This window comes from Escherichia fergusonii ATCC 35469, assembly GCF_000026225.1.
In the GTDB taxonomy this organism is placed as follows: Bacteria; Pseudomonadota; Gammaproteobacteria; order Enterobacterales; family Enterobacteriaceae; genus Escherichia; species Escherichia fergusonii.
Window position 1 is genome coordinate 460,778 of the sequence record NC_011740.1, and the last position, 57,213, is coordinate 517,990.

Consider the following 57,213-nt stretch of genomic DNA (forward strand, 5'->3'; position numbering starts at 1 on the left):
TAAGGCTGGGATCAGCAAAACGTTTACTACCCGCAACCAGTTGACCAGTAACCAAAGTATTCTTATGAATCTGGTGGATGGGCCGTTCAAGAAGTTGATCGGTGGCTGGAAGTTTACGCCGCTAAGTCAGGAGGCGTGTCGTATCGAGTTTCATCTCGATTTTGAGTTTACCAATAAGTTGATTGAACTCGCCTTTGGCCGCGTGTTTAAAGAGCTGGCGGCTAATATGGTCCAGGCTTTTACGGTTCGTGCGAAAGAGGTTTACAGTGCCAGGTAAAATTGCCGTTGAGGTGGCTTACGCATTACCCGAGAAGCAATACCTGCAACGGGTAAGTTTGCAGGAGGGCGCGACGGTTGAAGAAGCTATTCGCGCCAGTGGCTTGCTGGAATTGCGTACCGATATTGATTTAACTAAAAACAAAGTCGGCATTTACAGTCGTCCAACAAAACTCAGCGATACTGTGCATGATGGCGATCGGGTGGAGATTTATCGCCCTCTCATTGCCGATCCGAAAGAGCTTCGCAGACAACGAGCAGAAAAATCAGCGAATAAATAAACCAGAAAAAAGGTGCTCATTGAGCACCTTTTTTAACGTCTTTGAGAGAAACTTTATTATTAGTTACCACTCAGCGCAGGTTTGTTATCAATGTTGGTCAACACCCCGCTACTGTTAAAGGTCAGCGTAAGCGTTTGCTGCGTTACACCTTCATGACCTGGTTGCTGGCGGAAGACATAGAACCAGGTATTCGTACCAAATGGATCGGACATCAGCGGTGTACCCAATGCGTACGCAACTTGTTGTTGCGTCATGCCAACACGTATTTTGGATACGTCGTTAGCGGTCAGATAGTTCCCCTGGTTGATGTCAGGACGGTAAACCACTCGCTCCAGAGTGGAACAGCCTGCGGTCAACATCAATAGTACTGCTGCTGCAGCAGTCAGCGTTTTACAGCGCATAGTGATTTGATTCCTTTTCGGGCCCGAGCAGTACGTGGCTCATCTGTAATATGCCGATGATAATAGACCTTTCATCACTTTAAAACCTTTTGCTTTCCGGTCTTACGGCGTTTTGCTGTTTACTCTGACCGTGAAGCAGGAAAAAAGTTTACGCCGCAAGCAGTTCTTTCGCATTCGCCAGTGTGTTACGTGTGACTTCACTGCCACCAAGCAGGCGCGCCAGCTCTTGTAACCGCGCTTTTTTGTCCAGCGACTCCATATGCGTTTCTGTCATCGCACCATCGGTTTCTTTGCTGACAAAATAGTGTTGATGACCACATCCCGCGACTTGTGGCAGGTGGGTAACACACATCACCTGAGTTGATTCGCCGAGTTGACGCAGCAGTTTGCCGACAACTGCCGCTGTTGGACCGCTAATCCCTACATCCACTTCATCAAAAATCAGTGCCGGGGTTTCCATTTTACGCGCTGTGATGACCTGAATTGCCAATGCGATGCGGGACAATTCACCACCAGATGCGACTTTGGCAATAGGCTGCATTGGCTGACCTGGGTTGGTGGTTACCCGAAACTCAATACGATCAGCGCCGTCAGCGCCCAGGTGATGCTCGTCAAATTTAACATCAATCGTAAACTGCCCATGCGGCATAGAGAGTGCATGCATACTGTCGGTGATCAGCTGTGCCAACTCATTTGCATAATGCTGGCGTTGCTGGTGTAACGCGCGCGCCGTTTCCAGTGCCTGCTGATGATGTTTCGTTACCGCCAGCGCGAGCGTTTCTTGTGAGTCGGCCTGATCGTCCAGTTGCTGCTGTTCTTCCAGTAGCGACTGGTAATACTGTGGCAATACCTCAGGGCTGACGTGATGTTTACGTGCCAGCGAAATCTGTTTTGAGATGCGCTGTTCAAGTTCAAACAGTCGGTTGGGATCGAGATCCAGACGATCGCAGTAGTGGCGTAGTTCGTCGCTGGCTTCAACAATCTGGATGGTAGCTTCTTCCAGCATATCAAGTACGCCGGACAGTTTGCTGTCCATGCCAATCAATTCGCTCACCAGTTGTTTAGCCGTGTAAAGCTGACTTTGCAGGTTTGCGTCTTCACCGTCGGCCATTAATGCCAATGCATTCTGGCTGGTGGTCAGCAATTGACCGCTGTTCGCCAGACGTTTGTACTCTTCGTCGATTTGCTCAAACTCTCCGGGCTGCGGATTAAATTCGTTAAGTTCTTTTAATTGGTATTGCAGCAGCTCCGCACGAGCGGCGCGTTCCTGACTTAACTGTTGATGATGCGCGAGGTCGCGGCAGCTTTGATGCCACAACTGATAACGTGCGGTCATTTCCTGAAGCAGAGAGGTTTCATTAGCATAGCCATCAAGCAGGAATTTTTGGTGCTCGGGTTTGGTGAGTAATTGATGGGCGTGCTGACCATGGATCTGAATGAGCAACTGGCCCAGTTCGCGCAGTTGTGACAGTGGAACAGCTGTACCGTTGATAAAACCACGAGAGCGACCATCGCTACTGATTACGCGACGAAGCAGGCATTCACGGCCATCTTCCAGTTGGTTTTCTTCCAGCCAGCGCAGTGCTGCGGGTGTATCTTTCAGAGAAAAACGGGCGCACAGATCTGCGCGAGCAGCTCCGGTACGCACCATGTCGGCTTCAGCGCGACCGCCGAGACAAAGGCCCAGGGCATCTATTGCAATAGATTTACCCGCGCCAGTCTCGCCGGTGATTACGGTCATGCCGCTGTGAAAATCAATCTCAAGCTCACGAACGATAGCAAAGTTGCTGATGGTCAGTTGTGCCAACATAGTTGTTTTCCTGTATGAAAAACCATTACTGTTATTGTGTACAGTATAAACTGGTTTTATATACAGTAAAGAGGCTGGCGTAAAATTAGAATAATTTTTTTGACCAGCCGAGCTTGGTGCTTAATGTATTGAAATAGCTGTAATCTTTCGGATGAATCAGATTCAGATGGTAATCACAGCGACGAATCAGGACATCTTCTCCTTCCTGAATCGGCAGTGCTATCTGGCTGTCGCAACTGATTTCCAGGTCGTTACGGCGATGTGAAAAACGCAGACGGATCGTGCTGCTGCTGTTTATGACCAGTGGTCGTGCTGACAACGTATGCGGGAACATGGGCACCAGGGTAATTGCATCCAGAGAAGGCGTCAGGATTGGACCGCCTGCCGAGAGAGAATAGGCAGTAGAGCCTGTAGGTGTCGAAATAATCAGGCCATCGGAACGCTGCGAAAACGCAAATATCTCGTCGATATATACTTCGAATTCAATCATATGCGCCACTTTTCCTGGGTGAAGCACCACTTCATTTATCGCGGTGCTGATGCGCTTTTGGCAATCTTGCTGACAGACTTGCGCTTCCAGCAAAAAACGTTTCTCGCTGATGTAGTGACCTTCCAGCACATCGGCTAATTGTTGCTGAGCGTTATCGGGGTCAAGGTCGGTCAGGAAACCCAGGTTGCCACGGTTGATTCCAATAACTTTAATATCGTAACGGGCGAGTGTGCGCGCCGCGCCCAGCATATTACCGTCGCCACCAACGACTACCGCGAGATCAGCCAGTTGCCCAATCTCCGCGAGCGTGCCAGTTTTCACATTCTTCAGTTGCAGTTCGTGAGCGATTTGTTGCTCAACGATGACCTCGTAACCTTTTGTGCACAGCCAGCGGTAGAGCATTTCATGTGTTGTCAGTGCAGTAGGGTGCCGTGGGTGTCCCACAATGCCAATACACTTGAAATGATTATTCATTTTTCCGAGGTCCTTGTTGCGAAGATTGATGACAATGTGAGTGCTTCCCTTGAAACCCTGAAACTGATCCCCATAATAAGCGAAGTTAGCGAGATGAATGCGAAAAAAAACGCGGAGAAATTCATGAGTAGTAAAGAACAGAAAACGCCTGAGGGGCAAGCCCCGGAAGAAATTATCATGGATCAGCACGAAGAGATTGAGGCAGTTGAGCCAGAAGCTTCTGCTGAGCAGGTGGATCCGCGCGATGAAAAAATTGCGAATCTCGAAGCTCAGCTGGCTGAAGCCCAGATCCGTGAACGTGACGGCATTTTGCGCGTAAAAGCCGAAATGGAAAACCTGCGTCGCCGTACTGAACTGGATATCGAAAAAGCACATAAATTCGCGCTGGAGAAATTCATCAACGAATTGCTGCCGGTGATTGATAGCCTGGATCGTGCGCTGGAAGTGGCTGATAAAGCTAACCCGGATATGTCCGCGATGGTTGAAGGTATTGAGCTGACGCTGAAGTCGATGCTGGATGTTGTGCGTAAGTTTGGCGTTGAAGTGATCGCCGAAACTAACGTGCCGCTGGACCCGAACGTGCATCAGGCCATCGCAATGGTGGAATCTGATGACGTTGCGCCAGGTAACGTACTGGGCATTATGCAGAAGGGTTATACGCTGAACGGTCGTACGATTCGTGCGGCGATGGTTACTGTAGCGAAAGCAAAAGCTTAATTTCTGCTTTCGTAATAAATCACGGCCCAGCATGCGAATGCCGGGCCGTTTTCGTTACTCCGCCACACTCTCACGCAGCGGTTTCACAGGAAAAACTTTTACCTGCTTAATCATATTGTCCTGTACATCGAGAATATCGATATCGTACTCGCCAATACGCACGCGAGTTCCTGCGACAGGAATTTCTTCCAGTACCTCAAGAATGACGCCATTAACCGTGCGGGCATCATCTTCCGGTAGATGCCAGTTAAAGGCTTTGTTGATTTCCCGCACGTTGGCAGTGCCATCGATAATCACCGAACCGTCGTTTTGCGGCGTGACCTCTTCGGCGAGCGTTGGCGACATCGACGTGGTGAAATCACCAACAATCTCTTCGAGAATATCTTCGACCGTCACCAGCCCCTGAATATCTCCATACTCGTTGACGACCAGGCCGACTTTCTTTTTGTTGCGCTGAAACTTCACCAGCTGCGTGCTGAGCGGCGTACCTTCCGGGACAAAATAGATTTCGTCCGCGGCACGTAGCATGGTTTCTTTGGTGAACTCTTTTTTCTCCGACATCAACCGCCAGGCTTCACGCACACGCAGCATACTGATGGCATCGTCCAGCGAGTCACGGTAGAGCACGATGCGTCCGTGAGGTGAGTGGGAGAGTTGGCGGAGAATCGATTTCCAGTCATCGTTGATATCAATACCGATAATTTCACTGCGCGGCACCATGATGTCATCGACAGTCATTTTTTCCAGATCGAGTACCGACAACAGCATATCCTGATTGCGACGGGAAATTTGTGACCGCGATTCGTGCACAATGGTGCGTAATTCTTCTTTGCTTAAAGAGCCACTGACCACGATATCGGTTTTGATGCCCATCATGCGCATTAACATGCGGGTAATAGCGTTCAGCAACCAGACCAGCGGCATCATCAAAATTTGTAGCGGTGCCAGCAGAAAACTACTTGGATAGGCGACTTTTTCCGGGTACAGCGCGGCAATGGTTTTCGGCAATACTTCAGCAAAAACCAGTACGACAAAAGTAAGCACACCAGTCGCAATTGCCACGCCCGCATCCCCGTACAAACGCATCCCCACAATAGTGCCGAGCGCGGAAGCAAGAATATTGACCAGGTTATTGCCGATTAACACCAGGCTTATCAGGCGGTCTGGCTTACGCAGCAATTTTTCGACGCGTTTGGCCGAGCGATTACCCTGTTTCGCCATATGCCGCAGACGATAGCGGTTGAGGGTCATCATTCCGGTTTCGGACCCGGAAAAATAGGCTGAAATGACCACCATGATGATCAGAATAATGATCAACGTAGTAGTAGAAATGTGTTCCAGGGGAAACTCCTTTTCTGGGATTAGCTGATTAACTGCTGGACAATTCGGCTACCGAAGTAGGCCAGTGTCAGAATGACCGCACCCGCAACGTTAAACCAGACGACGCGGCGTCCACGCCATCCTTCATGATAATGTCCCCACAGCAGCACAATATAGACAAACCACGCCACGATAGAGAGCACGGCCTTGTCGATATTTTCCATGCTAAATAAGTTGTGCATGTAGAAGAGACCAGTGCAAAGAGTGAGCGTTAACAGCACCACGCCAATCTGCGTGATGTGGAACATTTTACGCTCGATACTCATCAACGGCGGCATTTCCTGGTTAAACGCCAGCTTCTTGTTCTTCAGTTGGTAATCAATCCACGCCAGTTGTAATGCATACAGAGCGGCGATAATCAGCGTGGCATAGGAAAAGAGCGATAAGCCAATGTGAACCAGCATCCCAGGCGTTGCTTCCAGATGGGTGATGTATTCATTGGGCATAAAGGTGGCCAGCGCCAGGTTGATAAGCGCAAAGGCATAGACAATGGGTAGCAGCAACCAGCCACGATTGCGGGAAGCCACGATGGTCATTACCGTACAGATCATCAAACTGACCAGCGAACCAACGTTCAGCAGGCTGAGGTTTTGTCCGCTATCACCGTCGGGCAAGATACGGGCTTCCAGAGCGATTGCGTGGCAGACCAGCGCGATGACCGCAGAAATAATAGCCATGCGCCGCCAGCCGCCGTTTTTTTGCAGCAGACCGGGAACAATCAGCGCAAGACTGACGGAGTAGGCGACAAGCGCGAGCAGAGCAAAAACGGGCATAGTGATGTCGACAGTTTGAGCAATAAGAAAGAGAAGCAGTATAGCGTCAGGTGAACGCTGCTCCAACCGTTGCATAACAACAAAGACGCCTTCATGTTATACTGCGGCAAAATACTGATGATGTGTCGCGATTGCGGCCAACCGTTTCCACCCCAGGCGAGAGACAATGTTTGATAATTTAACCGATCGTTTGTCGCGCACGCTGCGCAATATCAGTGGCCGTGGACGCCTCACTGAAGACAACGTAAAAGATACGCTGCGCGAAGTGCGCATGGCGCTGCTGGAGGCGGACGTCGCCCTGCCGGTAGTGCGTGAGTTTATCAATCGCGTAAAAGAGAAAGCGGTTGGTCATGAAGTTAATAAGAGCCTGACGCCGGGGCAGGAGTTCGTCAAAATCGTCCGTAACGAACTGGTTGCGGCGATGGGCGAAGAGAACCAGACCCTGAATCTGGCTGCGCAACCGCCAGCGGTGGTACTGATGGCGGGCCTGCAAGGTGCCGGTAAAACAACCAGCGTGGGCAAGCTCGGTAAGTTCCTGCGTGAGAAGCACAAGAAAAAAGTGCTGGTGGTTTCTGCCGACGTTTATCGTCCGGCGGCAATCAAACAGCTGGAGACGCTGGCAGAGCAGGTGGGCGTTGATTTCTTCCCTTCTGATGTTGGTCAGAAGCCGGTAGATATCGTTAACGCGGCGCTGAAAGAAGCCAAACTGAAATTCTACGACGTGCTGCTGGTAGATACCGCCGGTCGTCTGCACGTTGACGAAGCGATGATGGACGAGATCAAACAAGTCCATGCGTCGATTAATCCGGTTGAAACCCTGTTTGTGGTTGATGCCATGACTGGTCAGGATGCGGCCAATACGGCAAAAGCATTCAATGAAGCGTTACCGCTGACCGGTGTGGTACTGACTAAAGTCGACGGCGATGCCCGTGGCGGTGCGGCGCTCTCTATTCGTCACATTACGGGCAAACCGATCAAGTTCCTCGGTGTTGGCGAGAAAACCGAGGCGCTGGAGCCGTTCCATCCGGACCGCATCGCTTCCCGTATTCTCGGCATGGGCGACGTGCTGTCGCTGATCGAAGATATCGAAAGCAAAGTTGACCGCGCGCAGGCAGAGAAATTAGCCAGCAAGCTGAAAAAAGGTGACGGCTTCGATCTCAACGACTTCCTTGAGCAACTGCGCCAGATGAAAAATATGGGCGGCATGGCCAGCCTGATGGGCAAACTGCCGGGCATGGGGCAGATCCCGGATAACGTCAAGTCGCAGATGGACGATAAAGTGCTGGTGCGTATGGAAGCCATCATCAACTCGATGACGATGAAAGAGCGCGCTAAGCCAGAAATCATCAAAGGTTCGCGTAAACGCCGTATCGCTGCCGGTTGCGGTATGCAGGTGCAGGACGTTAACCGTCTTCTGAAACAGTTCGACGACATGCAGCGCATGATGAAGAAAATGAAGAAGGGCGGGATGGCGAAGATGATGAGAAGTATGAAGGGGATGATGCCGCCGGGATTTCCTGGTCGCTAAATGACCTTATGCGACAGAGTTATTAACTGCTGATTGCATTTTCTCCAGAAATCAGTAAAATTTTCGGGCTTTTAATATGACACCGGACTCCGTTCCTCGATGGGGTCCGGTTGTTTTATTCACACAAGAGGATGTTATGGTAACTATTCGTTTAGCACGTCACGGCGCTAAAAAGCGTCCGTTCTACCAGGTTGTTGTCGCTGACAGCCGTAATGCACGCAACGGTCGCTTCATCGAGCGCGTTGGTTTCTTCAACCCAATCGCTAGCGAAAAAGAAGAAGGCACTCGCCTGGATCTGGATCGCATCGCTCACTGGGTTGGCCAGGGCGCAACTATTTCTGATCGCGTTGCTGCGCTGATCAAAGAAGTAAACAAAGCAGCTTAATCTGTCACGGTGGTCATGATGAGCAAACAACTCACCGCGCAAGCACCTGTTGATCCCATCGTTTTGGGAAAAATGGGTTCGTCTTACGGTATTCGTGGGTGGCTCAGAGTGTTTTCTTCCACCGAAGACGCCGAAAGCATTTTTGACTATCAGCCCTGGTTTATCCAGAAGGCGGGTCAGTGGCAGCAAGTCCAGCTGGAAAGCTGGAAGCACCACAATCAGGACATGATCATCAAGCTGAAAGGCGTTGACGATCGTGATGCGGCGAACCTGCTGACGAATTGTGAAATTGTCGTGGATTCATCGCAGCTGCCTCAGCTTGAAGAGGGTGACTACTACTGGAAAGACCTGATGGGCTGCCAGGTAGTAACCACTGAAGGCTACGATCTCGGTAAAGTCATTGACATGATGGAAACCGGATCCAATGACGTTCTCGTCATTAAGGCAAACCTGAAGGATGCGTTTGGTATCAAGGAACGTCTCGTACCGTTCCTCGATGGGCAGGTTATCAAGAAAGTCGATCTCACTACTCGTTCAATCGAAGTAGATTGGGATCCTGGTTTTTAAACCACCGGATAAACGGTAAAAGACGGCGCTATGTGGATTGGCATAATTAGCCTGTTTCCTGAAATGTTCCGCGCAATTACCGATTACGGGGTAACTGGCCGGGCAGTTAAAAATGGCCTGCTGAGCATCCAGAGCTGGAGTCCTCGTGACTTCACGCATGACCGGCACCGTACCGTGGACGATCGTCCTTACGGCGGCGGACCGGGGATGTTAATGATGGTGCAACCTTTACGGGACGCCATTCATGCAGCAAAAGCCGCGGCGGGTGAAGGCGCAAAGGTGATTTATCTGTCACCACAGGGACGCAAGCTTGATCAAGCAGGCGTCAGCGAGCTGGCAACGAATCAAAAATTGATTCTGGTGTGCGGTCGCTACGAAGGTATAGATGAGCGCGTGATCCAAACCGAAATTGACGAAGAATGGTCAATCGGCGATTACGTTCTCAGTGGTGGTGAGTTACCAGCAATGACGCTGATTGACTCCGTTTCCCGGTTTATTCCGGGAGTACTGGGACATGAAGCCTCGGCAACGGAAGATTCCTTTGCTGAAGGATTGCTGGATTGCCCGCACTATACGCGGCCTGAGGTGTTAGAAGGGATGGAAGTTCCGCCAGTGTTACTGTCGGGCAACCATGCCGAGATACGTCGCTGGCGTTTGAAACAGTCGCTGGGCCGTACCTGGCTTAGAAGACCTGAACTTCTGGAAAACCTGGCTCTGACTGAAGAGCAAGCAAGGTTGCTGGCGGAGTTCAAAAAGGAACACGCACAACAGCAACATAAACATGATGGGATGGCGTAAGCCCCCGAGATATCAGTTTACCCAGGATAAGAGATTAAATTATGAGCAACATTATTAAGCAACTTGAACAAGAGCAGATGAAGCAGGACGTACCTTCCTTCCGTCCGGGTGATACCGTGGAAGTGAAAGTATGGGTTGTTGAAGGTTCCAAAAAACGTCTGCAGGCATTCGAGGGCGTGGTTATCGCTATTCGTAACCGCGGTCTGCACTCTGCATTCACTGTTCGTAAAATTTCCAACGGCGAAGGCGTTGAGCGTGTCTTCCAGACTCACTCTCCGGTAGTTGACAGCATTTCTGTCAAACGTCGTGGTGCTGTTCGTAAAGCTAAACTGTACTACCTGCGTGAGCGTACTGGTAAGGCTGCTCGTATCAAAGAGCGTCTTAACTAAGATTTCGCTTAAGCGACATCCTGTTAAGAAGGGCTGGCCAATTGGCTGGCCCTTTTTTTATTAATTAATAATGGTGCTTATATACTCTAAATAATTTGAGTTGCAGGAAGGCGACAAGTGAGTGAATCCCCAGGCGCTTACTAAAGTAGATGTCTGAAGTGAGTGAACGCAGACGCAGCACATGCAACTTGAAGTATTACATTTAATTTAAGCGGGTTGAGGTAGCATTTTCATCAGCTCCAGCTTGCCATTTTTCATGCAGCTCTTTGACGTTTTCAACATTTTCACAACTGGCAGGAAAAGTCTTACCAGAAATCCCCCGGGCGAACATTAATCCAGGCTCACACGTTTTTCGCTGCCCTTCACTGTACCCTCGTAAATAATACGAGCGATTTACAGCCCGATCATTATATGTCTGAGCCAATGTTTCATTGTCTTTGGCAGCAAAACCAGCAAGAGCGTCTTCCATTCCTGCATCGTACCAGTCCGTACCAGTCCAGGTTGGTGAATGGGTATAAGGATCAACCTGGCACCCACAAAGAAAAAGAGAAATAACAAATCCCGCTAGTATTTTCATAAATGCTCTCCGCTTTTACTTAAATCTTAGTGGAGTGCAAAAATAACGATGATGTAAATATTTCGGTACAACGATAAGGGCTGTATATGTGCTAAATGTGCAGGCGTAAAGATATATTTACTAAATATGGATTGAAAACTTTACCTTTTGTGTTATTGTTACTTCATCCTCTTTGAGGAAAACTATCGCAAACGAGCAATAACAGGATCGCCATCATGCAAAAAGACGCGCTGAACAACATTCATATTGTTGACGAACAAGTACTGATTACACCGGAACAACTCAAACAAGAATTTCCTCTGAGCCAGGAACAAGAAAAGCAAATCACCCACTCTCGTCAGACTATTTCTGACATTATTTCCGGGCGTGATCCTCGGTTGTTAGTAGTATGTGGGCCTTGTTCTATACACGATCCTGAAACTGCAATTGAATATGCTCGTCGATTTAAAGTCCTTGCCGCAGAGGTCAGCGATAGCCTCTATCTGGTAATGCGCGTCTATTTTGAAAAACCTCGTACCACCGTTGGCTGGAAAGGGTTGATTAACGATCCACATATGGATGGCTCCTTTGATGTTGAAACAGGATTAAAGATTGCACGTAAGTTGCTTTTGGAACTGGTAGATATGGGATTACCGCTGGCGACGGAAGCGTTAGATCCAAATAGCCCGCAATACCTGGGCGATCTGTTTAGCTGGTCAGCAATTGGTGCTCGTACAACGGAATCGCAAACTCACCGTGAAATGGCCTCCGGGCTTTCCATGCCGGTTGGTTTTAAAAACGGCACCGATGGCAGTCTGGCAACGGCAATTAACGCTATGCGCGCCGCCGCGCAGCCGCACCGTTTTGTTGGCATTAACCAGGCAGGGCAGGTTGCGTTGCTACAAACTCAGGGAAATCCGGACGGGCATGTGATCCTGCGCGGTGGTAAAGCACCGAACTATAGCCCTGCGGATGTTGCGCAATGTGAAAAAGAGATGGAACAGGCGGGACTGCGCCCGTCTCTGATGGTAGATTGCAGCCACGGTAATTCCAATAAAGATTATCGCCGTCAGCCTGCGGTGGCAGAATCCGTGGTTGCTCAAATTAAAGATGGTAATCGCTCAATTATTGGCCTGATGATCGAAAGTAATATCCACGAGGGTAATCAGTCTTCCGAGCAACCGCGCAGTGAAATGAAATACGGTGTATCCGTAACCGATGCCTGCATTAGCTGGGAAATGACCGATGCCTTGCTGCGTGAAATTCATCAGGATCTGAACGGGCAGCTGACGGCTCGCGTGGCTTAAGAGGTTTATTATGGTTGCTGAATTGACCGCATTACGCGATCAAATTGATGAAGTCGATAAAGCGCTGCTGAATTTATTAGCGAAGCGTCTGGAACTGGTTGCTGAAGTGGGCGAGGTGAAAAGCCGCTTTGGACTGCCTATTTATGTTCCGGAGCGCGAGGCATCTATGCTGGCCTCGCGTCGTGCAGAGGCGGAAGCTCTGGGTGTACCGCCAGATCTGATTGAGGATGTTTTGCGTCGGGTGATGCGTGAATCTTACTCCAGTGAAAACGACAAAGGATTTAAAACACTTTGTCCTGCGTTACGCCCGGTAGTTATCGTTGGTGGTGGCGGTCAGATGGGACGCCTGTTCGAGAAGATGCTGACACTCTCGGGTTATCAGGTGCGGATTCTGGAGCAACATGACTGGGATCGAGCGGCTGATATTGTTGCCGATGCCGGAATGGTGATTGTTAGTGTGCCCATCCACGTTACTGAACAAGTTATTGGCAAATTACCGACTTTACCGAAAGATTGTATTCTGGTCGATCTGGCATCAGTGAAAAATGGACCATTACAGGCCATGCTGGCGGCGCATGATGGTCCGGTGCTGGGGCTACACCCGATGTTCGGTCCGGACAGCGGTAGCCTGGCAAAGCAAGTTGTGGTCTGGTGTGATGGACGTAAGCCGGAAGCATACCAATGGTTTCTGGAGCAAATTCAGGTCTGGGGCGCTCGGCTGCATCGTATTAGCGCTGTCGAGCACGATCAGAATATGGCGTTTATTCAGGCTCTGCGCCACTTTGCTACTTTTGCTTATGGGCTGCACCTGGCAGAAGAAAATGTTCAGCTTGAGCAACTTCTGGCGCTTTCTTCGCCGATTTACCGCCTTGAGCTGGCGATGGTTGGGCGACTGTTTGCCCAGGATCCGCAACTGTATGCCGACATTATTATGTCGTCAGAGCGTAATCTGGCGTTAATCAAACGTTACTATAAGCGTTTCGGCGAGGCGATTGAGTTGCTGGAGCAGGGCGATAAGCAGGCGTTTATTGACAGTTTCCGCAAGGTGGAGCACTGGTTCGGCGATTACGCACAGCGTTTTCAGAGTGAAAGCCGCGTGTTATTGCGTCAGGCGAATGACAGTCGCCAGTAATAATCCAGTGCCGGGTGGCGTGTTTCACCCGGCACGATTTCATTATGCCGGATCGACTGGTACCACATTCTCGCTTGGGTAACAGCCCAGGACTTTCATCGAGCGAGTGATTTCACCTAGCTCTTTCAACGCCTGTTGCATTTCCGCTGATTCCAGATTGGCCTGAATATCCAGATAAAACATCTCTTCCCACGGGTTTCCGTGAATCGGGCGTGATTCCAGACGGGTCATAATCAGATTGTGGTTGCGCAGTACCAGCAACGCTTCAACCAGCGCACCAGCTTGTTGTCCGGTCGCCATTAACAACGTCGTTTTCGCCGGAACCTGGTCAGAAACGTTAATGGCTTTACGTGCCAACACCACAAATCGGGTGAAGTTTTGTCGCTGATTCGCTTCAATATGCTCCAGTACCTGCAAACCGTACAAAGTGCCGCCAGCTTCGCTTCCCAACGCAGCAACATGCGGTGATTTTGCCTGTGCAACCTTTTCCATTGCCGCAGACGTACTTTCGGTATATTCAATCTTCCAGTGCGGATAACGATTAAGGAATTTGCTGCATTGCTGGAATGGCTGCGGATGGCTGTAGACCGTATTAATGGTGGATAAATCAGTAGTGCCGGAGACCAACAAACAATGATCGATAGTTAACGTCATCTCGCCAACAATCGACAAACTGGTATGTTGCAGCAGATCGTAAACGTCGTTTATGGCCCCAGAGCTGGTGTTTTCGATCGGTACTACTGCATAGTCGGCCTGGCCGGTTTCCACTTGATTAAAAATATCGGCAAATTTGGCGCAGCCACTTTCAATGAATTGCTCAAAGTGACGGGCAGCGTACTGGCGAGCGGCAAGATGTGAATAGGATCCTTTTGGGCCGAGAAACGCAATGCGTGCTGAGTGCGGATTAATTTTATTGAGATGTTGCTGGAGCAAAGCCTGCTGTGTCAGTACGGAATCTTCAATGATGAGTTGGAACAGGCGAGTAATGTAGTGGGCGTCCAGATGGTACGCTTTACCGAGCGTAATTAATCTTTCCAGTAAATCGCGTTCACGATCAATATCACGTACCGGGCGATGAGAGAGCAGTTTGGCTTTTCCCACCTCGACGGCCAGTTCGCGTCGCTCTGCCAGTAATGCTAATAATTTTTCATCCAGCGCGCTGATTTTCTCACGCAGCGCCAGTAACGGGTTTTCCGATGTCATAGTGTTGCCTTTTTTGTTATCTATAAAAAAGGCCCCCCGATTTGGGAGGCCTTATTGTTCGTCTTCGCATTCTGTTTCACACGACGAAACGCCTCCCGTTCAGGGGAAGGTAAAAAAGAATGCGAAGAGGAACGGTGTTTGTTTCATTCTGATTTCCTTGAGTAATGACAGTACAGTACCTGCACAGTTTTCACCCTGTCAACAAAAAACGCGCCCGAAGGCGCGTTGGCGATACACTCAATATAAAGGACTACTCTTCTTCAACTTCTTCGACGAAGTTGGCGTCTTTCACCGATGTTGCGGCACGACGTGCTTCGCCTTTGTGCTGCAGTTTATTGAGCTGCCGTTCCAGCTTGTTGATCAATTCGTTAATTGCGGTGTACATATCTTCATGCTTACCACTGGCAACCAGAACGCCGTTAGGTGTATTGATAGTGGCGTCAGCAACGAACCCTTGTGGCTCTTTGGACAGAATGATATGTGGATTAATCAGATGAGTTTGCCATTTATCCAGTTTGGCGAGACGGTCTTCGACATGTTGGCGGATTGCCGGAGTAATTTCCATTTGTTTACTGGTAATGTTCACTGTTGTCATAAATTTTACCTCTTGTCTTCCCGTCTTGGTGATTCCAGCATACCTTTCTTAATGTCAAAATGTGTGATTTAAGTCACATTCTTTTGTCACTTTTTGTCAATGAAATCTTTTTGTGAGTCATCGCATTAACAGGTGAAATTTTACTTGAGGAATTACTAAAACCCAGCCATAGTTGATCAGTTACATTGACTCTAAGTTATTTAATTTTCGACTTTTTTGCATAAAAAAAAGGCAGCACATGGCTGCCTGATTGAATAACTGAATAAATCAGGAATTACTACTGTTAGTGGCGATAATCTTCGCTACTTTTTCAGCTTGCGCATTCATCTGCATCTGACGGTATGCATTTTCCATCAGCGGCAGCGCATCACGCGTAGCCTGAGTATCCGGGTAGTCGCGCAGCATGCCTTCTACACGGTTAACAACGGCAACCCATGCACCACGTTCTGTATAGTACTCGGCAACGGAGTATTCATATTTCGCCAGACGATCTTTCAGGAATACCAGACGTTTGGTGGCATCCGTAGTGTACTGGCTGTTCGGATAGCCGCGCACCAGTTTGGAAAAGTCACTAAACGCAGCTCGTGCATGTTGAGGATCGCGATCGCTACGATCAACGCCAAAGAATCCTTGCAGCGCACTGTCATCCAGCGCCATATTGGTCAGGCCACGCATGTACATGACATAATCGATATTCGGATGGGTTGGATTAAGGCGAATAAAACGATCGATGGCAGCCTGTGCTAACGGCAGATCGGCGTTCTTATAGTAAGCGTAGATGAGATCCAACTGCACCTGCTGCGAATACGGACCAAACGGGTAGCGATTATCTAACGCTTCTAATTGCGTTATTGCCTGTTTCCAGTTACCGTCCTGCAACTTTTGCTGAGCGGTCGCGTAAATTTCATTTGGCGGATTATCAGGTACTTCTTCCTTTGACCCCGAGCAACCCGCCAAAAACAGGCTTAGTGTGGCGGCTGCCACCAGATATTTCATGCGCGTCATGACGTTTTGACTTTCCTCAAAATGTAATACGGGAGATTCTCTGTTCCTGCTCCCGGTTAAGACCAGCTACAATAGCACACTATATTAAACGGCAAAGCCGTAAAACCCCAACGATAAACGAAGAAGCAGTATATATGGCACAACGAGTACAGCTCACTGCAATGGTGTCCGAAAACCAACTCGGTCAACGCTTAGATCAGGCTTTGGCTGAAATGTTCCCGGATTATTCACGTTCGCGGATAAAAGAATGGATCCTCGACCAGCGCGTGCTGGTTAACGGCAAAGTTTGTGATAAGCCGAAAGAAAAAGTATTGGGTGGCGAGCAGGTGGCCATCAACGCTGAGATTGAAGAAGAAGCGCGTTTTGAACCGCAGGATATCCCGCTGGATATCGTCTATGAAGATGAAGATATCATCGTCATTAATAAACCGCGCGACCTGGTGGTACATCCTGGCGCGGGTAACCCGGATGGCACGGTACTGAATGCGTTGCTTCATTATTATCCGCCCATTGCCGATGTACCGCGTGCGGGCATTGTCCATCGTCTGGATAAAGACACCACTGGCCTGATGGTTGTGGCAAAAACCGTTCCGGCTCAGACGCGTTTAGTCGAATCTTTGCAAAGGCGTGAAATTACTCGTGAGTATGAAGCGGTGGCAATTGGTCATATGACCGCTGGCGGTACGGTGGATGAGCCAATCAGTCGCCACCCAACCAAACGTACTCACATGGCAGTGCATCCGATGGGTAAACCGGCGGTCACTCACTATCGCATTATGGAACACTTCCGTGTGCACACACGTCTGCGGTTGCGTCTGGAAACTGGACGTACGCACCAGATCCGCGTGCATATGGCCCATATCACTCATCCACTGGTGGGCGATCCGGTTTATGGTGGCCGTCCGCGTCCGCCAAAAGGGGCTTCGGAAGCGTTTATCTCCACGCTGCGTAAGTTTGACCGCCAGGCGCTTCATGCAACCATGTTGCGTCTTTATCACCCAATCTCCGGCATCGAAATGGAATGGCATGCGCCTATTCCACAAGATATGGTGGAGCTGATTGAGGTGATGCGCGCCGATTTCGAAGAGCATAAGGATGAAGTGGACTGGTTATGAGTAAGCTGATTGTCCCGCAGTGGCCGCTGCCAAAAGGTGTTGCGGCCTGTAGCTCTACCCGTATCGGCGGCGTGAGCTTGCCGCCGTATGACTCGCTCAACCTCGGTGCCCATTGTGGCGATAACCCGGATCACGTCGAGGAAAATCGTAAGCGACTTTTTGCTGCGGGCAATTTGCCTTCAAAACCGGTCTGGCTTGAGCAGGTACACGGCAAAGATGTGCTTAAGCTTACTGGCGAACCTTATGCCTCAAAACGAGCAGATGCCTCTTATAGCAACACGCCGGGCACGGTTTGCGCTGTGATGACTGCCGACTGCCTCCCCGTGCTGTTTTGCAATCGAGCGGGAACGGAAGTCGCCGCCGCTCATGCTGGCTGGCGTGGACTGTGCGCAGGCGTGCTGGAAGAGACGGTTTCCTGTTTTGCTGATAATCCCGAAAACATTCTCGCCTGGTTAGGGCCGGCAATTGGTCCACGCGCGTTTGAAGTGGGAGCGGAGGTTCGCGAGGCGTTTATGGCAGTAGACGCTAAAGCGAGTGCAGCTTTCATTCAGCATGGAGATAAATATCTGGCGGATATTTATCAGCTTGCCCGGCAGCGTCTGGCGAACGTTGGTGTTGAGCGAATTTTCGGCGGCGACCGTTGTACATATACGGAAAATGAGACATTCTTCTCTTATCGTCGCGACAAGACCACCGGTCGTATGGCAAGTTTCATTTGGCTGATATAACCTAAAGAATCAAGACGATCCGGTACGCGTGATTTTCTTTTCACATTAATCTGGTCAATAACCTTGAATAATTGAGGGATGACCTCATTTAATCTCCAGTAGCAACTTTGATCCGTTATGGGAGGAGTTATGCGTCTGGATCGTCTTACTAATAAATTCCAGCTTGCTCTTGCCGATGCCCAATCACTTGCACTCGGGCACGACAACCAATTCATCGAACCACTTCATTTAATGAGCGCCCTGCTGAATCAGGAAGGGGGTTCGGTTAGTCCTTTATTAACATCCGCCGGCATCAATGCTGGTCAGTTGCGCACAGATATCAATCAGGCATTAAATCGTTTACCACAGGTTGAAGGTACTGGTGGTGATGTCCAGCCCTCACAGGATCTGGTGCGCGTTCTTAATCTTTGCGACAAGCTGGCGCAAAAACGTGGTGATAATTTTATCTCGTCAGAACTGTTCGTTCTGGCGGCACTTGAGTCTCGCGGCACGCTGGCCGACATCCTGAAAGCAGCAGGGGCGACCACCGCCAACATTACTCAAGCGATTGAACAAATGCGTGGAGGTGAAAGCGTGAACGATCAAGGAGCTGAAGACCAACGTCAGGCTTTGAAAAAATACACCATCGACCTCACCGAACGAGCCGAACAAGGCAAACTCGATCCGGTGATTGGCCGTGATGAAGAAATTCGCCGTACCATTCAGGTACTGCAACGTCGTACTAAAAATAACCCGGTGCTGATTGGTGAACCAGGCGTTGGTAAAACAGCCATCGTTGAAGGTCTGGCTCAGCGTATTATCAATGGCGAAGTACCGGAAGGGCTGAAAGGCCGCCGAGTACTGGCGCTGGATATGGGCGCGCTGGTGGCCGGGGCGAAATATCGCGGTGAGTTTGAAGAACGTTTAAAAGGCGTGCTTAACGATCTCGCCAAACAGGAAGGCAACGTCATCCTGTTTATCGACGAATTACATACCATGGTCGGTGCGGGTAAAGCCGATGGCGCAATGGACGCCGGCAACATGCTGAAACCGGCGCTGGCGCGTGGTGAATTGCACTGCGTAGGTGCCACGACGCTGGACGAATATCGCCAGTACATCGAAAAAGATGCTGCGCTGGAACGTCGCTTCCAGAAAGTGTTTGTTGCCGAGCCAACCGTGGAAGACACCATTGCTATTCTGCGTGGCCTGAAAGAACGTTATGAACTGCACCACCATGTGCAAATTACTGACCCGGCAATTGTTGCAGCGGCGACGTTGTCTCATCGCTACATTGCTGACCGTCAGCTGCCGGATAAAGCCATCGACCTGATCGATGAAGCAGCATCCAGCATTCGTATGCAGATTGACTCAAAACCAGAGGAACTCGACCGACTCGATCGTCGTATCATCCAGCTCAAACTGGAACAACAGGCGCTAATGAAAGAGTCTGATGAAGCCAGTAAAAAACGCCTGGATATGCTCAACGAAGAACTGAGCGACAAAGAACGTCAGTACTCCGAGTTAGAAGAAGAGTGGAAAGCTGAGAAAGCGTCGCTTTCTGGTACGCAGACCATTAAAGCGGAACTGGAACAGGCGAAAATCGCCATTGAACAGGCTCGCCGTGTGGGTGACCTGGCGCGGATGTCTGAACTGCAATACGGCAAAATCCCGGAACTGGAAAAGCAACTGGAAGCCGCAACGCAGCTCGAAGGCAAAACTATGCGTCTGTTGCGTAATAAAGTGACCGATGCCGAAATTGCTGAAGTGTTGGCGCGTTGGACGGGGATTCCGGTTTCTCGCATGATGGAAAGCGAGCGCGAAAAACTGCTGCGTATGGAGCAAGAACTGCACCATCGCGTTATTGGTCAGAACGAAGCGGTTGATGCGGTATCTAACGCTATTCGTCGTAGCCGTGCGGGGCTGGCGGATCCAAATCGCCCGATTGGTTCATTCCTGTTCCTCGGCCCAACGGGTGTGGGGAAAACTGAGCTTTGTAAGGCGCTGGCGAACTTTATGTTTGATAGCGACGAGGCGATGGTCCGTATCGATATGTCCGAGTTTATGGAGAAACACTCGGTGTCTCGTCTGGTTGGTGCGCCTCCGGGATATGTCGGTTATGAAGAAGGTGGCTACCTGACCGAAGCTGTGCGTCGTCGTCCGTATTCCGTCATCCTGCTGGATGAAGTGGAAAAAGCGCATCCGGATGTCTTCAACATTCTGTTGCAGGTACTGGATGATGGGCGTCTGACTGACGGGCAGGGGAGAACGGTCGACTTCCGTAATACGGTTGTCATTATGACCTCTAACCTCGGTTCCGATTTGATTCAGGAACGCTTCGGTGAACTGGATTATGCGCACATGAAAGAGCTGGTGCTCGGTGTGGTAAGCCATAACTTCCGTCCGGAATTCATTAACCGTATCGATGAAGTGGTGGTCTTCCATCCGCTGGGTGAACAGCACATTGCGTCGATTGCGCAGATTCAGTTGAAACGTCTGTACAAACGTCTGGAAGAACGTGGTTATGAAATCCACATTTCTGACGAGGCGCTGAAACTGCTGAGCGAGAACGGTTACGATCCGGTCTATGGTGCACGTCCTCTGAAACGTGCAATTCAGCAGCAGATCGAAAACCCGCTGGCACAGCAAATACTGTCTGGTGAATTGGTTCCGGGTAAAGTTATTCGCCTGGAAGTTAATGAAGACAGGATTGTCGCCGTCCAGTAATGATAAAACGAGCCCTTTGGGGCTCGTTTTTGTCTATAAGTTAGACGGAAAACACCATGTTCAGGATGTTTTGCCTGAAAAATGAGCGAACGATAAAGTTTTTATATTTTTTGCTTGTCAGGCCGGAATAACTCCCTATAATGCGCCACCACTGACACGGAACAACGGCATACACGCCGCCGGGTCAGCGAGGTTCTCCTGAGAATCTCGGCAGAGAAAAGCAAAAAAAATGCTTGACTCTGTAGCGGGAAAGCGTATTATGCACACCCCGCGCTGCTGAGAAAAAGCGAAGCGGCACTGCTCTTTAACAATTTATCAGACAATCTGTGTGGGCGCTCGAAGATACGGATTCTTAACGTCGCAAGACGAAAAATGAATACCAAGTCTCAAGAGTGAACACGTAATTCATTACGAAGTTTAATTCTTTGAGCATCAAACTTTTAAATTGAAGAGTTTGATCATGGCTCAGATTGAACGCTGGCGGCAGGCCTAACACATGCAAGTCGAACGGTAACAGGAAGCAGCTTGCTGCTTTGCTGACGAGTGGCGGACGGGTGAGTAATGTCTGGGAAACTGCCTGATGGAGGGGGATAACTACTGGAAACGGTAGCTAATACCGCATAATGTCGCAAGACCAAAGAGGGGGACCTTCGGGCCTCTTGCCATCGGATGTGCCCAGATGGGATTAGCTAGTAGGTGGGGTAACGGCTCACCTAGGCGACGATCCCTAGCTGGTCTGAGAGGATGACCAGCCACACTGGAACTGAGACACGGTCCAGACTCCTACGGGAGGCAGCAGTGGGGAATATTGCACAATGGGCGCAAGCCTGATGCAGCCATGCCGCGTGTATGAAGAAGGCCTTCGGGTTGTAAAGTACTTTCAGCGGGGAGGAAGGGAGTAAAGTTAATACCTTTGCTCATTGACGTTACCCGCAGAAGAAGCACCGGCTAACTCCGTGCCAGCAGCCGCGGTAATACGGAGGGTGCAAGCGTTAATCGGAATTACTGGGCGTAAAGCGCACGCAGGCGGTTTGTTAAGTCAGATGTGAAATCCCCGGGCTCAACCTGGGAACTGCATCTGATACTGGCAAGCTTGAGTCTCGTAGAGGGGGGTAGAATTCCAGGTGTAGCGGTGAAATGCGTAGAGATCTGGAGGAATACCGGTGGCGAAGGCGGCCCCCTGGACGAAGACTGACGCTCAGGTGCGAAAGCGTGGGGAGCAAACAGGATTAGATACCCTGGTAGTCCACGCCGTAAACGATGTCGACTTGGAGGTTGTGCCCTTGAGGCGTGGCTTCCGGAGCTAACGCGTTAAGTCGACCGCCTGGGGAGTACGGCCGCAAGGTTAAAACTCAAATGAATTGACGGGGGCCCGCACAAGCGGTGGAGCATGTGGTTTAATTCGATGCAACGCGAAGAACCTTACCTGGTCTTGACATCCACGGAAGTTTTCAGAGATGAGAATGTGCCTTCGGGAACCGTGAGACAGGTGCTGCATGGCTGTCGTCAGCTCGTGTTGTGAAATGTTGGGTTAAGTCCCGCAACGAGCGCAACCCTTATCCTTTGTTGCCAGCGGTCCGGCCGGGAACTCAAAGGAGACTGCCAGTGATAAACTGGAGGAAGGTGGGGATGACGTCAAGTCATCATGGCCCTTACGACCAGGGCTACACACGTGCTACAATGGCGCATACAAAGAGAAGCGACCTCGCGAGAGCAAGCGGACCTCATAAAGTGCGTCGTAGTCCGGATTGGAGTCTGCAACTCGACTCCATGAAGTCGGAATCGCTAGTAATCGTGGATCAGAATGCCACGGTGAATACGTTCCCGGGCCTTGTACACACCGCCCGTCACACCATGGGAGTGGGTTGCAAAAGAAGTAGGTAGCTTAACCTTCGGGAGGGCGCTTACCACTTTGTGATTCATGACTGGGGTGAAGTCGTAACAAGGTAACCGTAGGGGAACCTGCGGTTGGATCACCTCCTTACCTTAAAGAACTGTGCTTTGCAGTGCTCACACAGATTGTCTGATAGAAAGTGAAAAGCAAGGCGTCTTGCGAAGCAGACTGATACGTCCCCTTCGTCTAGAGGCCCAGGACACCGCCCTTTCACGGCGGTAACAGGGGTTCGAATCCCCTAGGGGACGCCACTTGCTGGTTTGTGAGTGAAAGTCACCTGCCTTAATATCTCAAAACTCATCTTCGGGTGACGTTTGAGATATTTGCTCTTTAAAAATCTGGATCAAGCTGAAAATTGAAACACTGAACAACGAAAGTTGTTCGTGAGTCTCTCAAATTTTCGCAACACGATGATGAATCGAAAGAAACATCTTCGGGTTGTGAGGTTAAGCGACTAAGCGTACACGGTGGATGCCCTGGCAGTCAGAGGCGATGAAGGACGTGCTAATCTGCGATAAGCGTCGGTAAGGTGATATGAACCGTTATAACCGGCGATTTCCGAATGGGGAAACCCAGTGTGATTCGTCACACTATCATTAACTGAATCCATAGGTTAATGAGGCGAACCGGGGGAACTGAAACATCTAAGTACCCCGAGGAAAAGAAATCAACCGAGATTCCCCCAGTAGCGGCGAGCGAACGGGGAGGAGCCCAGAGCCTGAATCAGTGTGTGTGTTAGTGGAAGCGTCTGGAAAGGCGCGCGATACAGGGTGACAGCCCCGTACACAAAAATGCACATACTGTGAGCTCGATGAGTAGGGCGGGACACGTGGTATCCTGTCTGAATATGGGGGGACCATCCTCCAAGGCTAAATACTCCTGACTGACCGATAGTGAACCAGTACCGTGAGGGAAAGGCGAAAAGAACCCCGGCGAGGGGAGTGAAAAAGAACCTGAAACCGTGTACGTACAAGCAGTGGGAGCCTCTTTATGGGGTGACTGCGTACCTTTTGTATAATGGGTCAGCGACTTATATTCTGTAGCAAGGTTAACCGAATAGGGGAGCCGAAGGGAAACCGAGTCTTAACTGGGCGTTAAGTTGCAGGGTATAGACCCGAAACCCGGTGATCTAGCCATGGGCAGGTTGAAGGTTGGGTAACACTAACTGGAGGACCGAACCGACTAATGTTGAAAAATTAGCGGATGACTTGTGGCTGGGGGTGAAAGGCCAATCAAACCGGGAGATAGCTGGTTCTCCCCGAAAGCTATTTAGGTAGCGCCTCGTGAATTCATCTCCGGGGGTAGAGCACTGTTTCGGCAAGGGGGTCATCCCGACTTACCAACCCGATGCAAACTGCGAATACCGGAGAATGTTATCACGGGAGACACACGGCGGGTGCTAACGTCCGTCGTGAAGAGGGAAACAACCCAGACCGCCAGCTAAGGTCCCAAAGTCATGGTTAAGTGGGAAACGATGTGGGAAGGCCCAGACAGCCAGGATGTTGGCTTAGAAGCAGCCATCATTTAAAGAAAGCGTAATAGCTCACTGGTCGAGTCGGCCTGCGCGGAAGATGTAACGGGGCTAAACCATGCACCGAAGCTGCGGCAGCGACACTAAGTGTTGTTGGGTAGGGGAGCGTTCTGTAAGCCTGTGAAGATGTGCTGTGAGGCATGCTGGAGGTATCAGAAGTGCGAATGCTGACATAAGTAACGATAAAGCGGGTGAAAAGCCCGCTCGCCGGAAGACCAAGGGTTCCTGTCCAACGTTAATCGGGGCAGGGTGAGTCGACCCCTAAGGCGAGGCCGAAAGGCGTAGTCGATGGGAAACAGGTTAATATTCCTGTACTTGGTGTTACTGCGAAGGGGGGACGGAGAAGGCTATGTTGGCCGGGCGACGGTTGTCCCGGTTTAAGCGTGTAGGCTGGTTTTCCAGGCAAATCCGGAAAATCAAGGCTGAGGCGTGATGACGAGGCACTACGGTGCTGAAGCGACAAATGCCCTGCTTCCAGGAAAAGCCTCTAAGCATCAGGTAACAACAAATCGTACCCCAAACCGACACAGGTGGTCAGGTAGAGAATACCAAGGCGCTTGAGAGAACTCGGGTGAAGGAACTAGGCAAAATGGTGCCGTAACTTCGGGAGAAGGCACGCTGATATGTAGGTGAAGCGACTTGCTCGTGGAGCTGAAATCAGTCGAAGATACCAGCTGGCTGCAACTGTTTATTAAAAACACAGCACTGTGCAAACACGAAAGTGGACGTATACGGTGTGACGCCTGCCCGGTGCCGGAAGGTTAATTGATGGGGTTAGCGGTAACGCGAAGCTCTTGATCGAAGCCCCGGTAAACGGCGGCCGTAACTATAACGGTCCTAAGGTAGCGAAATTCCTTGTCGGGTAAGTTCCGACCTGCACGAATGGCGTAATGATGGCCAGGCTGTCTCCACCCGAGACTCAGTGAAATTGAACTCGCTGTGAAGATGCAGTGTACCCGCGGCAAGACGGAAAGACCCCGTGAACCTTTACTATAGCTTGACACTGAACATTGAGCCTTGATGTGTAGGATAGGTGGGAGGCTTTGAAGTGTGGACGCCAGTCTGCATGGAGCCGACCTTGAAATACCACCCTTTAATGTTTGATGTTCTAACGTTGGCCCGTAATCCGGGTTGCGGACAGTGTCTGGTGGGTAGTTTGACTGGGGCGGTCTCCTCCTAAAGAGTAACGGAGGAGCACGAAGGTTGGCTAATCCTGGTCGGACATCAGGAGGTTAGTGCAATGGCATAAGCCAGCTTGACTGCGAGCGTGACGGCGCGAGCAGGTGCGAAAGCAGGTCATAGTGATCCGGTGGTTCTGAATGGAAGGGCCATCGCTCAACGGATAAAAGGTACTCCGGGGATAACAGGCTGATACCGCCCAAGAGTTCATATCGACGGCGGTGTTTGGCACCTCGATGTCGGCTCATCACATCCTGGGGCTGAAGTAGGTCCCAAGGGTATGGCTGTTCGCCATTTAAAGTGGTACGCGAGCTGGGTTTAGAACGTCGTGAGACAGTTCGGTCCCTATCTGCCGTGGGCGCTGGAGAACTGAGGGGGGCTGCTCCTAGTACGAGAGGACCGGAGTGGACGCATCACTGGTGTTCGGGTTGTCATGCCAATGGCACTGCCCGGTAGCTAAATGCGGAAGAGATAAGTGCTGAAAGCATCTAAGCACGAAACTTGCCCCGAGATGAGTTCTCCCTGACCCTTTAAGGGTCCTGAAGGAACGTTGAAGACGACGACGTTGATAGGCCGGGTGTGTAAGCGCAGCGATGCGTTGAGCTAACCGGTACTAATGAACCGTGAGGCTTAACCTTACAACGCCGAAGGTGTTTTGGCGGATTGAGAGAAGATTTTCAGCCTGATACAGATTAAATCAGAACGCAGAAGCGGTCTGATGAAACAGAATTTGCCTGGCGGCCTTAGCGCGGTGGTCCCACCTGACCCCATGCCGAACTCAGAAGTGAAACGCCGTAGCGCCGATGGTAGTGTGGGGTCTCCCCATGCGAGAGTAGGGAACTGCCAGGCATCAAATTAAGCAGAAGGCCATCCGTCAGGATGGCCTTTTTGCGCTGGTGCGGAAAAAATGCCGGATGCGACGCTGGCTGCATCTTATCCGTCCTACGCTCCCACATAAGCCAGATTCAACAGCGAATACGGCTTCCCCAACTTGCCCACTTCCATACATCCTCCTTACCAAAAATCTATCCTTTAGATCCTCAATAACCATTTTCCTGCTAACTAAATTCATGGTTAAGGTTGCATAATGATACGCAACAAATGTATAACATTTTCTTTACCAAAAAATAAACAACAGCGACCGACAAAAGCATCGGATTACGGCAGGAGACATAATGGCATGGCTGAAAGTACTGTAACGGCAGACAGCAAACTGACAAGTAGTGATACTCGTCGCCGCATTTGGGCAATTGTGGGGGCCTCTTCAGGTAATTTGGTCGAGTGGTTCGATTTCTATGTCTACTCGTTCTGCTCACTCTACTTCGCTCACATCTTCTTCCCTTCCGGGAACACGACGACTCAACTACTACAAACAGCAGGTGTTTTTGCTGCTGGATTCCTGATGCGCCCAATAGGCGGTTGGCTATTTGGCCGCATAGCCGATAAACATGGTCGCAAAAAATCGATGCTGTTATCGGTGTGTATGATGTGTTTCGGCTCACTGATTATCGCCTGTTTGCCAGGCTACGAAACAATCGGTACCTGGGCTCCGGCATTATTGCTTCTTGCTCGTTTATTCCAGGGATTATCCGTTGGCGGAGAATATGGCACCAGCGCCACCTATATGAGTGAAGTTGCCGTTGAAGGGCGCAAAGGTTTTTACGCATCATTTCAGTATGTGACGTTGATCGGCGGGCAACTGCTAGCTCTACTGGTTGTCGTGGTTTTACAACACACCATGGAAGACGCTGCACTCAGAGAGTGGGGATGGCGTATTCCTTTCGCGTTAGGAGCTGTGTTAGCTGTTGTGGCGTTGTGGTTACGTCGTCAGTTAGATGAAACTTCACAACAAGAAACACGCGCTTTAAAAGAAGCTGGATCTCTGAAAGGATTATGGCGCAATCGCCGAGCATTCATCATGGTTCTCGGTTTTACCGCTGCGGGTTCCCTTTGTTTCTATACCTTCACCACTTACATGCAGAAGTATCTGGTGAATACTGCGGGAATGCACGCCAACGTGGCGAGTGGCATTATGACAGCCGCGTTGTTTGTTTATATGCTCATTCAGCCACTTTTTGGGGCCTTGTCAGATAAGATTGGTCGCCGAACCTCGATGCTTTGCTTCGGTTCTCTGGCTGCCATTTTTACCGTTCCGATACTCTCAGCATTACAGAATGTATCTTCTCCTTATGCAGCCTTTGGCCTCGTCATGTGTGCTTTAGTGATTGTGAGTTTCTATACCTCTATTAGTGGCATCCTTAAGGCTGAAATGTTCCCGGCCCAGGTTCGCGCATTAGGTGTTGGTTTGTCGTATGCCGTAGCCAATGCGTTATTTGGTGGCTCTGCAGAGTATGTAGCGTTATCGTTGAAATCGGTAGGAATGGAAACATCTTTCTTCTGGTATGTCACCTTTATGGCAGTGATTGCATTTCTGGTTTCACTAACATTGCACCGTAAAGGAAAAGGGATGCGTCTTTAGTGATGCGCTATTTGCCAGACGGTATAGCCGGTGCTTGCACCGGCAACATCCCAGGCAAAATCCTTCCAGCTCCAGCCACTCCCTTCAGCTCGGCTATCCCAAAGTTCTTTTGATGCCCCCAGCCCTACAGAGAACATTAATCCAAACATGGCACTGCGATCGCGACTGCTTCCCTGATGCTGTGCATATTCATTCCCGGCAGCGGAAAGCATCGCTGAGGCGATAAAGTGTTGGGCTTTATCCTGTCCGCTCCAGCTATCGTTAGCCATATGGCTGCAACCAGAAAGTAACAATAGCGAACAGACAAAAAGAATACGCAAAACGTGGCCTCCAAAAAACAAACCCCGTACAGGACGGGGTTGTGATTACAGGATGCGGCTAATTAATCGGTCGATGCGGATACGGCGCAAACGGCGGATAAGTTTACGAACCTTCACCGGATAATCGGCAATGCTTTGCAGATCGCGGTAGTGCTTAACGATGGTGGTATGCTCGCGGATCAGTTCCAGTTCTTTCTCACGCTGTGGCGCAAGTTCCAGTTGCGGATCGTGAATCAAAATGGCGTTTTCCAGATCCAGACGCCAGGCGCGTGGGTTCAGGTTATTGCCGGTGATCAGCATCCACTTATCATCAACCCACATCCCTTTCAGGTGATAGGTGTTGTCGTCGTCTTTCCATAACCGAACCACTAACTGGTCAGTATTGACGTAATACTGCAAACGGCTCAGGAAACGACGCAGATTGATCTCATAGAGATAAGGCAGAGCACCGATTATCTTGAAAGGTTCATCTTCCGGAATGTAGAAGTCATTCGCAGTTTTATCGCCAACAATAATTTCGACCTTTTTCCCTTCGCGCAGTAACTGGATGATATTACGCACAAGGATTGCTGGCAGGTTGAAATATGGTGTGCAAATGGTTAGTTTCTGCTCGGCACAAGGCATAAGATGGAAAATGGTCTTGTTCAAAAGACTCGATTTCCCCAGGCCTACCAACGGCGTAACAGAAAGCTGATCGTTATCGGCATCACCCTGGAAATGATAAGCGGCATCACGCAGCTCCTGGCGGAACAGACGAATGTCATTCTTGATTTCCGGGCTTTTTGGACGATTAACATCATCCAGACGATTAACGCCGCGACCATTCATTATATTCTGTGTAACCCATTCGAACATAATGTCTGACATCTTACGGTTACGGATCAGATGATAACGGTCGTAGCGATATTTATCGTGCTGATGCAGGTAAACATCGTTCAGGCTGGCACCGCTATAAAGTACGCTATCGTCAATGATAAAGCCTTTAAAGTGCAGAACACCAAGGGCCTCACGGGTATTGATTGGAACGCCATAAACTGGAACATCTACGCCCGGATTTTCCTGTGCCATGCGGCAGTACCAGTCAGCGTTAGTGTTAGATGCCGCAGCACCAATGCGTCCACGTTGTGCACGATGCCAGTCGACCAGCACCCGCACATCCAGTTCCGGACGCTGCCGTTTAGCCTCATACAACGCGTTCAGAATGCCTTTGCCACCGTCATCCTGTTCGAGATACAGGGCGACAATGCAAATGCGCTGCTTCGCGCTGGCTATTTTTTCCAGCAGCGTCTCCCGGAAGTCGGCGGGAGCGTAAAAGAAATCGACATCATCAACTGATTGAGAAATCTTGGGTAGTTGGGCAAGGTGTTGTTGATGTTTATTACGCTTAAATTTTGACAACATCACAGTGCATTTCTTCTCTGTTCATTGAAGGGTCCTCTGTGCAATGCAGACGACATAAGCGGGCAATAATAACACCAGTCCCGATTAAGTGGTCAACATTTCCAGTACCTTACTCATGATTCCTCGCGCTGGGCAAGATTTAGCGTAAGCCCAACGATCCCCTCTTCGAGCTGGATATCAACGTTAAACCCGAGCTTGCGGGCCAGCGCCACCATGCCACGATTGTTTGGCATCGTAATACCATTCAGACGTTGCAGTCCGTGATCTCGCGTATAGGTAATCAACTTTTCCATTAAGCGTCGACCTAAGCCTAACCCTTTGAGATCCGAGCGAACCAGCACGGCAAATTCGGCATCGATGTTATCAGGATCGGAGATCGCACGCGTGACGCCGAGGATCTCTTCCGTTTGATCAATACGTCGTACCGCTACAAACGCCATTTCCCGATCGTAGTCGATCTGCGTCATGTTGGCTAAATCTTCATGGGTAAATTCGTTGATCTCGCTAAAGTAGCGGTAATAAAGATCTTCTTTGGTGACTCGCGAAATGAATTGCTGAAGCTGTGGCTCATCTTCTGGCAAAATCGGGCGGAACAAGCAACGTTCGCCGTTTTTCAATTCTACCCATTCTTCCAGCTGATGTGGATAAGGGCGGACTGCCAGGCGACTCTCGTTATCGCCTTCAAACGGAGCGATATCCAGCGTGACATCAAGCGCGGTAAATTCATTGCCGGAAGCCAGCAAAGGATGAATATCCAGCCTCTGAATCTCCGGACAATCGACAATCAAGTTAGAAACCTGCACCAGTAACTGGCTTAATCCCGCCACATCCAGCGGGCGTAGCGCACTACGTGCACGAATCTTTTTACTTTTGATCCCCTGAATGACCAGATAACGTGCCAGGTTCATGTTCAGCGGCGGTAGTGCGACGACGGCTTGATCCTCAGGACGCCACTCCACACCGCCTTCGCCCAGCATGATCAACGGTCCGAAAACCGGATCGTGCTCAACCACTACTCGCAACTCCTGAGCGCCAGCACGGTTAGCCATACTTTGTACCAGCAGGCCGTGGATACGCGCCTGCGGCCAGGCCATTTTTACGCGATCGAAAATAGCATTTGCGGCTTGCTGGACTTCATTAGCTGTACGCAGGTAGAGCATGACGCCCTGAACTTCCGACTTATGTGGAATATCCGGCGAACGCAATTTCAGCGCCACCGGATAACCAATCTGTTCGGCAATATGCACAGCCTCGGTGCTATCGCTGGCAATCCAGGTGGGGAGCGTGTTCATGCCATACGCTTGCAGGATGGGCTGAACCTCATGGGTATCAAGCGACGTAGCCCCTTCGGCAATCGCCTGTTGCAACAGAAGATGCGCTTCTGCGGTATTAGAGGTCAGATTGCTGGGCAACGCCGGCGTTTCGCGTAGTTGCTTCTGATTACGCCGGTACTCCACCATATGCATAAAAGCGGTGATGGTTCCTTCCGGGGTGCGGTAGGTCGGCAGCCCGGCTTCGCTGAATAAACGTCGTGCCTCTTGCGAGGAGTGCTCGCCGCACCAATTCGTCAGCAGAGAAACATACTTGCTGCGGGGATGATGCTTTACCGCTTCAATTAATGCATGCGCGCTTTCTGTTGCGGGAGCAGCGGCGCTGGGCGAATGAATAACCATCAGCGCATCAAAATCCTGACTGTGGAGCAGAATATCCAGCGTTTTAATATAATGCTCACTGCTGGCGTCATCGCGCAGATCGAGCGGGTTAGAGATTGCTACATGTTCTGGCAGCGTATCGCGTAGCTTCTGGCAGGTTTCTTCGCTTAGCGTTGCCAGCTTGCCATTGCGTGACCATAAGGCATCCAGCGCCAGTGCGGCAGGTGCTGCACCGTTGCTGATAATCATCAGCCGCTCTCCACGTAGCGGGCGCATATGGCTAAGGGTTTCGACTGCCGAAAACAGCTCGTGGGTATCCTGTACTCGCAACAAACCGGCGCGCTGAATAGCTGCATCCCAAGCAGGATCCATTCCTGCCGTGGTGTTCAGTAGTCGTTGCGCCGCCGGGCTACGTCCACTTTTAATCACCAGAATCGGTTTATTACGTGAGGCGCTACGTGCAGCCGAAACAAAACGTCGCGCATCACTTAATTGTTCGAGGTAGAGCAGGATTGCACTGGTTTTGCTGTCGCGCGCCAGATAATCGAGCAATTCATCAACGTCGATATCCAGGCTTTCGCCGAGAGCAATAAAGTAGGAAAAGCCCATTTCCCGCTGTTGTGCCCAGTCGAGGATGGTATTGGAGACGGCGGCAGACTGCGAAATAAACGCCAGCTTGCCGCGTTTAATCGGCACAGGCGAAAAGCTGGCATTCAGGCCTTGCCAGGGGGCCAGTAATCCCAGACTGTTTGGCCCCAGCAGACGCATGTTATGGCGCAGGGCGCAGGCGCGGAGATCTTCGTGTTGCGATGCCGGGGCGGAAAGAATAATGCAGGTTTTACAGCCTTTCTCGCCGAGCTCTTCCAGAAGAGCAAGATTGCGGCTGGCATTGGTACATAAAACCGCAAGATCGGGTGTAAAGGGCAGGCTGGCAATATCCGGCCAGGCCAACACACCCAACACCGCTTTCCAGGCAGGCGTCACCGGGAGTACCGGCCCGTTAAATCCCCCCGCCAGCAGGTTACGCATCATCAGGTAACCTGCGCGATTGGGTTTCATCGATGCGCCAATTACCGCAATCGATTTTGGTCGCAGTAATGCTTCCAGTCCTCGCTGACTCATATCGGTCTCCCGCAGAAGTGACCGAATGATTTTAAACGCTTTCTAACTGTTCTGCTGTGATGCTACCCAGATGTTGCGTTTTTCCTGCCAGATAGCGTGTTTTAAAGCGGGTGAAATGCTCGCCTAGACCTGCCGCCGCTTCGGTATCGCCGGCCATATCTAACAGTGCGATGGCAACTTCGGCAGTGCAGTATTGGCCTTCAGCCTGGGCTTCACGCAGGCGATAGGCAGATAGCCGGGAAAGATCGACGGAAATGACGGGAAGATTATCCAGATACGGACTTTTACGAAACATCTTGCGAGCTTCCGGCCAGGTACCATCGAGCATGATAAACAGCGGTGGCTTACCGGCAGGTGGTGTAAAAATCACTTCCCGTTGTTCATTAGCATATGAGGCAGGGAAGACCACCACCGGTTGATAATCCGGGTTTTGTACCAGAGCCAGCAAATCCTGCGAGGGGTCGGTACGGGACCATTGAAACGCGACGGTATTTGGCAAGATATCGGCAATCAGACGCCCGGTGTTACTGGGCTTCATTGGCTCGGTGTCGAACATCAGCAAACAAAAGCGACTTTTTGCTTCCGCTGGAGTAATTGTCGAACAGAGACATAATTTCTCTGGCAAAAGACAGCGTTGGCAGCGACGAACGCGATTACCGCGGGCAAGAAAAGGACGTGTTGCGCGCGCAATACGCTCGGCGCGTAACTGGAGAACAGCGTTTTCGGTCATAAGAGAGCGTCGAAAAAACGCCATTGTCGCAGAGGAGAAAACGGGGCACAAGATGCGCCCCGGTAAGATTAAAGAGATTCGTTCAGCCAGCTGTCGAACGGCGCTTTCGGTACTGCGCCATTAAGCATGTCGACAACCTGACCGTTTTTGAAAATCATGATCGTCGGTATGCTACGAATTCCAAAGCGGCTGCTTAATTCACGTTCAGCTTCGGTATTCACTTTCACAAAGCGCACTTTACCGCTACGCTCTTGCGCGACATCTTCAAAAATGGGTGCGAAATTACGGCAGGGGCCGCACCACGGTGCCCAGAAGTCGATCACCACAGGCAGATCATCTTTCAGCAATTTGTCGAGCGTTTCACCGGTCGCATTAATCACCTCTCCGTCAAACAAGTCGTGACCGCAGCGTCCGCATTTTGCCGCATCTTCGATCCGATCGTCGGGAATGCGATTGATGGCCTGACAATGGGTACAAACGGTATTCATAACTAACCTCGGGATGAGTAAGGAGACTTATCGGCAACGACGCCGGTATGTTTCTAATATGTTACATATTATCGGGGACATTGTTCCAGACAACAATCTGTTTTATTCAATAGGTATGATAGTCGCAGGCTTTGGTACGAAATCATGGCGAACCGCGCGCACTTCGGGTAATCTGCGCGCTTCGCGCAGCGCTGGTGGAGAAAAGCATGAACGATGAAATGAAAGGTAAAAGCGGCAAGGTCAAAGTGATGTATGTCCGCAGTGATGATGATTCTGATAAACGTACCCACAACCCGCGTACCGGGAAAGGGGGCGGGCGTCCAGGAAAATCTCGTGCTGACGGTGGCCGTCGCCCCGCCCGCGATGACAAACAGAGTCAGCCCCGTGACCGCAAGTGGGAAGAGTCGCCGTGGCGCACAGTTTCCCGCGCGCCGGGTGATGAGACGCCGGAAAAGGCCGATCACGGTGGTATCAGTGGTAAAAGTTTTATTGATCCGGAAGTGTTGCGTCGTCAGCGTGCGGAAGAAACCCGCGTCTACGGCGAAAACGCCTGTCAGGCACTGTTCCAGAGCCGCCCCGAAGCGATTGTTCGCGCCTGGTTTATTCAGAGCGTAACGCCACGTTTTAAAGAAGCATTGCGCTGGATGGCGGCAAACCGCAAAGCGTATCATGTGGTGGATGAAGCGGAACTGACCAAAGCGTCAGGCACGGAACATCACGGCGGCGTTTGCTTCCTGATCAAAAAGCGTAACGGTACAACCGTGCAGCAGTGGGTAAGTCAGGCAGGTGCGCAGGATTGTGTACTGGCACTGGAAAACGAATCTAACCCGCATAACCTGGGCGGCATGATGCGCAGTTGCGCACACTTCGGCGTGAAAGGCGTTGTGGTGCAGGATGCGGCGTTGCTGGAATCCGGTGCGGCTATTCGTACCGCAGAAGGCGGTGCAGAGCATGTCCAGCCGATTACTGGCGACAACATTGTTAACGTGCTGGATGACTTCCGCCAGGCGGGTTACACCGTAGTGACCACCTCCAGCGAGCAGGGTAAACCGCTGTTCAAAACCAGTCTGCCAGAGAAAATGGTGCTGGTGCTGGGTCAGGAATATGAAGGGTTACCGGATGCCGCACGCGATCCGAACGATTTGCGCGTGAAGATTGACGGAACTGGGAATGTTGCCGGGCTGAATATCTCTGTTGCAACCGGCGTTTTGCTTGGCGAATGGTGGCGTCAGAACAAAGCCTGATAAATCAGCCGGGTGGAAATTCTGCCATCCGGCGTTTTCCCTCAAATTTACTCACTCTCTGCCGGTAATACTGGCATCCAGTCAATCGGTTTCTCGCCACGTTGTTCCAGCCACTGATTTGCCAGCACAAAATGATTGCAGCCAAAGAATCCACGATGTGCAGAAAGCGGCGATGGATGCGGCGCTTTCAGTACGTGATGGCGTTGCTTATCTATAATCGCCCCTTTCTTTTGCGCATGTGATCCCCACAACAAAAACACCACGCCTTCGCGGTGCTGGTTAATCAGGCTGATGACTTTGTCGGTGAAGGTCTCCCAACCGAGGCTGGCGTGGGAATGCGCCTGACCTGCGCGAACCGTCAAGACGGTATTGAGCAGCAAAACGCCCTGACGCGCCCAGCTCTCAAGATAGCCATGACCAGGGCGGGTAAAGCCAGGAATAGTATTTTCCAACTCTTTATACATATTCAGTAATGATGGAGGAATGGCGATTCCGGGACGAACGGAAAATGCCAGACCATGCGCCTGTCCCGGTCCGTGATAGGGATCCTGGCCGAGAATCACCACTTTAACGTCCCCCAGCTCTGTAAAGCGGAACGCGTTAAAGACATCTTTTTGTGGCGGATAGACAGTGATGCCGGACTGCCGCTCGCTGGCGACGGTCTGAAGGGTGTTAAGAAAATAGGGTTGCTGCTTCTCTTCAGCCAGCACGTCATGCCAGGTTAATTCGTTAGCCATCTCGCTCTCCTGCGAATTTTCAATCCGCCTAGCTTAACTGCTTCTTTCTACAGAACAAAACCAGGCTCATTTTTTAGACTTTAATGAGTGCAAAAAAATGTAAATTGGTAAAATTTCACACCCGTATAAGTTGATGTAAAACAATAAAATCCATTTGCGACCACACTTGATGTGTGGTTTTTGTTGATTTAAATCAAAGAATCAAGGGTGTTTGAGGAGTATATATACACTCAAGCAACAATGGTTTTACCAATTGGCCGCGACAGGCTAAACAAATCAAATAATTTTGCCGGGGAGGCATCATATGATTACAGGTATCCAGATTACTAAAGCTGCTAACGACGATCTGCTGAACTCTTTCTGGCTGCTGGACAGCGAAAAAGGCGAAGCGCGTTGCATCGTTGCGAAAGCAGGTTTTGCAGAAGACGAAGTGGTTGCAGTAAGCAAACTGGGTGACATTGAATACCGTGAAGTTCCAGTAGAAGTTAAACCAGAAGTTCGCGTTGAAGGTGGTCAGCACCTGAACGTAAACGTTCTGCGTCGTGAAACTCTGGAAGATGCAGTTAAGCATCCGGAAAAATATCCGCAGCTGACCATCCGTGTATCCGGTTATGCAGTTCGCTTTAACTCTCTGACTCCGGAACAGCAGCGCGATGTTATCGCTCGTACCTTTACTGAAAGCCTGTAAGGTTTAAGTAGCAAGTTACTAAGCGGAAGAGGGCGACCTCTTCCGCTTTTTTTTGTTTATTAATAGAAAATACGAACCGCGCAATAGACCAGCAACAGTGCAAGCACGGTATTTGACTGGCGACCATACTGGCGAAACAATCGCTGGCGCTGGTGGCTTCACCGCAAATTGCAGATGTCGATTTTACTGAGCCGGGAAGATATAACGCCTGTAGCTTTATTATCAACGAACCGCAATGTGTCTTCCGGTAGATATTTGAGAGCACGCTGCGCCAGCGGCGGATCACGGTGGCAAAAGAGTTGGAGTGCGGAGAATTAATCGAATTGCCTTTTGGCGAACAGTCGCAGACCATTACGGCAATGTGCGCTCACCATGCCGGGAAAGCGGTCCGCCCGGCGATGCACACTTTTATTCAGTGTGTTGAAGAGTGTTTTTTGTTGGGATAAAAATAATGCCGGGCTTAAACCCGGCATTGAGATTACTCTTCTGTCGTTTGTGGCGGTACGCCTGTTCCGCTTGGTTTGCGTCGCTTACCAATATTTTTAGTATCGCGATGGCGTTTTTTCACCCGTGGCTTCTCTTTCTCTTTAGCCTTTTTCTTCTCGGCACGTTTAGCCAGTACTTTCTTCGATGGCTTGCCGGTCTGCTTTTCGCTTGGCGCACGCGTTTTCGGGCGTAACTCATCAATAACGCGAGCTTTAATTGGCTCTTCAATATAGCGGCCTACTTTGCCCAGCAGCAGATGGTCATGAGCTTCAACCAGTGAAATCGCGGTTCCCTTACGACCAGCGCGAGCAGTACGTCCGATACGGTGTAAATAAGTATCGCCACTGCGTGGCATATCGAAGTTAAAGACATGGCTGACATCCGGAATGTCGATACCGCGCGCGGCAACATCGGTGGCAACCAGTACGTTTACGCGACCTTCGGTCAGACGCTTGATCGCTTCGTTACGCTTGCCTTGTACCATCTCACCTTCGAGATAGCAGTTGTTGATGCCCGCTTCGCGCAACCAGTTTGCCAGTTCATGCACACGCTCACGCTTACGCACAAATACAATTGAGCGGGTCGCTTCCGGTTGTTTTAACAGATGCACCAGTAATGCGGTTTTATGCTCAAGATCATCAGCACGGTAATACCACTGATGAATCTTTTTGCGCTCACGGGTGGATGGATTCGCAGAAACTTCCACCGGATCTTCAAGCAGACGCTCGGCAAAATCCTGAATGGCATCGCCTTCAAGCGTTGCCGAGAAGAGCAGGGTCTGTTTACGCCAGCGCGTTTCGCCTGCAATATGTTCGATATCCTGAGCAAAACCCATATCCAGCATACGGTCTGCTTCGTCGAGGATCAGCGTTTCAACCGCGCGGCAATCGAAGTTCTCTTCTTTTATGTATTGCAGCAGACGTCCGGTCGTGGCAACCACGATATCCTGGTTTTCGCTGAATACTTCCGCGTGGTTCATATAGGCTACGCCGCCGGTGATGGTGGCGATATCCAGATGCGTATGTTTCGCCAGTTCGCGGGCATGATCGGCCACCTGCATCGCCAGTTCGCGAGTCGGGGTGAGGATCAAAATACGCGGCGGACCGGATTTCTTTCGGGGGAAATCGAGCAGGTGCTGCAACGCTGGCAGCAGATACGCCGCCGTTTTACCGGTGCCTGTCGGCGCAGAACCGAGTACATCACGGCCATCGAGCGCAGGCGGAATGGCGGCAGCCTGAATGGCGGTCGGGCGAGTGAAACCTTTATCCTGGAGGGCTTCCAGCAGGCTTTCGTCGAGTTCAAGTTCGGAAAAAGTCGTTACAGTCATGTTCTACCTCTGTGTGGGGCGCTGATTATAGACGTTACGGCTGCAATCTTCATCTGTTTGTATGGATATCGCTTCTCGGGTATTGTTCTCACCCGGTGCTATCGCCGTTTTTCCTGCAAGGTTTTATTTTCATGTCACAGTCTACATCCGTGCTTCGTCGTAATGGATTTACTTTTAAACAGTTTTTTGTTGCTCACGATCGCTGTGCGATGAAAGTGGGAACGGATGGCATTTTGCTGGGCGCATGGGCACCGGTGGCTGGGGTAAAACGTTGCCTTGATATCGGCGCGGGTAGCGGGTTGCTGGCATTAATGCTGGCGCAGCGAACCGATGACAGCGTGATGATTGATGCCGTTGAACTGGAAAGTGAAGCTGCGACTCAGGCGCAGGAAAATATCAACCAGTCCCCGTGGGCAGAGCGGATTAATATCTATCCGGCGGATATTCAGCAGTGGATCACACAGCAGACAGCACGCTTTGATTTAATCATCAGTAACCCGCCTTATTATCAGCAGGGCGTTGAGTGCGCTACGCCGCAGAGGGAACAGGCACGCTATACCACTACGCTTGATCATCAATCGTTGCTAACCTGCGCGGCGGAGTGCATTACTGAAGAGGGATTTTTTTGCGTGGTGTTGCCAGAGCAGATTGGTAATGGTTTTACTGAACTGGCATTAAGAATGGGCTGGCATTTACGTTTACGGACGGATGTGGCGGAAAACGAAACGCGACAGCCGCATCGGGTGCTGCTGGCATTCTCCCCACAGGCGGGAGAATGCTATAGCGATCGCTTAGTGATTCGTGGGCCAGACCAGAGCTATTCCGAAGCGTATACGGCGCTGACCCAGGCTTTTTATTTGTTTATGTAAAGGTTGTTGGGGGAAAGGATCGATGGGCCAGAGTGAGTGAGCAACTCCGGGTAATCCAGCGTGAAATGCAGCCCCCGGCTCTCCTTGCGCACCATCGCACAGCGAACAATCAACTCGGCAACCTGTACCAGATTACGCAGCTCCAGCAAATTATTTGATACGCGGAAATGGGCGTAGTATTCGTCTATTTCCTGCTGAAGCATATTGATCCGCCGCAGGGCGCGTTCCAGACGTTTCGTTGTGCGCACAATGCCGACGTAATCCCACATAAACAGACGTAGCTCGTGCCAGTTATGCTGAATCACCACCAGTTCGTCAGGGTTCTCAACACGGCTTTCATCCCACGTCGGTAACGTACTGACGTCGTGGGCATAGGGCATACGCCTGGTAATATCCTCCGCCGCCGACCAGCCGTAAACCAGACACTCCAGTAATGAATTTGAGGCCATGCGGTTAGCGCCGTGTAAGCCGGTATAACTCACTTCGCCAATGGCGTACAAACCTTCGACGTCCGTACGCCCATGATCATCAACCATTACACCACCGCAGGTATAGTGTGCAGCAGGCACAATCGGCACAGGGTCTTTCGTGAGATCAATCCCCAGTCCCAATAACTTTTCATAAATCATCGGGAAATGCTGACGAATAAAATCGGCGGGCTTATGGCTGATATCGAGGAACATACAATCTGCGCCGAGGCGTTTCATTTCGTGATCAATAGCACGAGCGACAATATCGCGCGGAGCCAGTTCGCCGCGCTCGTCAAAATCAGGCATAAAACGCGTGCCATCCGGTCGCTTGAGATAAGCGCCTTCGCCGCGCAGTGCTTCCGTTAACAGAAAATTGCGTGCCTGCGGATGATACAGCGCGGTAGGATGGAACTGATTAAATTCGAGATTGGCGACCCGGCAGCCCGCGCGCCACGCCATAGCAATACCATCGCCAGAAGAAATATCCGGATTGGTAGTGTACTGGTAAACTTTTGACGCACCGCCGGTTGCCAGCACCACTGCTTTTGCGTGGCAGGTTTCCACTGTTTCTTTATTTCGGTTCCATACCCACGCGCCAACAACTCGTCGCGTGCCCGGCAGGCCAATTTTGTCAGAAACAATTAGATCAACCGCGTTGCTGCGCTCCAGCACGCGAATATTCGGATGGTTCTGCGCCTTGCTCACTAGTGTGGTTTCTACTTCTTTACCGGTGGCGTCCGCAGCATGAAGAATTCGTCGGTGACTATGTCCACCTTCACGGGTCAAATGGTAGCTTTCTTCGCCATTCGATTGAACGTGGGTATCAAACAACACCCCCTGGTCGATTAACCATTGCACACAAGAACGTGCATTGCTGGCGACAAATTCAACTGCATGGCGATCACAAATACCAGCACCGGCAATCATTGTGTCTTCCACATGCGAATCAATGCTGTCAGTTTCATCAAACACGGCGGCAATTCCGCCCTGGGCATAAAATGTTGAACCTTCCGTGACTGGGCCTTTACTTAGAACGATGACATGATGCCGATCAGCCAGACGTAGCGCCAGTGAAAGCCCGGCAGCGCCGCTACCGATAATCAACACGTCACATGAATGTTCAGGGAGAGTATTCATTTTCTTTGTTTAATTTACTAAACACGGTTTGGTCAGCATAGCATCATGTTGTGCGATTAAACACCTGCTATTTTAATTTTTGTTACAGAGGCTAAACAGACCGAATCACGGCGACGAGAAAACGAGAAGTTACTGGCTGGCGAAGGATTAGGTGGTGAAATAAAAAGGCCGTTGGGTTACTCTTCAGGCAGTTAAATGGGCATTTCTACACAGATAATGCGATGTTCAGATTCTGTAGACTTATAATGATAGATAATGATCCGTCTACAGCATGACAAACAAAAACAGATGCGTTACGGAACTTTACAAAAACGAGACACTCTAACCCTTTGCTTGCTCAAATTGCAGCTAATGGAGTGGCGTTTCGATAGCGCGTGGAAATTTGGTTTGGGGAGACTTTACCTCGGATGAGCGAGCAGTTAACGGACCAGGTCCTGGTTGAACGGGTCCAGAAGGGAGATCAGAAAGCCTTTAACTTACTGGTAGTGCGCTATCAGCATAAAGTGGCGAGTCTGGTTTCCCACTATGTGCCGTCGGGTGATGTTCCCGATGTGGTACAAGAAGCTTTTATTAAAGCCTATCGTGCGCTGGATTCGTTCCGGGGAGATAGCGCTTTTTATACATGGCTGTATCGGATTGCTGTAAATACAGCGAAAAATTACCTGGTTGCTCAGGGACGCCGTCCACCTTCCAGTGATGTGGATGCCATTGAAGCTGAAAACTTCGAAAGTGGCGGCGCGTTGAAAGAAATTTCGAACCCTGAGAACTTAATGTTGTCAGAAGAACTGAGACAGATAGTTTTCCGAACTATTGAGTCCCTCCCGGAAGATTTACGCATGGCAATAACCTTGCGGGAGCTGGATGGCCTGAGCTATGAAGAGATAGCCGCTATCATGGATTGTCCGGTAGGTACGGTGCGTTCACGTATCTTCCGAGCGAGGGAAGCTATTGATAACAAAGTTCAACCGCTTATCAGGCGTTGACGATAGCGGGATACTGGATAAGGGTATTAGGCATGCAGAAAGAACAACTTTCCGCTTTAATGGATGGCGAAACGCTGGATAGTGAGCTGCTTAACGAACTGGCTCATAACCCAGAAATGCAGAAAACCTGGGAAAGCTATCACTTAATCCGTGACTCAATGCGGGGTGATACTCCCGAGGTGCTCCATTTCGATATCTCTTCACGCGTAATGGCCGCCATTGAAGAAGAGCCAGTACGTCAACCGGCGACACTGATCCCAGAGGCCCAGCCTGCGCCGCATCAATGGCAGAAAATGCCATTCTGGCAGAAAGTACGTCCATGGGCAGCACAGCTTACCCAAATGGGCGTAGCAGCATGCGTATCGCTTGCAGTTATCGTTGGCGTCCAGCACTATAATGGGCAATCTGAAACGTCCCAGCAGCCCGAAACGCCAGTATTTAATACACTGCCGATGATGGGTAAAGCCAGCCCGGTTAGCCTGGGAGTACCTTCTGAAGCGACCGCCAACAATGGTCAACAGCAGCAGGTACAGGAGCAGCGTCGTCGCATTAATGCAATGTTGCAGGATTACGAACTGCAACGCCGACTCCACTCTGAACAGCTTCAGTTTGAGCAGGCCCAAACCCAGCAAGCCGCTGTACAGGTGCCAGGAATTCAAACTTTAGGAACGCAATCGCAGTAATGAAGCAACTTTGGTTTGCCATGTCATTAGTGACAGGTAGCCTGTTATTCTCTGCTAACGCCTCGGCCACTCCCGCGTCCGGGGCGTTATTACAGCAGATGAACCTGGCCAGTCAGTCACTGAATTACGAGCTGTCATTCATCAGCATCAATAAACAGGGTGTTGAGTCTCTGCGTTATCGACATGCACGCCTCGATAACCGTCCTCTTGCACAATTGTTGCAAATGGATGGCCCGCGCCGGGAAGTGGTACAGCGCGGCAATGAAATCAGCTACTTTGAACCGGGCCTTGAACCGTTCACGCTTAATGGCGATTACATTGTTGATTCTCTGCCATCGCTCATCTATACCGATTTCAAACGCCTTTCTCCTTACTACGACTTTATCTCCGTGGGACGCACGCGTATTGCTGATCGTCTTTGCGAAGTCATTCGCGTGGTGGCCCGTGATGGCACACGCTACAGCTACATCGTGTGGATGGACACCGAATCGAAATTACCGATGAGGGTTGATCTCCTTGATCGCGATGGTGAAACGCTGGAACAATTTCGCGTGATTGCTTTTAATGTCAATCAGGATATCAGCAGCAGTATGCAGACGCTGGCGAAAGCAAATCTGCCGCCGCTGCTTTCTGTTCCTGTAGGTGAAAAAGCTAAATTCAGCTGGACGCCAACCTGGTTGCCACAGGGGTTTAGTGAGGTTTCCAGCAGCCGACGTCCGTTACCGACGATGGACAACATGCCTATCGAATCACGTCTCTATTCCGACGGATTATTCAGCTTCTCGGTAAACGTTAACCGCGCTACGCCATCGAGCACCGATCAGATGTTGCGCACCGGACGCAGAACCGTCAGTACAAGCGTACGTGATAACGCCGAAATCACCATTGTCGGCGAACTGCCGCCGCAAACGGCGAAACGCATTGCCGAGAATATTAAGTTTGGGGCAGCGCAATGATCAAAGAGTGGGCTACTGTCGTCTCCTGGCAAAACGGGCAGGCGCTGGTCAGTTGTGATGTTAAAGCCTCATGCAGCAGCTGTGCTTCCCGTGTCGGTTGCGGTAGCCGCGTGCTGAATAAACTTGGCCCACAAACCACGCATACCATTGTCGTACCCTGTGATGAACCGTTAGTGCCGGGGCAAAAAGTGGAATTAGGAATCACCGAAGGCAGCCTGCTTAGCTCCGCATTACTGGTTTATATGTCGCCGTTGGTGGGATTATTCCTCATCGCTTCGTTATTTCAGCTACTCTTTGCTTCAGATATTGCAGCATTATGCGGTGCGATTCTCGGCGGCGTTGGTGGATTCCTGATTGCACGCGGCTACTCGCGAAAGTTTGCTGCCCGGGCGGAATGGCAACCGATCATCTTAAGCGTGGCATTGCCGCCAGGCCTTGTGCGATTTGAAACATCTTCGGAAGACGCGAGCCAGTGATTTCACTGGCTTTGTTGCATTTTGCATAACAAATGCGAGGACGTTTCCAGATACCACAATCCATACCGTATGAACATTTCCTCGCCTCAATGTTGTAGTGTAGAATGCGGCGTTTCTATTAATACAGACGTTAAGCTCAGAACAGCGACTTCTAAAAGCCTGGTTAACCGGGCATTAAGGCACAATAATCATACTTTATGAAGAATATACGTAACTTTTCGATCATAGCTCACATTGACCACGGTAAATCGACGCTGTCTGACCGTATTATCCAGATCTGCGGTGGCCTGTCTGACCGTGAAATGGAGGCGCAGGTTCTCGATTCCATGGATCTTGAGCGTGAGCGTGGCATTACCATCAAAGCGCAAAGCGTGACGCTGGATTACAAAGCGTCTGACGGCGAAACCTATCAGCTTAACTTTATCGACACCCCGGGCCACGTAGACTTCTCCTATGAAGTTTCCCGTTCGCTGGCTGCCTGTGAGGGTGCATTGCTGGTGGTCGACGCCGGGCAGGGCGTAGAAGCGCAAACCCTGGCAAACTGCTACACCGCGATGGAAATGGATCTCGAAGTAGTGCCGGTACTGAACAAGATTGACCTGCCGGCAGCTGATCCTGAACGCGTAGCAGAAGAAATTGAAGATATCGTTGGTATCGACGCCACCGACGCAGTGCGCTGCTCAGCGAAAACCGGCGTTGGTGTGCAGGACGTTCTCGAACGTCTGGTGCGCGATATTCCGCCGCCGGAAGGCGATCCGGAAGGCCCGTTACAGGCGCTAATTATCGACTCCTGGTTCGACAACTACCTGGGCGTTGTTTCACTTATCCGTATTAAAAACGGCACCCTGCGTAAGGGCGACAAAGTGAAAGTCATGAGTACCGGGCAGACCTATAACGCTGACCGTCTGGGTATTTTCACGCCGAAGCAGGTTGACCGCACTGAACTGAAATGCGGTGAAGTTGGCTGGTTGGTATGTGCGATCAAAGACATCCACGGTGCACCGGTAGGCGATACCTTAACACTGGCGCGTAATCCGGCAGAAAAGGCGCTGCCTGGCTTTAAGAAAGTCAAACCGCAGGTTTACGCAGGCTTGTTCCCGGTAAGCTCTGACGACTATGAAGCCTTCCGTGACGCGCTGGGCAAACTCAGCCTGAATGATGCCTCACTGTTCTATGAGCCGGAAAGCTCCAGCGCGTTGGGCTTTGGTTTCCGCTGCGGCTTCCTCGGCTTGCTGCACATGGAGATCATTCAGGAACGTCTGGAACGTGAATACGATCTGGATCTGATCACCACTGCGCCGACCGTAGTGTATGAAGTTGAAACCACGTCAAGAGAAGTTATTTACGTCGACAGCCCATCGAAGCTGCCAGCGGTAAATAACATCTATGAACTGCGCGAGCCGATTGCAGAGTGTCACATGCTATTGCCGCAGGCATATCTCGGTAACGTTATTACGCTGTGCGTAGAAAAACGTGGCGTACAAACCAACATGGTTTACCACGGTAACCAGGTGGCGTTGACCTACGAGATCCCGATGGCTGAAGTGGTGCTCGACTTCTTCGATCGCCTGAAATCTACCTCGCGTGGTTATGCGTCTCTGGATTACAACTTCAAACGCTTCCAGGCGTCAGACATGGTACGTGTAGACGTATTAATCAACGGTGAACGTGTTGATGCGCTGGCGCTGATCACCCACCGTGATAATTCGCAAAACCGTGGTCGCGAGCTGGTGGAAAAGATGAAAGATCTGATCCCACGCCAGCAGTTTGATATCGCTATTCAGGCAGCGATTGGTACGCACATCATTGCGCGCTCCACCGTGAAACAGCTGCGTAAAAACGTACTGGCTAAATGTTATGGCGGCGATATCAGCCGTAAGAAAAAGCTGCTGCAGAAGCAGAAAGAAGGTAAGAAACGCATGAAGCAGATCGGTAACGTCGAGCTGCCGCAGGAAGCGTTCCTCGCCATTCTGCACGTCGGCAAAGACAACAAATAACCCTTAGGAGTTGGCATGGCGAATATGTTTGCCCTGATTCTGGTGATTGCCACACTGGTGACGGGCATTTTATGGTGCGTGGATAAATTCTTTTTCGCACCTAAACGGCGGGAACGTCAGGCAGCGGCGCAGGCGGCTGTCGGTGACTCACTGGATAAAGCAACGCTGAAGAAAGTTGCGCCGAAGCCTGGCTGGCTGGAAACCGGTGCTTCTGTTTTTCCGGTGCTGGCTATCGTATTGATTGTGCGTTCGTTTATTTATGAACCGTTCCAGATCCCGTCAGGTTCGATGATGCCGACTCTGTTAATCGGTGACTTTATTCTGGTAGAAAAGTTTGCTTACGGCATTAAAGATCCTATCTACCAGAAAACGCTGATCGAAACCGGTCATCCGAAACGTGGCGATATTGTGGTCTTTAAATACCCGGAAGATCCAAAGCTTGATTACATCAAGCGTGCGGTGGGTTTACCGGGCGATAAAGTCACTTACGATCCGGTTTCAAAAGAGCTGACGATTCAGCCGGGATGCAGCTCCGGTCAGGCGTGTGAAAACGCGCTGCCGGTCACCTACTCAAACGTGGAACCGAGCGATTTCGTTCAGACCTTCTCACGTCGTAATGGTGGGGAAGCAACCAGCGGATTCTTTGAAGTGCCGAAAAACGAAACCAAAGAAAATGGAATTCGTCTTTCCGAGCGTAAAGAGACTCTGGGTGATGTGACGCACCGTATTTTGACAGTGCCGATTGCCCAGGATCAGGTAGGGATGTATTACCAGCAGCCAGGGCAACAACTGGCAACCTGGATTGTTCCACCGGGCCAATACTTCATGATGGGTGACAACCGTGACAACAGCGCGGACAGCCGTTACTGGGGCTTTGTGCCGGAAGCGAATCTGGTAGGTCGGGCAACGGCTATCTGGATGAGTTTCGATAAGCAAGAAGGCGAATGGCCGACTGGTGTGCGCTTAAGTCGTATTGGCGGCATCCATTAATAGCTTATCTTCGTTCACGTTGTCGCCGTTATGGCGACAACGTGAATTATTTATGAGATAAATCTCCCGTGGCTAACGACATCCCCCGTCGTTGTGTATAGAATATTCCCCCGAAGTTTAAGGTTGGCACCTCCAGGTTGCCACGGCACACGAAACAGCGTTGGTCCCCATATACCGGTAAACTGAAACTGCAGCGAAGCAGTTAGTAGAGCCATGTATATCAGGTCTGTTTCGTGTGCTGAATTGTTGACGCATTTATTTATTGGTATCGCATGAACCCCATCGTAATTAATCGGCTTCAAAGGAAGCTGGGCTACACTTTTAATCATCAGGAACTGTTGCAGCAGGCATTAACCCATCGTAGTGCCAGCAGCAAACATAACGAGCGTTTAGAATTTTTAGGCGACTCTATTCTGAGCTACGTTATCGCCAATGCGCTTTATCACCGTTTTCCTCGCGTGGATGAAGGCGATATGAGCCGGATGCGCGCCACGCTGGTTCGTGGCAATACGCTGGCTGAACTGGCGCGCGAATTTGAGTTAGGCGAGTGCTTACGTTTAGGGCCAGGTGAACTTAAAAGCGGTGGATTTCGTCGTGAATCTATTCTCGCCGACACCGTCGAAGCATTAATTGGTGGCGTATTCCTCGACAGTGACATTCAAACCGTCGAGAAATTAATCCTTAACTGGTATCAAACCCGTCTGGACGAAATTAGCCCAGGCGATAAACAAAAAGATCCGAAAACGCGCTTGCAAGAATATTTGCAGGGTCGCCATTTGCCGCTACCGACTTATCTGGTAGTCCAGGTACGTGGTGAGGCGCACGATCAGGAATTTACTATCCACTGCCAGGTCAGCGGCCTGAGTGAACCGGTGGTTGGCACAGGTTCAAGCCGTCGTAAGGCTGAGCAGGCTGCCGCCGAACAGGCGTTGAAAAAACTGGAGCTGGAATGAGCAACGATAAAAGTTACTGCGGATTTATTGCTATCGTCGGACGTCCGAACGTTGGCAAATCCACATTGTTGAATAAATTGTTGGGGCAGAAAATCTCCATCACCTCCCGCAAGGCGCAGACAACTCGTCACCGCATTGTGGGGATCCATACTGAAGGCGCGTATCAGGCGATCTACGTCGATACCCCAGGCCTGCATATGGAAGAAAAACGCGCCATTAACCGCCTGATGAACAAAGCGGCGAGCAGTTCCATTGGCGACGTTGAGCTGGTGATTTTTGTCGTTGAAGGCACCCGCTGGACGCCGGACGATGAAATGGTGCTCAACAAACTGCGCGATGGCAAAGCGCCGGTAATCCTCGCGGTGAACAAAGTGGATAACGTGCAGGAAAAAGCCGATCTGCTGCCGCATTTACAGTTCCTGGCAAGCCAGATGAACTTCCTCGATATCGTGCCGATCTCTGCCGAAACCGGGCTGAATGTCGACACTATCGCGGCAATCGTGCGTAAGCATCTGCCTGAAGCGACCCATCACTTCCCGGAAGATTACATCACCGATCGCTCACAGCGTTTTATGGCGTCTGAAATCATCCGCGAAAAACTGATGCGTTTCCTCGGCGCTGAACTGCCGTACTCCGTGACCGTGGAGATCGAACGTTTCGTCTCTAACGAACGCGGTGGTTATGATATCAACGGTTTGATTCTCGTTGAGCGTGAGGGACAGAAGAAGATGGTGATTGGCAACAAAGGGGCCAAGATCAAAACCATCGGAATTGAAGCGCGTAAAGACATGCAGGAAATGTTCGAAGCGCCTGTTCACCTTGAGCTGTGGGTGAAAGTGAAATCCGGCTGGGCTGATGACGAACGCGCACTACGCAGTCTCGGTTACGTTGACGATCTTTAAGAGTTACTCCGATGGAAGGCTGGCAGCGCGCATTTGTTCTGCATAGTCGCCCGTGGAGCGAAACCAGCCTGATGCTGGACGTCTTCACGGAGGAATCGGGTCGCGTGCGTCTGGTTGCCAAAGGCGCACGCTCTAAACGATCTACTCTGAAAGGTGCATTACAGCCCTTCACTCCTCTCTTGCTACGTTTCGGCGGGCGTGGCGAAGTCAAAACGCTGCGCAGTGCTGAAGCTGTCTCGCTGGCGCTGCCATTAAGCGGTATCACCCTTTACAGTGGTTTGTACATTAACGAACTTCTCTCCCGCGTGCTGGAATACGAGACGCGCTTCTCAGAACTCTTTTTCGATTACTTGCACTGCATTCAGTCTCTTGCAGGTGCCACTGGTACGCCAGAACCCGCGCTGCGCCGCTTTGAACTGGCACTGCTCGGTCATCTGGGTTATGGCGTCAATTTTACCCATTGTGCGGGTAGCGGCGAGCCGGTAGATGACACCATGACGTATCGTTATCGCGAAGAAAAAGGGTTTATCGCAAGCGTCGTTATCGACAATAAAACGTTCACTGGAAGGCAGTTAAAAGCGTTAAACGCGCGGGAATTTCCTGACGCAGACACACTACGCGCCGCGAAACGCTTTACCCGCATGGCGCTTAAGCCGTATCTTGGCGGTAAACCATTAAAGAGCAGGGAACTGTTCCGGCAGTTTATGCCTAAGCGAACGGTGAAAACACATTATGAATGATGAGGATTGTCATGGCTGAATTACTGTTAGGCGTCAACATTGACCATATTGCAACGCTGCGTAACGCACGTGGTACTGCTTACCCGGATCCGGTGCAGGCGGCGTTTATTGCTGAGCAGGCGGGGGCGGATGGCATTACCGTGCATCTACGTGAAGATCGTCGCCACATTACCGACCGCGACGTGCGCATCCTGCGTCAGACGCTGGATACCCGCATGAATCTGGAGATGGCGGTGACCGAAGAGATGCTGGCGATCGCCGTTGAAACAAAGCCGCATTTTTGCTGCCTGGTACCTGAAAAGCGCCAGGAAGTCACAACCGAAGGTGGCCTGGACGTCGCAGGGCAGCGTGACAAAATGCGCGATGCCTGTAAACGTCTGGCGGATGCCGGGATTCAGGTTTCTCTGTTTATCGACGCCGATGAAGAGCAGATCAAAGCCGCGGCAGAGGTTGGCGCACCGTTCATCGAGATCCACACCGGTTGCTATGCTGATGCCAAAACTGACGCCGAACAGGCGCAAGAGCTGGCGCGTATCGCCAAAGCCGCGACCTTTGCCGCTAGTCTCGGTCTGAAAGTTAACGCTGGTCACGGTCTGACCTATCACAACGTGAAAGCCATTGCCGCCATCCCTGAGATGCATGAACTGAATATCGGTCATGCCATTATTGGTCGTGCAGTGATGACCGGACTGAAAGATGCGGTGGCAGAAATGAAGCGTTTGATGCTGGAAGCGCGTGGCTAATGGCAATATTAGGTTTAGGTACGGATATTGTGGAGATCGCTCGCATTGAATCGGTGATCGCCCGATCCGGTGAGCGCCTGGCTCGCCGCGTATTAAGCGATAACGAATGGGAAATCTGGAAAACGCACCACCAGCCAGTGCGTTTTCTGGCGAAGCGTTTTGCTGTGAAAGAAGCGGCAGCAAAAGCGTTTGGCACCGGGATCCGCAATGGTCTGGCGTTTAATCAGTTTGAAGTATTCAACGATGAGCTCGGCAAACCACGGTTGCGGCTATGGGGTGAGGCGTTAAAACTGGCGGAAAAACTCGGCGTTGTAAATATGCATGTAACGCTGGCAGATGAGCGCCACTATGCTTGTGCCACGGTAATTATCGAAAGTTAAAATAATATCGTTCTCTTTAAAAAGTAAAACCCCCGAACTGGTAAGGAACGGGGGTTTTACTTTACAACTTTAATTTTGTGCAGCACACGATTCCAACAACAATGATTATGGATCAATTTAGTTATCCTGTACAAGCAACTTGCAATCTTTAGCATAAAAACTCGAGCCTTTACGAAGAAATCGATATTGATGAAAAGATTAACGTGACCGCTTTTTGATAAGTACATTAGAATCGGCGTCGTTATTGGATATTTTGCTGTGTTCTACGCCATGCCACTGAATTCCCCCATTGAAACGAGTGGTGTCGTCAAAGCTCTGGTGTGGAGTGCGGCACTCGATTCCAATAACTCGCACGTTCAGTTTTGGGGAGATGTAAGGGCTAATCTGAACGGCTGCATTCCTTGTTTAAGGAAAAACGAATGACTGATTGCCGATACCTGATTAAACGGGTCATTAAAGTCGTCATTGCTGTTTTACAGCTGATCCTTCTGTTCTTGTAACACCAGGAAACGTACTTAAGGCGCGTCAGGTTAACCAGCCAGGCGCGCCTTTAATAATTATAATAAATGTCTGGGCAGATATTATATAAATTCATTTGGTGAATAATTATGCTAATGTCATCAATTAAATAAATATAATGGCGTTAAGGCTTTCCTGTAAAATATTTAATACTCTACTTCCAGAGCAAAATATTAAATCTTATCCGCGTGGTGCATCAGCACAAATTTATCCCACAACTGCTCTTCTGTCTCGACATGCGCCGGATCTTTCACAATAGTATTAGGGATCGGGCACACCTTCTGGCAGGTTGGTGTCTCGTAGTGCCCTACGCACTCGGTACACTTATCGCTGTTAATCTCGTAGATATGATCGCCCATTGAAATCGCCTCATTCGGGCATTCGGGTTCACACATATCACAATTGATGCATTTTTTAGTGATTAACAGCGCCATAAGGAAACTCTCAAAACAACACAAACCGGGCGGGCATTATACGCGCATTCTTTACTCAAACCAGTTTTTTCACCAGCGCTTCACTATGACGAATACGTTCTGGTGCCAGCTCCAGATCCTGCTGAATCAGAGCAATGAACAGTAAATCCGTTAACATTCCCTGAGCGTGACAAGCAGAGATTGCAGCACTGTTTGTCGCTTGTTCTTCGGCAATGGTATACAGGCAGTGAGAAGCGCGTTGTTGCAGGGCATTGGGAGTAAAGCCGGTAATCGCCAGTACTTTTCCGCCCACTCGCAGCATCTCATCTGCCGCCAGGTTTAACTCGCGTCGTACACCAGTGTAGGAAATGGCTAATAACAGATCGTCAGGGGACGACGCCTGGACTGTGGCGAGTAGCGCATGCATATCGCGCACTGCGGCGGCATTGAAGCCAATCTTCATCAGCTTCCAGGCAAAGTTTTGCGCCACCAGACCCGAAGCGCCAATACCGGTCAGAATTATCCGCCGCGCAGAGCGCAACATTGCCACGCCTTCATGCAGTTTCTCTTCACTATTAACGTTTAGCGTTGCGTACATGGCGGCAGTATTTTCTTTAATCAGTTTTTCGCCGACCAGCCGTAACGGATCATCACCACGGATTTGGTTATGAATGGGCACAGAAGGGGATTCCGGCTGGCTTGCCAGCGCTTCACTCAACGCCAACTTCAATGCCGGAAAACCTTTATAGCCGAGTTTTTGCGCGAACTTCACGACGCTGGACTGACTGACTCCGGCTTCGTTGGCCAGTTGCTGAGAGCTTAAATGGCGCGCCGTATCAGGTTGTAGTAGCAAATAGTCCGCCAGTTTTTTATCACTCTGGGCAAGCCCCTGGTAACGCTGACGGATACGAAGTAAGCCGTTCATATCTTTCCTCGCGATGAAATTATGGCGACAACAGGCAATATGAAACACACGCGAGTGAATTTTATATTCCATTGCTGCTAATTGCCATGAATTAAAAATTCCAGATAGCCATGATGCAGTCGATTGTTGCCGGAAAAGTGATGATCTATCTGTTAGGCTATGTAGTAGCGAAGATTAATCAGGATGTTTCAGTCCAGAGGAGTATGGTTTGGCAACTCACGAGCGTCGTGTGGTGTTTTTTGACTTAGATGGAACATTGCATCAGCAGGATATGTTCGGCAGTTTTATGCGTTATTTACTGCGTCGCCAACCGCTGAATGCATTACTTGTCCTGCCGTTGTTGCCGGTCATTGCCATCGCGTTATTGATAAAAGGTCGTGCAGCACGATGGCCGATGAGTCTGCTTCTTTGGGGATGCACTTTTGGTCACAGTGAAGCGCGTTTACAGGCGTTGCAGGCTGATTTTGTGCACTGGTTTCGCGACAATGTTACCGCTTTTCCGCTTGTCCAGGAGCGTTTGACTACCTACCTGTTAAGTTCCGATGCGGATATTTGGTTGATCACAGGATCTCCGCAGCCGCTGGTTGAAGCGGTTTATTTCGATACGCCCTGGCTGCCGCGGGTTAATCTTATCGCCAGCCAAATTCAGCGTGGCTATGGTGGTTGGGTATTGACGATGCGTTGTCTGGGACATGAAAAGGTCGCGCAACTGGAGCGCAAAATCGGCACGCCGCTGCGGCTGTACAGTGGCTATAGCGACAGTAATCAGGACAACCCGCTGCTTTATTTCTGCCAGCATCGTTGGCGGGTAACCCCGCGCGGTGAACTCCAGCAACTGGAATAGAGTAAAGCATAGCGTCCGTGTATAATGCGCCGCGCTTTTATAACCGGAGTTTTCTTTTTGTCTGAAGTCGAATTTAGCCACGAATACTGGATGCGTCACGCGCTGACGCTGGCGAAGCGTGCCTGGGATGAGCGGGAAGTGCCGGTCGGCGCGGTATTAGTGCATAACAATCGTGTTATTGGCGAAGGCTGGAATCGTCCGATTGGTCGACATGATCCCACCGCACATGCAGAAATCATGGCTCTGCGGCAGGGCGGTCTGGTGATGCAAAATTATCGTCTGATCGACGCCACATTGTATGTCACGCTTGAGCCATGTGTAATGTGTGCCGGAGCAATGATCCACAGTCGCATTGGTCGCGTGGTCTTTGGTGCGCGTGACGCGAAAACGGGCGCTGCGGGATCTTTAATGGATGTGCTGCACCATCCGGGTATGAATCACCGAGTGGAAATTACAGAAGGAATACTGGCGGATGAGTGCGCGGCGTTGCTCAGTGACTTCTTTCGCATGCGCCGACAGGAAATTAAAGCGCAGAAAAAAGCGCAATCCTCGACGGATTAATTTTGTTTCTCTTCACTCCCTTTCCTGGAAAACAGCAGAGAGGGAGAGTGGGTCAAATAGTTTGATGACGACTGGGAAAGAAACGAGAGAAAAGGAAATTTCTCTTTGCCCAGCTCCGTTGGCGATACTGCCGGATAATCCTGCGCCAGTTGTATCGCCGCTTCTGTAGCCTGCTTCTCTTTCTCTTGCAGATACCCCACCAGGCTAATCTGATACTTACGAATATTTTCGACATAAGCGTAGGCTTCATGCCCACGTGCGTAGCCGTAAGTCAGCTTGCTGTAATAGGGTTTCTGGCTAAGTAAAGGCAGGCGCTGTTTCACGTCAGCCCAACTGTCAGGATTACCTTTAGTTTTTGCCGTCAGGGCGCGGGCATCCAGCATATGCGCATAGCCCATATTGTACGCGGCGAGGGCAAACCAGATCCGTTCGTTCTCCGGCACACTTTCCGGCACTTTACTCATCATATCCTGCAAATAACGCACACCGCCGCTGATGCTCTGTTCGGCATCGGTACGATCCGTAATGCCGAGGCTTTGCGCGGTATTTTTGGTTAACATCATCATGCCGCGCACGCCCGTCGGTGAAGTGGCCTGCGCATCCCAGTGCGATTCCTGATAAGCAATAGCGGCCAGCAAACGCCAGTCAATTTCTTCGGCGTACTTCTCAAACAGCGGTTTCAACTGAGGCAGTACGGTATCGACGGCGCGTAAAAACGTGCGCGTATCGACGTAATCAAAATCATCGCCATGCCCCAGGTATTTCTCTTCAATGCGTGCCAGCGTGCCGTCTTCATTCATTTCGTTGAAGAAGTCGAGCAGAGCGGCAGAAAGGGTATTATCGCCATCTAATCGGCTAAACCAGGTCACCGGCTGTTCGTCGGTGATATCAAGCGCTACAGCGAGTTCCGGGTGAACGCGCTGAAACAGGCTGATGGCGACAGAATCAGCAATGGTGTAATCGAGTTTTCCTTCGATGACATCTTCCATTAATTCTGCTGAGCCTTTTTTGTCGTCTACCTTCCAGCTTAATTCCGGGAATTTTGTTTCTTTCAGGGTCTGGAGATCGTTAACCACTACATGGCCTGGTGCGATGGTAAGTTGCTCCGCTGTCAGATTGCCCAGCGTACGCGGGCGATACTGACCCACTTTATAAACCAGTTGTTGTGACACGGAATAGTAGGTAGGGCCAGGCTGATAATTTTTTACCCGCTCACTGTTATAAACCAGTCCTGCAGCCAGCAGATCGGCGTTGCCGTTATCGAGGTCGTCAAACAGCTGGCTGATATTCTGCCGCACGGTCACTTTCAGTTTTACGCCGAGGTACTCGGCAAACTGTTTCGCCAGTTCGTAATCCAGGCCAAAAGGTTTCCCGTTGATTTCGTTATAAGTCAGTGGGGTATGAATAGTGCTCACACGCAACTCTCCCCGCGCTTGAATGGCGGCGATACGGTTGTCGGCTTTACCAAACCAGGGAATGGATGGCCAGAGAGCGACCGCGAGCAGCAGTGCCAGAATGCCGATGAACAGATAATTAATCTTTAATTTTTTCAATTAGTTAATTCTCTGTGTCGTGCGCATCCCAGCTTGAAAAAACGTAATAATAGTGAAAGGTTTACTCATAAATGAGCGGCATTTTGCGTAAACCAGCGCCAGTTGGCAACTTATTACAGCCATTGGCGGCACGCGTTGCTAATTCACAATGGTGATTTTATTTCCACGCAAACGGTTTCGTCAGCGCATCAGATTCTTTATAATGACGCCCGTTTCCCCCCCTTGGGTACACCGAAAGCTTAGAAGACGAGAGACTTATGATGGAAATTCTGCGTGGTTCGCCTGCATTGTCGGCATTCCGAATCAACAAACTGCTGGCACGTTTTCAGGCTGCCAGGCTCCCGGTTCACAATATTTACGCCGAGTATGTCCATTTTGCTGACCTCAATGCGCCGTTAAACGATGATGAGCACGCACAACTTGAACGCCTGCTGAAATATGGCCCGGCACTCGCCAGCCACGCCCCGCAAGGTAAACTCCTGCTGGTGACCCCGCGTCCTGGTACCATCTCTCCCTGGTCTTCGAAAGCGACCGATATCGCCCATAACTGCGGGCTGCAACAGGTAAACCGCCTTGAGCGCGGCGTTGCTTACTATATAGAAGCCGGTACGCTGACCCATGAACAATGGCAGCAGGTGACCGCTGAACTGCACGACCGCATGATGGAAACGGTCTTTTCTGCTTTAGATGATGCAGAGCAGCTGTTTGCACACCATCAACCGACTCCGGTCACCAGCGTTGATTTGCTGGGGCAGGGCCGTCAGGCGCTAATCGACGCTAACCTGCGTCTTGGCCTGGCGCTGGCGGAAGATGAAATTGACTATCTGCAGGATGCGTTCACAAAGCTGGGTCGTAACCCGAACGACATCGAGCTGTATATGTTCGCCCAGGCGAACTCTGAGCACTGCCGTCATAAAATTTTTAACGCCGACTGGATTATCGACGGTGAACAGCAACCGAAATCGCTGTTCAAGATGATCAAAAATACCTTCGAAACCACGCCGGATCACGTTCTTTCTGCTTATAAAGATAACGCCGCCGTGATGGAAGGTTCCGAAGTGGGCCGCTACTTTGCTGACCACGAAACGGGCCGCTACGACTTCCATCAGGAACCGGCGCACATCCTGATGAAAGTAGAAACCCACAACCACCCAACGGCGATTTCTCCGTGGCCGGGCGCAGCTACCGGTTCCGGCGGTGAAATCCGCGATGAAGGTGCCACCGGCCGCGGCGCGAAGCCGAAAGCTGGCCTGGTCGGTTTCTCCGTATCCAACCTGCGTATTCCTGGCTTTGAACAACCGTGGGAAGAAGATTTCGGTAAGCCTGAGCGCATTGTCACTGCGCTGGATATCATGACCGAAGGCCCGCTGGGCGGCGCGGCATTTAACAACGAATTTGGTCGTCCGGCACTGAACGGCTACTTCCGTACCTATGAAGAAAAAGTGAACAGCCACAACGGCGAAGAGCTGCGCGGGTATCACAAACCGATCATGCTGGCGGGTGGGATCGGCAACATTCGCGCCGATCACGTACAAAAAGGCGAGATCAACGTCGGTGCGAAACTGGTCGTTCTCGGCGGCCCGGCAATGAACATCGGTCTTGGCGGCGGCGCGGCCTCTTCCATGGCCTCCGGCCAGTCTGACGCGGATCTCGATTTCGCGTCCGTTCAGCGCGATAACCCGGAAATGGAACGTCGTTGCCAGGAAGTGATCGACCGCTGCTGGCAGCTTGGCGACGCGAACCCGATTCTGTTTATCCACGACGTCGGCGCAGGCGGTCTTTCTAACGCCATGCCGGAGCTGGTGAGCGACGGCGGGCGCGGCGGTAAATTTGAACTGCGCGATATCCTGAGCGACGAACCGGGCATGAGCCCGCTGGAAATCTGGTGTAATGAATCCCAGGAACGCTACGTGCTGGCAGTTGCTGCCGATCAGTTACCGCTGTTTGACGAACTGTGTAAGCGTGAGCGCGCACCGTACGCGGTGATTGGTGAGGCCACCGAAGAATTACATCTTTCTCTGCACGATCGTCATTTTGATAATCAACCCATAGATCTACCGCTCGACGTACTGCTTGGCAAAACGCCGAAGATGACCCGCGATGTGCAAACGCTGAAAGCGAAAGGCGACGCGCTGGCCCGTGAAGGGATCACCATCGCTGACGCGGTGAAACGTGTGTTACATCTGCCGACTGTGGCGGAGAAAACCTTTCTGGTGACCATCGGCGAT

At 50.8% G+C, this 57,213-nt stretch carries 54 protein-coding genes, 1 tRNA gene, 3 rRNA genes, 2 pseudogenes and 1 other annotated feature (2 of these 61 only partly in view); of the genes and pseudogenes, 38 read left to right on the forward strand and 22 right to left on the reverse strand.

The window, feature by feature from the left end:
- On the forward strand, positions 1-277 hold the 3' portion of the coding sequence (ratA, locus tag EFER_RS02430; protein ID WP_001300750.1) for a type II toxin-antitoxin system toxin RatA. Its footprint begins 161 nt before the window's first position; only the last 277 of its 438 coding nucleotides appear in the window; the start codon falls outside the window, past its left edge; it ends in the stop codon at positions 275-277.
- Complete coding sequence (locus EFER_RS02435; RefSeq protein WP_001117830.1) at positions 267-557, forward strand: RnfH family protein; 291 nt, start codon at positions 267-269, stop codon at positions 555-557. The genes ratA and EFER_RS02435 overlap by 11 nt, the downstream gene beginning before the upstream one ends.
- Positions 558-616: 59 nt before the next feature.
- On the opposite strand, the gene bamE is transcribed toward EFER_RS02435, so the two are convergent.
- From bamE to nadK, 3 genes are all read right to left on the reverse strand, one after another.
- Positions 617-958, reverse strand: coding sequence for an outer membrane protein assembly factor BamE (bamE, locus tag EFER_RS02440; protein WP_001203437.1), 342 nt, complete (start codon positions 956-958; stop codon positions 617-619).
- A 148-nt stretch (positions 959-1,106) separates the two neighbouring features.
- Positions 1,107-2,768, reverse strand: coding sequence for a DNA repair protein RecN (recN, locus tag EFER_RS02445; RefSeq protein WP_000880951.1), 1,662 nt, complete (start codon positions 2,766-2,768; stop codon positions 1,107-1,109).
- A gap of 85 nt (positions 2,769-2,853) precedes the next feature.
- On the reverse strand, positions 2,854-3,732 hold the full coding sequence (nadK, locus tag EFER_RS02450; RefSeq protein WP_001059169.1) for an NAD(+) kinase: 879 nt from the start codon (positions 3,730-3,732) through the stop codon (positions 2,854-2,856).
- Between the two features lie 123 nt (positions 3,733-3,855).
- Here nadK and grpE point away from each other — a divergent pair, with 123 nt between their 5' ends.
- Positions 3,856-4,449 carry a nucleotide exchange factor GrpE gene (grpE, locus tag EFER_RS02455; RefSeq protein ID WP_024256386.1) on the forward strand — a complete coding sequence of 198 codons (594 nt, stop codon included), beginning with the start codon at positions 3,856-3,858 and terminating at the stop codon, positions 4,447-4,449.
- A 54-nt stretch (positions 4,450-4,503) separates the two neighbouring features.
- Here grpE and EFER_RS02460 read toward each other — a convergent pair whose 3' ends face one another.
- The gene (locus EFER_RS02460) at positions 4,504-5,790 is read right to left on the reverse strand and encodes an HlyC/CorC family transporter (RefSeq protein WP_077626305.1); all 1,287 of its coding nucleotides are present in this window, start codon (positions 5,788-5,790) and stop codon (positions 4,504-4,506) included.
- Between the two features lie 20 nt (positions 5,791-5,810).
- A complete protein-coding gene (locus tag EFER_RS02465) occupies positions 5,811-6,602 on the reverse strand; it encodes a cytochrome C assembly family protein (RefSeq protein ID WP_001338897.1) in 792 nt (263 codons plus the stop codon).
- Between the two features lie 166 nt (positions 6,603-6,768).
- On the opposite strand from EFER_RS02465, the gene ffh reads away from it, so the two are divergent.
- From ffh to rplS, 5 genes are all read left to right on the forward strand, one after another.
- Positions 6,769-8,130: a signal recognition particle protein gene (gene ffh / locus EFER_RS02470; RefSeq protein ID WP_000460035.1), complete on the forward strand. Its 1,362-nt coding sequence runs from the start codon at positions 6,769-6,771 to the stop codon at positions 8,128-8,130.
- A gap of 136 nt (positions 8,131-8,266) precedes the next feature.
- Positions 8,267-8,515: a 30S ribosomal protein S16 gene (gene rpsP / locus EFER_RS02475; protein WP_000256450.1), complete on the forward strand. Its 249-nt coding sequence runs from the start codon at positions 8,267-8,269 to the stop codon at positions 8,513-8,515.
- A gap of 18 nt (positions 8,516-8,533) precedes the next feature.
- Entirely contained in the window at positions 8,534-9,082 is a 549-nt protein-coding gene (gene rimM, locus EFER_RS02480) for a ribosome maturation factor RimM (protein ID WP_000043330.1), read from the forward strand.
- A 30-nt stretch (positions 9,083-9,112) separates the two neighbouring features.
- Positions 9,113-9,880, forward strand: coding sequence for a tRNA (guanosine(37)-N1)-methyltransferase TrmD (trmD, locus tag EFER_RS02485; RefSeq protein WP_000264776.1), 768 nt, complete (start codon positions 9,113-9,115; stop codon positions 9,878-9,880).
- A 41-nt stretch (positions 9,881-9,921) separates the two neighbouring features.
- A complete protein-coding gene (gene rplS / locus EFER_RS02490; RefSeq protein ID WP_000065253.1) occupies positions 9,922-10,269 on the forward strand; it encodes a 50S ribosomal protein L19 in 348 nt (115 codons plus the stop codon).
- Between the two features lie 202 nt (positions 10,270-10,471).
- Here rplS and EFER_RS02495 read toward each other — a convergent pair whose 3' ends face one another.
- On the reverse strand, positions 10,472-10,846 hold the full coding sequence (locus EFER_RS02495) for a DUF2799 domain-containing protein (protein WP_000696055.1): 375 nt from the start codon (positions 10,844-10,846) through the stop codon (positions 10,472-10,474).
- Between the two features lie 215 nt (positions 10,847-11,061).
- Between EFER_RS02495 and aroF the strand changes: the two genes are divergently transcribed.
- Positions 11,062-12,132, forward strand: a complete 1,071-nt coding sequence (gene aroF, locus EFER_RS02500; RefSeq protein ID WP_001168024.1) for a 3-deoxy-7-phosphoheptulonate synthase AroF — start codon at positions 11,062-11,064, stop codon at positions 12,130-12,132.
- Between the two features lie 10 nt (positions 12,133-12,142).
- Complete coding sequence (tyrA, locus tag EFER_RS02505; protein WP_000225207.1) at positions 12,143-13,264, forward strand: bifunctional chorismate mutase/prephenate dehydrogenase; 1,122 nt, start codon at positions 12,143-12,145, stop codon at positions 13,262-13,264.
- A gap of 42 nt (positions 13,265-13,306) precedes the next feature.
- Here the strand turns inward: tyrA and pheA are convergent, their stop codons facing one another.
- From pheA to bamD, 4 genes are all read right to left on the reverse strand, one after another.
- Positions 13,307-14,467: a bifunctional chorismate mutase/prephenate dehydratase gene (pheA, locus tag EFER_RS02510; protein WP_000200134.1), complete on the reverse strand. Its 1,161-nt coding sequence runs from the start codon at positions 14,465-14,467 to the stop codon at positions 13,307-13,309.
- A gap of 22 nt (positions 14,468-14,489) precedes the next feature.
- Positions 14,490-14,615 (reverse strand) — a sequence feature (Phe leader region).
- Entirely contained in the window at positions 14,567-14,614 is a 48-nt protein-coding gene (gene pheL / locus EFER_RS23990) for a pheA operon leader peptide PheL (protein ID WP_012599914.1), read from the reverse strand. It overlaps the preceding feature by 48 nt.
- A gap of 102 nt (positions 14,616-14,717) precedes the next feature.
- Positions 14,718-15,062 carry a ribosome-associated translation inhibitor RaiA gene (gene raiA / locus EFER_RS02515; RefSeq protein WP_000214362.1) on the reverse strand — a complete coding sequence of 115 codons (345 nt, stop codon included), beginning with the start codon at positions 15,060-15,062 and terminating at the stop codon, positions 14,718-14,720.
- 267 nt (positions 15,063-15,329) lie between these two features.
- Positions 15,330-16,067 carry an outer membrane protein assembly factor BamD gene (gene bamD / locus EFER_RS02525; protein ID WP_000197657.1) on the reverse strand — a complete coding sequence of 246 codons (738 nt, stop codon included), beginning with the start codon at positions 16,065-16,067 and terminating at the stop codon, positions 15,330-15,332.
- A 134-nt stretch (positions 16,068-16,201) separates the two neighbouring features.
- On the opposite strand from bamD, the gene rluD reads away from it, so the two are divergent.
- The 8 genes from rluD to kgtP all read left to right on the forward strand — a co-directional run bounded on the left by rluD (position 16,202) and on the right by kgtP (position 27,696).
- Entirely contained in the window at positions 16,202-17,182 is a 981-nt protein-coding gene (gene rluD / locus EFER_RS02530) for a 23S rRNA pseudouridine(1911/1915/1917) synthase RluD (RefSeq protein ID WP_000079086.1), read from the forward strand.
- A complete protein-coding gene (gene yfiH, locus EFER_RS02535) occupies positions 17,179-17,910 on the forward strand; it encodes a purine nucleoside phosphorylase YfiH (RefSeq protein ID WP_000040133.1) in 732 nt (243 codons plus the stop codon). Before rluD ends, yfiH begins: the two co-directional genes overlap by 4 nt.
- 129 nt (positions 17,911-18,039) lie before the next feature.
- The gene (gene clpB, locus EFER_RS02540; protein ID WP_002431841.1) at positions 18,040-20,613 is read left to right on the forward strand and encodes an ATP-dependent chaperone ClpB; all 2,574 of its coding nucleotides are present in this window, start codon (positions 18,040-18,042) and stop codon (positions 20,611-20,613) included.
- Between the two features lie 442 nt (positions 20,614-21,055).
- Positions 21,056-22,597, forward strand: a 16S ribosomal RNA gene (locus EFER_RS02545).
- 85 nt (positions 22,598-22,682) lie between these two features.
- Positions 22,683-22,758, forward strand: a tRNA-Glu gene (locus EFER_RS02550).
- Between the two features lie 193 nt (positions 22,759-22,951).
- A 23S ribosomal RNA gene (locus EFER_RS02555) occupies positions 22,952-25,855 on the forward strand.
- A 95-nt stretch (positions 25,856-25,950) separates the two neighbouring features.
- Positions 25,951-26,066 (forward strand): 5S ribosomal RNA (gene rrf / locus EFER_RS02560).
- Together the 16S, 23S and 5S rRNA genes with 1 tRNA gene alongside form the textbook arrangement of a ribosomal RNA operon.
- 331 nt (positions 26,067-26,397) lie before the next feature.
- The gene (gene kgtP / locus EFER_RS02565) at positions 26,398-27,696 is read left to right on the forward strand and encodes an alpha-ketoglutarate permease (protein ID WP_012599915.1); all 1,299 of its coding nucleotides are present in this window, start codon (positions 26,398-26,400) and stop codon (positions 27,694-27,696) included.
- Here kgtP and EFER_RS02570 read toward each other — a convergent pair.
- From EFER_RS02570 to trxC, 5 genes are all read right to left on the reverse strand, one after another.
- Complete coding sequence (locus EFER_RS02570) at positions 27,693-28,016, reverse strand: YfiM family lipoprotein (protein WP_002431985.1); 324 nt, start codon at positions 28,014-28,016, stop codon at positions 27,693-27,695. The two genes, kgtP and EFER_RS02570, sit on opposite strands and share 4 nt — an antisense overlap.
- A gap of 45 nt (positions 28,017-28,061) precedes the next feature.
- Positions 28,062-29,417 (reverse strand): CDP-diacylglycerol--serine O-phosphatidyltransferase, encoded by a 1,356-nt coding sequence (gene pssA, locus EFER_RS02575; protein WP_000949265.1) that lies wholly within the window; start codon positions 29,415-29,417, stop codon positions 28,062-28,064.
- 113 nt (positions 29,418-29,530) lie between these two features.
- Entirely contained in the window at positions 29,531-32,191 is a 2,661-nt protein-coding gene (patZ, locus tag EFER_RS02580) for a peptidyl-lysine N-acetyltransferase PatZ (RefSeq protein WP_000082997.1), read from the reverse strand.
- Between the two features lie 31 nt (positions 32,192-32,222).
- Positions 32,223-32,921, reverse strand: a complete 699-nt coding sequence (gene tapT / locus EFER_RS02585; protein ID WP_002431986.1) for a tRNA-uridine aminocarboxypropyltransferase — start codon at positions 32,919-32,921, stop codon at positions 32,223-32,225.
- A gap of 68 nt (positions 32,922-32,989) precedes the next feature.
- Positions 32,990-33,409 (reverse strand): thioredoxin TrxC, encoded by a 420-nt coding sequence (gene trxC, locus EFER_RS02590; protein WP_001098726.1) that lies wholly within the window; start codon positions 33,407-33,409, stop codon positions 32,990-32,992.
- A 206-nt stretch (positions 33,410-33,615) separates the two neighbouring features.
- Here trxC and EFER_RS02600 point away from each other — a divergent pair, with 206 nt between their 5' ends.
- The gene (locus tag EFER_RS02600) at positions 33,616-34,653 is read left to right on the forward strand and encodes a tRNA/rRNA methyltransferase (protein ID WP_000997419.1); all 1,038 of its coding nucleotides are present in this window, start codon (positions 33,616-33,618) and stop codon (positions 34,651-34,653) included.
- Between the two features lie 47 nt (positions 34,654-34,700).
- On the opposite strand, the gene ung is transcribed toward EFER_RS02600, so the two are convergent.
- Positions 34,701-35,390: a uracil-DNA glycosylase gene (gene ung, locus EFER_RS02605; RefSeq protein WP_001262706.1), complete on the reverse strand. Its 690-nt coding sequence runs from the start codon at positions 35,388-35,390 to the stop codon at positions 34,701-34,703.
- A 304-nt stretch (positions 35,391-35,694) separates the two neighbouring features.
- On the opposite strand from ung, the gene grcA reads away from it, so the two are divergent.
- Entirely contained in the window at positions 35,695-36,078 is a 384-nt protein-coding gene (grcA, locus tag EFER_RS02610) for an autonomous glycyl radical cofactor GrcA (protein ID WP_000627804.1), read from the forward strand.
- 59 nt (positions 36,079-36,137) lie between these two features.
- Here grcA and EFER_RS23650 read toward each other — a convergent pair.
- Positions 36,138-36,233 (reverse strand): annotated as a pseudogene (locus EFER_RS23650) (cysteine/O-acetylserine transporter); the annotation flags it as partial.
- Here EFER_RS23650 and EFER_RS02615 point away from each other — a divergent pair.
- Positions 36,207-36,524, forward strand: a pseudogene (locus EFER_RS02615) (LysR family transcriptional regulator); the annotation flags it as partial. The pseudogenes EFER_RS23650 and EFER_RS02615 overlap by 27 nt on opposite strands.
- Before the next feature lie 32 nt (positions 36,525-36,556).
- On the opposite strand, the gene srmB reads toward EFER_RS02615, so the two are convergent.
- Positions 36,557-37,891 (reverse strand): ATP-dependent RNA helicase SrmB, encoded by a 1,335-nt coding sequence (gene srmB, locus EFER_RS02620; protein WP_000219193.1) that lies wholly within the window; start codon positions 37,889-37,891, stop codon positions 36,557-36,559.
- Positions 37,892-38,022: 131 nt separating this feature from the next.
- Here srmB and trmN point away from each other — a divergent pair, with 131 nt between their 5' ends.
- Positions 38,023-38,760 carry a tRNA(1)(Val) (adenine(37)-N(6))-methyltransferase TrmN gene (gene trmN, locus EFER_RS02625; protein ID WP_001353022.1) on the forward strand — a complete coding sequence of 246 codons (738 nt, stop codon included), beginning with the start codon at positions 38,023-38,025 and terminating at the stop codon, positions 38,758-38,760.
- Here trmN and nadB read toward each other — a convergent pair.
- Complete coding sequence (nadB, locus tag EFER_RS02630; protein WP_001094510.1) at positions 38,745-40,367, reverse strand: L-aspartate oxidase; 1,623 nt, start codon at positions 40,365-40,367, stop codon at positions 38,745-38,747. The genes trmN and nadB overlap by 16 nt on opposite strands.
- 255 nt (positions 40,368-40,622) lie before the next feature.
- Here nadB and rseD point away from each other — a divergent pair, with 255 nt between their 5' ends.
- From rseD to shoB, 13 genes are all read left to right on the forward strand, one after another.
- Positions 40,623-40,778, forward strand: coding sequence for a rpoE leader peptide RseD (rseD, locus tag EFER_RS24000; protein WP_001303621.1), 156 nt, complete (start codon positions 40,623-40,625; stop codon positions 40,776-40,778).
- Positions 40,775-41,350 (forward strand): RNA polymerase sigma factor RpoE, encoded by a 576-nt coding sequence (gene rpoE, locus EFER_RS02640; protein WP_012599917.1) that lies wholly within the window; start codon positions 40,775-40,777, stop codon positions 41,348-41,350. The genes rseD and rpoE overlap by 4 nt, the downstream gene beginning before the upstream one ends.
- Positions 41,351-41,382: 32 nt before the next feature.
- Positions 41,383-42,033: an anti-sigma-E factor RseA gene (gene rseA / locus EFER_RS02645; protein ID WP_001168459.1), complete on the forward strand. Its 651-nt coding sequence runs from the start codon at positions 41,383-41,385 to the stop codon at positions 42,031-42,033.
- A complete protein-coding gene (gene rseB, locus EFER_RS02650; RefSeq protein ID WP_000812053.1) occupies positions 42,033-42,989 on the forward strand; it encodes a sigma-E factor regulatory protein RseB in 957 nt (318 codons plus the stop codon). The genes rseA and rseB overlap by 1 nt, the downstream gene beginning before the upstream one ends.
- Positions 42,986-43,465: a SoxR-reducing system protein RseC gene (gene rseC, locus EFER_RS02655; protein WP_000589076.1), complete on the forward strand. Its 480-nt coding sequence runs from the start codon at positions 42,986-42,988 to the stop codon at positions 43,463-43,465. The genes rseB and rseC overlap by 4 nt, the downstream gene beginning before the upstream one ends.
- 197 nt (positions 43,466-43,662) lie before the next feature.
- Positions 43,663-45,462: a translation elongation factor 4 gene (gene lepA / locus EFER_RS02660; RefSeq protein WP_000790168.1), complete on the forward strand. Its 1,800-nt coding sequence runs from the start codon at positions 43,663-43,665 to the stop codon at positions 45,460-45,462.
- A gap of 15 nt (positions 45,463-45,477) precedes the next feature.
- On the forward strand, positions 45,478-46,452 hold the full coding sequence (gene lepB, locus EFER_RS02665; protein ID WP_000002553.1) for a signal peptidase I: 975 nt from the start codon (positions 45,478-45,480) through the stop codon (positions 46,450-46,452).
- Positions 46,453-46,724: 272 nt separating this feature from the next.
- The gene (rnc, locus tag EFER_RS02670) at positions 46,725-47,405 is read left to right on the forward strand and encodes a ribonuclease III (RefSeq protein WP_001068343.1); all 681 of its coding nucleotides are present in this window, start codon (positions 46,725-46,727) and stop codon (positions 47,403-47,405) included.
- Positions 47,402-48,307: a GTPase Era gene (gene era / locus EFER_RS02675; protein ID WP_000063883.1), complete on the forward strand. Its 906-nt coding sequence runs from the start codon at positions 47,402-47,404 to the stop codon at positions 48,305-48,307. Before rnc ends, era begins: the two co-directional genes overlap by 4 nt.
- Before the next feature lie 11 nt (positions 48,308-48,318).
- Positions 48,319-49,047 (forward strand): DNA repair protein RecO, encoded by a 729-nt coding sequence (recO, locus tag EFER_RS02680; protein ID WP_000399393.1) that lies wholly within the window; start codon positions 48,319-48,321, stop codon positions 49,045-49,047.
- Positions 49,048-49,058: 11 nt separating this feature from the next.
- Entirely contained in the window at positions 49,059-49,790 is a 732-nt protein-coding gene (gene pdxJ, locus EFER_RS02685) for a pyridoxine 5'-phosphate synthase (RefSeq protein WP_001297412.1), read from the forward strand.
- Positions 49,790-50,170, forward strand: coding sequence for a holo-ACP synthase (gene acpS, locus EFER_RS02690; protein ID WP_000986048.1), 381 nt, complete (start codon positions 49,790-49,792; stop codon positions 50,168-50,170). Before pdxJ ends, acpS begins: the two co-directional genes overlap by 1 nt.
- A gap of 419 nt (positions 50,171-50,589) precedes the next feature.
- On the forward strand, positions 50,590-50,670 hold the full coding sequence (gene shoB / locus EFER_RS02705) for a type I toxin-antitoxin system toxin ShoB (RefSeq protein WP_000128779.1): 81 nt from the start codon (positions 50,590-50,592) through the stop codon (positions 50,668-50,670).
- A 192-nt stretch (positions 50,671-50,862) separates the two neighbouring features.
- On the opposite strand, the gene yfhL is transcribed toward shoB, so the two are convergent.
- Both yfhL and EFER_RS02715 read right to left on the reverse strand, forming a co-directional pair.
- A complete protein-coding gene (gene yfhL / locus EFER_RS02710; RefSeq protein WP_001196283.1) occupies positions 50,863-51,123 on the reverse strand; it encodes a 4Fe-4S dicluster ferredoxin YfhL in 261 nt (86 codons plus the stop codon).
- Positions 51,124-51,178: 55 nt separating this feature from the next.
- Entirely contained in the window at positions 51,179-52,027 is an 849-nt protein-coding gene (locus EFER_RS02715) for a MurR/RpiR family transcriptional regulator (protein ID WP_001353024.1), read from the reverse strand.
- 208 nt (positions 52,028-52,235) lie between these two features.
- Here EFER_RS02715 and yfhb point away from each other — a divergent pair, with 208 nt between their 5' ends.
- Positions 52,236-52,871 (forward strand): phosphatidylglycerophosphatase C, encoded by a 636-nt coding sequence (gene yfhb, locus EFER_RS02720; RefSeq protein ID WP_000190667.1) that lies wholly within the window; start codon positions 52,236-52,238, stop codon positions 52,869-52,871.
- Positions 52,872-52,928: 57 nt separating this feature from the next.
- On the forward strand, positions 52,929-53,432 hold the full coding sequence (gene tadA / locus EFER_RS02725; RefSeq protein WP_001297409.1) for a tRNA adenosine(34) deaminase TadA: 504 nt from the start codon (positions 52,929-52,931) through the stop codon (positions 53,430-53,432).
- Here tadA and mltF read toward each other — a convergent pair.
- Positions 53,429-54,985: a membrane-bound lytic murein transglycosylase MltF gene (gene mltF / locus EFER_RS02730; RefSeq protein ID WP_000734229.1), complete on the reverse strand. Its 1,557-nt coding sequence runs from the start codon at positions 54,983-54,985 to the stop codon at positions 53,429-53,431. The genes tadA and mltF overlap by 4 nt on opposite strands.
- 257 nt (positions 54,986-55,242) lie before the next feature.
- Here mltF and purL point away from each other — a divergent pair, with 257 nt between their 5' ends.
- Positions 55,243-57,213, forward strand: partial view of a phosphoribosylformylglycinamidine synthase gene (gene purL, locus EFER_RS02735; RefSeq protein ID WP_000970071.1) — the 5' portion only. 1,917 nt of this gene lie beyond the right edge of the window; only the first 1,971 of its 3,888 coding nucleotides appear in the window; it begins with the start codon at positions 55,243-55,245; its stop codon lies beyond the right edge, outside the window.

What these genes read in the sequence shown, in the direction of transcription:
- bamE (WP_001203437.1), bottom strand. Translation starts at nt 958, where the DNA reads ATGCGCTGTAAAACGCTGACTGCTGCAGCAGCAGTACTATTGATGTTG.
- recN (WP_000880951.1), bottom strand. Translation starts at nt 2,768, where the DNA reads ATGTTGGCACAACTGACCATCAGCAACTTTGCTATCGTTCGTGAGCTT.
- nadK (WP_001059169.1), bottom strand. Translation starts at nt 3,732, where the DNA reads ATGAATAATCATTTCAAGTGTATTGGCATTGTGGGACACCCACGGCAC.
- grpE (WP_024256386.1), top strand. Translation starts at nt 3,856, where the DNA reads ATGAGTAGTAAAGAACAGAAAACGCCTGAGGGGCAAGCCCCGGAAGAA.
- EFER_RS02465 (WP_001338897.1), bottom strand. Translation starts at nt 6,602, where the DNA reads ATGCCCGTTTTTGCTCTGCTCGCGCTTGTCGCCTACTCCGTCAGTCTT.
- ffh (WP_000460035.1), top strand. Translation starts at nt 6,769, where the DNA reads ATGTTTGATAATTTAACCGATCGTTTGTCGCGCACGCTGCGCAATATC.
- rpsP (WP_000256450.1), top strand. Translation starts at nt 8,267, where the DNA reads ATGGTAACTATTCGTTTAGCACGTCACGGCGCTAAAAAGCGTCCGTTC.
- rimM (WP_000043330.1), top strand. Translation starts at nt 8,534, where the DNA reads ATGAGCAAACAACTCACCGCGCAAGCACCTGTTGATCCCATCGTTTTG.
- trmD (WP_000264776.1), top strand. Translation starts at nt 9,113, where the DNA reads ATGTGGATTGGCATAATTAGCCTGTTTCCTGAAATGTTCCGCGCAATT.
- rplS (WP_000065253.1), top strand. Translation starts at nt 9,922, where the DNA reads ATGAGCAACATTATTAAGCAACTTGAACAAGAGCAGATGAAGCAGGAC.
- EFER_RS02495 (WP_000696055.1), bottom strand. Translation starts at nt 10,846, where the DNA reads ATGAAAATACTAGCGGGATTTGTTATTTCTCTTTTTCTTTGTGGGTGC.
- aroF (WP_001168024.1), top strand. Translation starts at nt 11,062, where the DNA reads ATGCAAAAAGACGCGCTGAACAACATTCATATTGTTGACGAACAAGTA.
- tyrA (WP_000225207.1), top strand. Translation starts at nt 12,143, where the DNA reads ATGGTTGCTGAATTGACCGCATTACGCGATCAAATTGATGAAGTCGAT.
- pheA (WP_000200134.1), bottom strand. Translation starts at nt 14,467, where the DNA reads ATGACATCGGAAAACCCGTTACTGGCGCTGCGTGAGAAAATCAGCGCG.
- raiA (WP_000214362.1), bottom strand. Translation starts at nt 15,062, where the DNA reads ATGACAACAGTGAACATTACCAGTAAACAAATGGAAATTACTCCGGCA.
- bamD (WP_000197657.1), bottom strand. Translation starts at nt 16,067, where the DNA reads ATGACGCGCATGAAATATCTGGTGGCAGCCGCCACACTAAGCCTGTTT.
- rluD (WP_000079086.1), top strand. Translation starts at nt 16,202, where the DNA reads ATGGCACAACGAGTACAGCTCACTGCAATGGTGTCCGAAAACCAACTC.
- yfiH (WP_000040133.1), top strand. Translation starts at nt 17,179, where the DNA reads ATGAGTAAGCTGATTGTCCCGCAGTGGCCGCTGCCAAAAGGTGTTGCG.
- clpB (WP_002431841.1), top strand. Translation starts at nt 18,040, where the DNA reads ATGCGTCTGGATCGTCTTACTAATAAATTCCAGCTTGCTCTTGCCGAT.
- kgtP (WP_012599915.1), top strand. Translation starts at nt 26,398, where the DNA reads ATGGCTGAAAGTACTGTAACGGCAGACAGCAAACTGACAAGTAGTGAT.
- pssA (WP_000949265.1), bottom strand. Translation starts at nt 29,417, where the DNA reads ATGTTGTCAAAATTTAAGCGTAATAAACATCAACAACACCTTGCCCAA.
- patZ (WP_000082997.1), bottom strand. Translation starts at nt 32,191, where the DNA reads ATGAGTCAGCGAGGACTGGAAGCATTACTGCGACCAAAATCGATTGCG.
- tapT (WP_002431986.1), bottom strand. Translation starts at nt 32,921, where the DNA reads ATGACCGAAAACGCTGTTCTCCAGTTACGCGCCGAGCGTATTGCGCGC.
- trxC (WP_001098726.1), bottom strand. Translation starts at nt 33,409, where the DNA reads ATGAATACCGTTTGTACCCATTGTCAGGCCATCAATCGCATTCCCGAC.
- EFER_RS02600 (WP_000997419.1), top strand. Translation starts at nt 33,616, where the DNA reads ATGAACGATGAAATGAAAGGTAAAAGCGGCAAGGTCAAAGTGATGTAT.
- ung (WP_001262706.1), bottom strand. Translation starts at nt 35,390, where the DNA reads ATGGCTAACGAATTAACCTGGCATGACGTGCTGGCTGAAGAGAAGCAG.
- grcA (WP_000627804.1), top strand. Translation starts at nt 35,695, where the DNA reads ATGATTACAGGTATCCAGATTACTAAAGCTGCTAACGACGATCTGCTG.
- srmB (WP_000219193.1), bottom strand. Translation starts at nt 37,891, where the DNA reads ATGACTGTAACGACTTTTTCCGAACTTGAACTCGACGAAAGCCTGCTG.
- trmN (WP_001353022.1), top strand. Translation starts at nt 38,023, where the DNA reads ATGTCACAGTCTACATCCGTGCTTCGTCGTAATGGATTTACTTTTAAA.
- nadB (WP_001094510.1), bottom strand. Translation starts at nt 40,367, where the DNA reads ATGAATACTCTCCCTGAACATTCATGTGACGTGTTGATTATCGGTAGC.
- rseD (WP_001303621.1), top strand. Translation starts at nt 40,623, where the DNA reads ATGATCCGTCTACAGCATGACAAACAAAAACAGATGCGTTACGGAACT.
- rpoE (WP_012599917.1), top strand. Translation starts at nt 40,775, where the DNA reads ATGAGCGAGCAGTTAACGGACCAGGTCCTGGTTGAACGGGTCCAGAAG.
- rseA (WP_001168459.1), top strand. Translation starts at nt 41,383, where the DNA reads ATGCAGAAAGAACAACTTTCCGCTTTAATGGATGGCGAAACGCTGGAT.
- rseB (WP_000812053.1), top strand. Translation starts at nt 42,033, where the DNA reads ATGAAGCAACTTTGGTTTGCCATGTCATTAGTGACAGGTAGCCTGTTA.
- rseC (WP_000589076.1), top strand. Translation starts at nt 42,986, where the DNA reads ATGATCAAAGAGTGGGCTACTGTCGTCTCCTGGCAAAACGGGCAGGCG.
- lepA (WP_000790168.1), top strand. Translation starts at nt 43,663, where the DNA reads ATGAAGAATATACGTAACTTTTCGATCATAGCTCACATTGACCACGGT.
- lepB (WP_000002553.1), top strand. Translation starts at nt 45,478, where the DNA reads ATGGCGAATATGTTTGCCCTGATTCTGGTGATTGCCACACTGGTGACG.
- rnc (WP_001068343.1), top strand. Translation starts at nt 46,725, where the DNA reads ATGAACCCCATCGTAATTAATCGGCTTCAAAGGAAGCTGGGCTACACT.
- era (WP_000063883.1), top strand. Translation starts at nt 47,402, where the DNA reads ATGAGCAACGATAAAAGTTACTGCGGATTTATTGCTATCGTCGGACGT.
- recO (WP_000399393.1), top strand. Translation starts at nt 48,319, where the DNA reads ATGGAAGGCTGGCAGCGCGCATTTGTTCTGCATAGTCGCCCGTGGAGC.
- pdxJ (WP_001297412.1), top strand. Translation starts at nt 49,059, where the DNA reads ATGGCTGAATTACTGTTAGGCGTCAACATTGACCATATTGCAACGCTG.
- acpS (WP_000986048.1), top strand. Translation starts at nt 49,790, where the DNA reads ATGGCAATATTAGGTTTAGGTACGGATATTGTGGAGATCGCTCGCATT.
- shoB (WP_000128779.1), top strand. Translation starts at nt 50,590, where the DNA reads ATGACTGATTGCCGATACCTGATTAAACGGGTCATTAAAGTCGTCATT.
- yfhL (WP_001196283.1), bottom strand. Translation starts at nt 51,123, where the DNA reads ATGGCGCTGTTAATCACTAAAAAATGCATCAATTGTGATATGTGTGAA.
- EFER_RS02715 (WP_001353024.1), bottom strand. Translation starts at nt 52,027, where the DNA reads ATGAACGGCTTACTTCGTATCCGTCAGCGTTACCAGGGGCTTGCCCAG.